Here is a 51,896-nt window from a genome sequence, read left to right on the forward strand (position 1 = left end):
GCACCGGCGACGGCCGTGTCCAGGTCAAAGGCGATGACGTAGGCTACGGTTTCAATGCCGGTATCCTGGTGCAAGCCACCGACACCACCAGCGTGGGTCTGACTTACCATTCCAAAGTGACCTACAAGCTTGAAGGCCACACTGAAGTGACCCCCGGGGCTGGCGTGCCTTCGGCCATCCTGCCAGGCGGTCGCTATGACGCGAAGCTGAACATCGACACTCCGGAAACCGTCGACTTCTCCGTCACTCAGAAAATGAATGACGCGTGGAAGCTGTACGCCGGTGCGACGTGGACACGCTGGAGCCGCCTGGAAGACATTACTGTCAAAAACTCCGGCATCACCCCGGTCTCTCGCCGCGACGCTACCCAATCTCTGGTCGGCACCATCAGCGAAGAGCAAAACTGGCATGACACCTGGGCCTACGCCGTGGGTACTTCGTACCAGTTGAACAAGCAGTGGGTGTTGCGTACCGGTCTGTCATTCGACCAGTCGCCGACCAACAACGAGAACCGCTCGCCGCGCATCCCAACGGGTGACCGTACGATCTTCAGCCTGGGCGCCGGTTACAGCCCGACCGAAGACCTCACCATCGACGTGGCTTATTCCTACCTGCAGGAAGAAGACGTCAAGGTCAGCGACGCCAATGCCTTGGGCCAGTCCTACAACGCCAAGTATGAAAACAGCGCCAATGGTTTTGGCGTGGGCATGACCTACCGCTTCTGATGCCGTTGGCGGGACAGGCACATCACCTGTCCGCCATACAGAAAAACCCCGCAGCCAGCGATGCCTGCGGGGTTTTTCGTTGGAGCGGGTTTAAACCCGAAGCCAGTGGCAAAACGGGCTCAAGGCGCAGACGCGATCGCCTTCTCAATGGCTGAGATCAGCGCGGGGTCATCGGGCGCGGTGTTGCTGGAGAAGCTGGCGACCACATTGCCTTTGCGGTCCACCACATATTTGTAGAAATTCCAGCGAGGCGCACTGCTCTGCTGCGCCAAGACCTTGAACAGGTTGATGGCGTCGGCGCCGCTCACGGGCTGCGGCTCGGTCATGGCGAAGGTCACGCCGTAGTTCACGTAGCAGACTTTGGCGGTTTCGGCGGCGTCTTTGGATTCCTGCAAGAAGTCATCGGACGGCACACCGAGGATTTCCAGCCCCTCGCCCTTGAAGCGCTGGTTCAACGCCTCCAGGCCTTTGAACTGCGGCGCGAAGCCACAGAAACTGGCGGTGTTGACCACCACCATCGGCTTGCCTGCGAACGTCTTGCACAAATCGATGTTCTGTTTGGCGCGCAGCTTGGGCAATTCGCCCTGAAGCAGCGGTGGGCAATCAGCCGCCATGGCTGCGCCGCTGAGGGCAAGCAATAGCAGAGGCACATGAATCCAGCGAAGGGGCATGGCGGTATCCGTTCTAGGTCGGGCAAGGCAAAGGGCGCTGATGACACGCTACTCTGCCGCGCCGCGAATGCCTAGTGATGCCTGACGGGGCGGCAACACAGCCGCGAGCGACCCTTCGCTGTTTAGCCAGTGAACGCTCGCTGCATGGCCTGCGGCGGCTCGCCAAAGGTGCGAAGAAACGCCTGACGCATTCGTTCCCGATCACCGAAGCCGGCCTCACGGGCGACCACCTCGATGGGGTGGCGACTGGTTTCCATCATGGCGCGCGCCACCTCCACCCGCAGGCACTCGACGGCTTTGGCCGGCGTCTGCCCGGTTTCCTCACGAAACACGCGACTGAACTGGCGCGGGCTCAACCGGGCAATCGCCGCGAGGGCGTCGATGGAAAGGTCGCTCGTGAGGTTTTCGCGGGCGTAGGCCAGGGCCAGTCGCACGCGATCAGACTTGGGGTCCAGCTCCAGCAGCGTCGACAACTGCGATTGCTCACTGCCACGCCGCTGATAGACCACCAGTTTGCGCGCAACCTGGCGTGCGATGTCGGCGCCAAGGTCGTTCTCCACCATAGCCAGTGCGAGGTCCAGACCTGCGCTCATGCCGGCGCCGGTCCAGATCTGGCCGTCCACGGTAAACAGTTTGTCATCTTCCACGCGAACGTTCGGGTAGCGCTTGCGAAACTCTGGCGCGTGGAGCCAGTGCATGGTCGCGCGTTTGCCGTCCAGCAGCCCGGCCTCGGCCAGTACGAAGCCGCCCGTGCACAGCGACGCTACCCGGCGCGATTGAACGGACGCAGCGCGGACGAACTCAAGCAGGCTGAGCGTTGGCAATTGCAGGTCCATGTAGCCACTGACGATGGTGGTGTCGTAGCCGTCGGGCTGTAACGGCGTAGTGTTCACCGCAAAGCCCTCGGATGACATGACCGCCCCGCCGCTCTCGGACACCAGATGGAAGGAGTACGCCGCCTCGCCTTGCATGAGGTTCGCGCAGGTCAGCACCGACCCGACTGACAGGCTGAGGGATTGGAATTGGGGGTAGACGACCAGAGCAACGCTATGCATGACACCTCTCCGGCTTTCCCGGTACACGATGGATTGAATCTATGAACGAAGCCTGGTGCGACCTCCGGCCCCGCTCTAGCACCGATGCTGACCGCTGCCTTGGTAACCCAAGCTGTAGAGCCTGATTCTGTCTCTAGGAGCCGGCTTCCTCGCGAACGCATTGGCTCTGCGCCATCTCTATCGGCTGACACGACAAGTTCGCCAGCAAGCCGGCTCCTACAGTGATGCGTCGCATGGCACCCGCCGCCGATTCGTCGACGCCTTGGTCGCGCAGGCTGTTGGACCCGATTATTGCAGCAGACCGAAGGAGCCGGCTTGCTGGCGAACGCGTTGGGTCTGCGCCATCTTTATCGGCTGACACAACCGGTTCGCCAGCAAGCCGGCTCCTACAAGGACACGGCGCATGGCATTCTCCGCCAATTCCGTCGACGCCTTGGGCGCGCAGTCTGTAGGACCCGATTATGGCTGCAGACCGTAGAAGCCGGCTTGCTGGCGAACGCATTGGCTCTGCGCCATCTTTATCGGCTGACACCACCGGTTCGCCAGCGAGCCGGCTCCTACAGGGATGCGTCGCATGGCACTCTCCGCCAATTTCGTCTACGCCTTGGGCGCGCAGGCTGTAGGACCCGATTATGGCCGCAGACCGTAGGAGCCGGCTTGCTGGCGAACGCGGTGGTTCAGCGCCATCTTTATCGGCTGACACAACGTACGTCAGCGACGCGTCGTTTGCCATGGGCACGCCGCGTCTATCCATCTCACATCAGCGCCAATGTGACCAGCACCAGGGTTTCGAGCAGCTCCAGCATGGCCCCGGCGGTATCGCCTGTACTGCCTCCCAAGCGCCGGATCATTACCCGGCGCAGCCAGAAGAAACTACCGGTGCAGATCAGCAACACGCATACCGCAGCCCAGCCGCCCATGAATACGCAAAACAGAGCCACCGTCGCTAGCACACGCAAGCCGGCCTTGCGCGGCAGATGGTCGGCGAGCGCCTGGCCCAGCCCGCCGGGGCGAACATAAGGTGTGTTCATAAACAATGCCAGCATGGCCGTGCGGGCAATCACCGGGGCCAGCAACAGGCCAAGGCTGCAGTGCGCCTCAATCAGCGCAAGTGCAGCGCTGAACTTCAACAACAAGACCACCACCAGCGTGACCACAGCGATGGGGCCGCTGCGCGGGTCTTTCATGATGACCAGCGTGCGCTCGCGGTCACCGAATCCACCCAGCCAGGCGTCAGCGCTGTCGGCCAGACCGTCCAGATGCAGTCCACCGCTGAGCATCACCCAGGCGCCCAGCAGCAAGGCCGCATGCAACAGCAACGGCGAGCCTTCCAGGACTTGATCGAGCGCCAACAGCAGCAGGCCGAACAACAGCCCTACCAAGGGATAAAACAACAACGAGCGCCCCGATTGCTGCGGGGTCGGCATGCCCGGCAGACGAATCGGCAAGCTGCTGAGGAACTGCAAAGCGATCCAGAAAGGCAGCATTCAGCGCTCCATCAACTGACCATCGGCCTGCACGTCGAGGCCAAACAGGCCACCGTGAGGCACGCTGACCTGCAGCAGTTGCTCGCGCGGCAGGCCACGGGCGCGGGCCAACAACAAACGCATGACCCCACCGTGACTGATCAACAGCACGCGCTTGCCATCATGTGCGTTCTGCAACCTTTCAACGGCAGCGAGTACTCGGCTAGCAAATGCCTGCACCGGTTCGCCGTTGGGCGGGGTAAAGGCGTACGGGTCTTCCCAGAAGCGCCCCAGCCCCGCTGCGTCAGTTTCCATCAACTGCGCGGGGCTCTGCCCTTCCCAGTCGCCAAAGTGCAGCTCCTGAAAATCCGCTTCCTGCTCGACCGGCAAGCCCAGCTGCGCAGCCAGTTCCTCAGCGAAGCGCGCGCAGCGTTGCAGCGGCGAACTGACGATCACATTCCATGGCCCATGGTCGAGCACCGCCGCACGCATCTGCTGCCAGCCAGCGTCGGTCAGCGCGTCGTTGATGCTCCCGCGCAGCCCGCCACCCAATTCGGTCTCGCCATGGCGCAACAAGTCCAGGCGCAGGCTCATGCGGGACGGTCTGCCACGGCGGCTTCGGCAAATGTTGCCATGCCGTTGTGCAGTTCACAGGCCAGGCGCAACAGCGGGACCGCGAGCGCTGCACCGCTGCCTTCACCCAGGCGCAAGCCTAAATCAAGCAAGGGTTCGGCCTGCAAGGCTTCCAGCACCAGACGGTGGCCCGGCTCGGCGCCACGATGAGCGAAAAACAGCCATGCCCTACAGGACGGATTGATGCGCACTGCCACCAGCGCCGCCACCGTGCAGATAAAGCCATCGACCAGCGCTGCCATGCCCTCCTGAGCGCACGCGAGGTACGCGCCGACCAACGCCGCAACCTCGAACCCACCCAAGGCGCGAAGGCTGCCGAGCGGGTCGCCGATGGATTGAGCATGCAGCCGCAGTGCGCGGTCGATCACCTGAGCCTTGTGGCTAACGCCCTGCGCATCCAGGCCGGTCCCAGGACCCACCAGCGAGGCAGCCGGGCATTCGAGCAACGCACAGGCCAGCGCCGTGGCGACGGTGGTATTACCGATCCCCATTTCCCCGCCGATGAACAATTGCGCACCTGCCGCACTGGCACGTAGAACGCTATCGCGCCCACCGTCCAGCGCGGCTTGAAGCTGGGCTTCGCTCATCGCCGGGCCCTGAGCAAAGTTCGCCGTGCCCGGGCCGAGGTTGAGGTGCCGAACACCCGGCAGGTTGAGGCGCGCCACCGTACCCAGGTCGACCACATCCAGCTGCGCCGAGAGTTGCCGGGCCAACACGCTGATGGCCGCGCCGCCCATGATGAAGTTGTGCAGCATTTGACCGGTCACCGCCTGCGGGTACGCTGAGACGCCTTCAGCCACTACACCGTGGTCACCCGCAAAAATCGCGATCCAGACCTCGTCAACCTTCGGCCGCGGACTCCCTTGCAGCCCGGCCAGTTGGACCGCGACCTGTTCCAGACGCCCCAGCGAACCGCTCGGCTTGGTCAGTTGCTGCTGTCGGGCCAGCGCATCTTCGCGGCTGGCCTGATCGACTTCTCGGGCAGGTGTGAGCCACCAGACGTTGTTCATAGTGCAGGTCCTTTCAGGGTCATCGGCAGTCCGGCAACGGTGAACACCACGCGATGGCAGCGTTCGGCCAGCGCCTGATGCAGCCAGCCGGCCTCATCGACGTAACGACGGGTCAGCTCTCCGAGGGGCACGACGCCCAGCCCGGTTTCGTTGCTGACAAAAATGATTTCGCCGGGCAGTTGCGCGAGGCTGTCGAGCAATGCATCGCGCGCCTCGGTGAGGCGTTGCGGATCGTCCAGCATCAGCAGATTGGTCAGCCACAGCGTCAGGCAATCCACCAACAGGCAGCGTCCGGCGCCGGCGTTGTCCCGGAGAACGCGCGCCAGTTCAACAGGCTCCTCGATCAGCCCCCACTGCTGCGGGCGACGCTGGCGATGCAACGCGACGCGCTGATTCATTTCGCCGTCCAGCGGCTGGCTGGTGGCGATATAGATCACGTCCAGCCCACTGTCGCTGGCCAGTTTTTCGGCCAATCGGCTTTTGCCGGAGCGTGCACCGCCCAGAATAAATTGCAGCATCAGGGTTGCTCCAGGCCGCAGAGTTCACGCAGTAATTGGCCGTCCAGGTGGGCTTCCACCAGATCGGCCAAGCGCTCGATGTCGCGCTCGCGCAACGCGTGATAATCGACCGGCTGCACGTTTTGCAGCCCGGCCCAGCGAAGCAAGGCGCTGCTCGACGCCGGGTTCTCGAACAGCCCGTGCAAGTAGGTCCCCAGTACTTGGCCATCGAGACTGCGCGCGCCATCGCTGCGTCCGTCCGCCAACGCCACCAGAGGCTGCTCCAGCGCAGGACCCGTTGTCACGCCCGCGTGAATTTCGTACCCCGTCACCTCTGCGCCTTCTAGGGTCAGTCGACCGCTCACGTTGCGCAGTTGTTTCTCTTCTTCGAGCACCGTGTTCAAGGCCAACAGTCCCAGACCCGGACTGGACCCGGCAGCACCCTCGAGCCCCAGCGGGTCGTGCAACTGCTCGCCGAGCATTTGCAGCCCACCGCAAATACCCAGCACTTTGCCGCCATAGCGCAGGTGACGTTGAATGGCGGTGTCCCAGCCGTTGGCGCGCAGGTAGGCCAGATCACTGCGTACGCTTTTCGAGCCGGGCAGGATAATCAGATCGGCGGGCGGAATGGCTTGCCCCGGCCCGACAAACTGCAGGTTGACCTGCGGATGCAGCCGCAGCGGGTCGAAGTCGGTGTGATTGCTGATGCGCGGCAACACCGGGACCACGACATTGATCACCTGCTCGGCTTTATCGGTCTGGCGCTGGTCAAGTCCGTCTTCAGCTTCCAGGTGCAAGTCCATCACGTAGGGAAGCACGCCGACCACGGGCTTGCCGGTGCGCTGTTCAAGCCAATCCAGGCCGGGCTGCAACAACGCGATGTCGCCGCGAAACCGATTGATGATGAAGCCTTTGACGCGCGCCTGTTCGCTGGGCGACAGCAACTCCAGCGTGCCGACCAGATGTGCGAAGACCCCGCCACGATTGATATCGGCCACCAGCAATACCGGGCAATCCACCGCTTCGGCAAAGCCCATATTGGCGATGTCGCCTGCGCGCAGGTTGATCTCTGCCGGCGACCCGGCGCCTTCCACCATGACCACGGGCCAGTTTTCACTGAGCCGCCGATGGGAGGCGAGCACCGCCTGCATGGCGATCGCTTTGTAATCGTGATACGCCACAGCGTTCATGGTCGTGACAGCGCGACCGTGAATGATCACCTGTGCGCCGGTGTCACTGTTGGGCTTGAGCAGCACCGGATTCATGTCGGTATGCGGCGCGAGCCCGCACGCCTGCGCTTGCACTGCCTGCGCTCGGCCGATCTCGCCGCCATCCGCTGTCACGGCGCTGTTGAGCGCCATGTTCTGTGGCTTGAACGGCACGGTGCGAACACCCTGGCGGGTCAGCCAGCGGCAGATGGCCGTCACCAGCGTACTTTTACCCGCGTCGGAGGTGGTGCCCTGCACCATCAGGGTCTTGCCGACGTTCATGCTCGATCCCGGGAGAATTCGCTCAGCACCTGCTCCAGACGCTGCCAGTCAGCCTCGTCGCGAGGCAGTCCGAAACGCAGGCTGCTGTTGTGGGTAAAGAGGCGTAGAAGGACGCCGCGTTGTGCGCAGAACTCGTACACATCCTCGGCCAGCGGCGTGATCAGCCATTGAAAAAGCGCGCAGCCGCCCATGGGGGCGAAGCCGTGGCGATCCAGCACCTCGACCAGCCGCTGACCCGCCTGTTCGGTGCGTAAGCGCTGGCGCTGGTGGCCTGCGACGTCATTCAGGCATGCCTGTCCGAGGATGCGGGTCGGGCCGCTGACCGACCAGGGACCGATCTGCCGTGCCATGACTTTCAGAAAACGCGATTCGGCCAGCACAAAGCCCAGGCGCACGCCGGCCAGTCCAAAAAACTTGCCGAACGAACGCAGCACGATGAGCCCCGAGCGCTGGGTGTAGGCGGCCAGGCTCAGTTCTGGCGTGTTGTCCATGAACGCTTCGTCGACCACCAGCCAGCCGCCACGCTGGGCCAGACGTGCGTGCCATTCCAGCAGGCGTTCGGGCGGCAGGCTCAGCCCGGTAGGGTTGTTCGGGTTGACCACGACGAGCACGTCGATCAGGTCAATGAAACGCTCCACCTCATGCTCGAGCACCTCTCGCACCAGAAACCCGTTGCTGCGCCAGGCTTCGGCATGCTCGGCATAACACGGAGACAGCACGCCGACCTTGCCGGTCTGACGCAAGCGCGGCAGGGTCTGAATGGCGGCTTGAGAACCGGCCACCGGCAACACGTCCACGGCGCCGTAGTATCGGCGAGCAGCGGCTTCCAGGCCGTCTTCGGTTTCCGGCAGGCGCGCCCACGCAGCTTCCGGGATGGCCGGAACGGGCCAGGACCAGGGTGATATGCCGCTGGACAGGTCAAGCCAGTCCGCTTCATCAATGCCGTACTTCAGGACTGCTCCACGCAATCGGCCGCCGTGTTCAAGCATAAAATTCTGTCCCCAGACACAAGATCAGCAACCACAGCCACACGCCGCGCTGCACCAGTTGCCAACCGCGATCAATCGAGTCGGCGTCCGCCGGCACGCCGTCGCCCAAGGTCGCGCGATCATGCAGCTCGCCGTGGTAAATCGCCGGGCCACCGAGTTCGACGCCCAAAGCGCCAGCACCGGCAGCCATTACCGGCCCGGCGTTGGGGCTGTCCCACTTCGGTGCCTGGGTGCGCCAGCAACGCAGCGCAAGTCGTGTGGTGCCCAGCAGCGCGTAGGTCAGCGCTACCAGGCGGGCCGGAATATAGTTGAGCAGGTCATCGATTTTAGCCGCCGCCCAGCCGAAGCGTTCAAAGCGTTCGTTACGATAGCCCCACATCGCGTCGAGCGTATTGCTCAGGCGGTAAAGCACGACGCCCGGTGCGCCGAGCACAACGAACCAGAAGATCGCCGCGAACACGGCGTCGCTGCCGTTTTCCAGCACCGACTCGGTCGCCGCACGCGCCACTTCGGTACTGTCCAGCTCCGCAGTCTGCCGGCTGACCAGATAGCCCACCCGTCGACGGGCTTCGTCCAGATTGTCGCTGCGCAGCGCCTCGGCCACCGGTTCGACGTGCTCACCCAGACTGCGCAAACCCAGCGCGCAATACAGCGCCAGCACTTCCACCAGCCAGCCAATGAACGGCAGCCAACTGAGCAGCGTTGCAATCAGTGTCAGCGGGACCACAGCGATAAACCAGGCCGTCACGCCATGGCTGCGCCAGCCCCTGCCGGCCGCATTCAGGCGTTGTTCGATGCGCTCGGCAAAACGACCGAACGCTACCAACGGGTGGTTCCGTTTGGGCTCACCGAGCAGCGCGTCCAGCGCCACCCCGGCGACGCTCAATAACGCCACACTCATTCAGTCACTCCCCATGTGTTCTGGTACACCAGCTCTTGCACCGCGCGCGGCTGCGCCCAGCCCTCCAGCACCAGCATCGGTGCCGGGTAAAATTCCTTGACCGGGCCCAGACACAGAATGGCCAGGGGTTTCGAACCGGTTGGCATCTTGAGCAACTCGGCCAGTGCCTGTGGCTCGAACAACGACACCCAGCCCATCCCCAGGCCCTCGGCGCGCGCCGCCAGCCATAGGTTTTGAATGGCGCACGACAACGAGGCCATGTCCATTTCCGGCAAGGTCCGGCGGCCGAAGATATGCTTTTCACGGTCATCCATCAGCGCTGCAACCAGCACTTCGGCGCAATCGGTGATGCCCTCGACTTTGAGCTTCATGAAGTCGTCGGAACGCTCGCCCAGTGCTTCGGCAGTGCGGATGCGCTCTTCTTCCACCTGGGCTTGTATCTGCGCACGCAGCGCCGAATCGGTGATGCGGATGAAGCGCCACGGCTGCATCAGCCCGACGCTCGGGGCGTGGTGAGCTGCTTCCAGCAGACGATTCAACAATTGGGGCGCAACCACGCCGCCTGCGAAGTGACGCATGTCTCGACGCTCGGCGATGGCGCGGTAAACGGCGGCGCGTTCGGGATCGGTGAAGGTGTGGTCAGTCATGGATTGCCTGCCCCGCGTTTGAAACACAGGAATCACCGTCGATGCAGCCATTGTGGGAGTGAGCTTGCTCGCGAAAGCGCTGGGTCAGCCAGACAAATACATCAGACAGACAGCCTTCGCGAGCAAGCTCGCTCCCACAAGGAGACAGCGACAGAAGCCCCAGATCAGGCATGTTCATGGCAAAAACAGCGCCGCCACCGCCTGAGGATTTGAGGGGAAGTAGAAATGCACGTAGGAAGCAGTCATGCGCCCCTCGCGGTACACCGCCTCAGCGCCACGGCCGCCGTTGGGGCTGAGGCCACGGGCGATAGGCGTGAGTTCGGTGCTGGTCAGGGAATGGTGATACGTGTGGCCGCGCAGCGTGCCTTCCGGAAGCTCGACCGATTGCAGCGCCAGCGCCGCCAGCCGTTTTTGCATCACCGCTTCGCCCTTGAGCAAGCCAACCCCTTCAGCACGCTGACCCTCAACATCGGTCAGGGCGTCGAGCAGGTACAACATGCCCCCGCATTCCGCGAGGAGCGGTTTGCCGGCCGCATGATGGGCGCGAATGGCAGCACGCATCCCATGATTTTCAGCGAGGGCCGTGTGGTGCAGTTCCGGGTAACCGCCTGGCAGATACAGGCCATCTGCGTCGGGCAACTCGCGGTCGCGGATCGGCGAAAAGAACAGCAACTCGGCGCCCATTTCCCGCAACAGGTCCAGGCTCGCGCCGTAGAAGAAGGCGAAGGCTTCATCGTGGGCGATCGCAATGCGTACACCGGCGAGTAAAGGTTCGGCAGGAACATGCTCCGGCGCGGTAAAGGTCACCGGCGGCGGCAGCGTGGCATCGCAGGTGCTGCCCAGCGCTGCGGCAGCGGCATCCAGGCGCGCGTCCAGATCGTTCAGTTCGCTGGCCTGAACCAGCCCGAGGTGACGGCTGGGCAGTTCGATGCCGGTCTCGCGGGACAGCGCACCGTACCAGCGCAGGCCCTCGGTCAAACTGCCTTCCAGCAACTGCGCGTGGCGCACCGTACCGACGCGGTTGGCCAGCACACCCGCGAACGGCAGGTCCGGCTGATAACGCGCCAGACCCAGCGCCAGAGCGCCAAAGGTTTGCGCCATGGCCGTGCCATCGATGACCCCCAGCACGGGCACGCCGAAGCGCCGGGCCAGGTCCGCGCTCGAAGGCGTGCCGTCGAACAGACCCATGACGCCTTCGATGAGAATCAGGTCCGCTTCGGCGGCGGCTTCCCACAACAAGCGGCGGCTTTCGGCTTCGCCCACCATCCACATGTCCAGCTGGTAAACCGGGTGGCCGCTGGCGCGCTCAAGAATCATCGGATCGAGAAAGTCGGGGCCGCACTTGAACACCCGCACCTTTCGCCCCTGATTGCGGTGCAAGCGGGCCAGTGCCGCAGTGACGGTGGTTTTGCCTTGGCCTGATGCGGGCGCGGCGATCAACACGGCCGGGCAATGCCGGGGTTGGCGATCACTCACAGCTCGATGCCTTTTTGCGCCTTGATGCCCGCTTGAAAGGCGTGCTTGATCACGCCGATCTCGGACACGGTGTCGGAAAGATCAATCAACTCTTGTTTTGCACCGCGACCGGTGACGATGACGTGCTGCATGGGCGGACGCGCCTGCAGGTCGCTCAGCACCTGCTCCAGGTCAAGATAGCCGTGCTTGAGGGCAATGTTCAGCTCGTCCAGAACCACCAGGCCCAGGGAAGCGTCGTTGAGCATTTCCCGGGTCACGGCCCAGGCAGATTCGGCTGCGGCAATGTCACGCTGCCGATCCTGGGTTTCCCAGGTAAAGCCTTCGCCCATGACGTGATAGCGCACTTGCTCGGGGAAGCGGCGGAAGAACAGCTCTTCGCCGGTGCTGTTGCGGCCTTTGATGAACTGCACGACGCCGCATTGCATGCCATGCCCCATGGCGCGGGCGAGCATGCCGAAGGCAGAGCTGCTCTTGCCCTTGCCATTACCGGTCAGCACCAGCAGCAACCCACATTCGTTGGGTGCGCTGGATATGCGCTCGTCCATCACCGCCTTTTTGCGCAGCATGCGCGCCAGGTGGCGTTCGTCTCGTTCGGGGGATTCGCTCATCTCAGCTCTCCGCTTGAGGGCAAGTGTGGCAAACGGAGGGCGCAGGCAAAGACTGACAGCAGGCACCGGACACGGCCGGCCTGCAGCAGAGCATCGCCCTCCGTGATGCTGTTCGATGGATCAGGCCGGTCTCCGGACTCATGAGTTGCCGCCGAAGCGGGCGGGCCAGGCGCCTTCCCATGCTCAATGAACACAGTGGCATCGTGCGTAGCCTTGACTCATTTACCGTTGCGGAGGCAGCGCCGGGATTGATCGCAACATGCGGTCGCACCGGCTTCCCTGTTTCACCCTGCGGACCCATGAGTCCCGGGCACCTGAAACATGCGGCGAAGGTTAGAGGGTTGACTGGGGAGCGTCAATCGAGGGATCGCACATGGCGCACCGATGCGGCGCAGATACGATCGCACTTGGCCATTGTCAAAACGCAATCTGCAGGAGCCACCGGTGGAGTGTTCGCTGGCCAACAGCCTTTGAACACAGTGCGTCAGGAGAGATCATTGCTTGGCGAGGTTTGATGGCTGGATGACGCGTTTGGCGTTCAGCCAGGCTTTCTGCCAATAAGGCTTGTCGAGGCTGTCGAGCTTGACCGTACCGCCGGTGGCCGGGGCGTGGACGAAACGCCCCTCGCCGACATAGATCCCGGCGTGGCTGACGTTCGAGCCTCCACCCGTGGCGAAGAACACCAGATCGCCGGTCTGCAGCTGGCTACGGTCGATATCGGGCCCACGCAGCGTGATCATTTCTCGCGTGGATCGCGGCAAGTTGATACCGGCAGCATCGTGGTAGACATAGCCGATCAGGCCGCTGCAGTCGAAGCCCGAATCTGGCGTATTTCCACCCCAGCGATACGGGGTGCCCACCAGCCCGATGGCGCGCAACAGCACGTCGTCAGCGAGCGGTGAGGGAAATTGCGGAGGAGCGGAGACCACAGGTCGGTAGACGACCTTGCGTGGCGCGGGCGGTGGCGTGCTGGAACATGCGGCCAGCAGCATGGCCAGGAGAGCAACAGTCAGGCGAACCGTTAACGACATAAACACGACAACCTGTGCGGGATGCAGCTTACTTTGCCGGTAGCCGGAATCGCGCGCAAGCAGGGTTTAGCCCCTTTGCGCGCCCGGGATTAACGGTGTTGGCGCTTGATTGTAGTCGAGGTCATCGCGGTAGTGGTTTCAGGGACCGTTGAAGGTGCCATGGCCAGTGCGCGTTTGGCTTCGATGAAGGTACGGGACCAGTAGGCGTCGTCAAGGCTGTCAACACGAACGCCGCCACTGCGACGGCTGCTGGAATGGATGAACTGGTCATCGCCCAGATAGATGCCTGCGTGGCTGACGCGGCCGCGGCCGGCAGTGCTGAAGAACAAGAGATCGCCAGGCTTGAGGTCGTTGCGCTTGATCAGCGGTGCATCGATGTTGATCATTTCGCGGGAAGACCGTGGCAGGCTCATGCCGGCCTCTTCACGGAAAAGATAACCAATGAAGCCGCTGCAATCGAAGCCTGAAGTGGTCGACGTACCGCCGAAGCGATAGCGCGTGCCTATCAAGGATTTGCCGCGTTCAAGGATGCTGTCAGCCAGAACCGGCAAACGGTAAGGCTTGTTGTCAGCGAATTGAGCGAGTTCGTCTTCGGTGGCGACTTCGTCATCCAGCAGGGCGGATGCGTAATCAGCACGCTTGCTGGCGGATTGAGCGGTGGCAGCGTCCCGGAATTGCGGGCTCTGCGACTGCTGTTGCGACGCTGGCATCTGGGCCGCGCAGCCGAACAGCAGCGTTGCGAGTGCGAGAGGCACGAGGGGTGCGAAGCGGTATAGCATGGGCACGACCGTGGCTGAGGTGTAAAGAAGCCGAGACTATGCCCTCTATCGTCATCATTTGCAAATTCAATCGAAACAAATGTGACTTACGATGTCGTCCATCACTTCTAAGGCTTTACACCTCAGAAACGCATCCATGTGCGCGGAATGATCGGTCGGCGAGGGATTGATTTCGGCAGTAAAGCCTCCCGCGACACGAGCACGCAACATAGGCTCATGGATGTAGGGGAAGCTGGCAGTGGTTCCGATGCTGAGAACAGCGTCAAAGCCTTTCGCCATCTCCTCCTGAAGCACGTTCAGTGCCAACTCCGGCAACATCTCCCCAAATAACACCACCGGTGGCCGCAAAACGCCATTACAGCAGGCGCACAGCGGTGGGAGGGGTCGAGCGAGATGCTCACTCAACAGCGGATCCTCGGCGCCACAAGATTGACAGTACAGCGGCGCGAGCTGTCCATGTATCTCGATCAAGCGTTCGGACGGACTGCCCGCCGCACGATGGTAGCCGTCCACGTTCTGCGTCAACACCCAGCACTCCGGCTTGCGTCGTTGCAATTCGGCGATGGCATAGTGCGCCGCATTGGGACGTCCTCCCAGGCAAGCGCTGCCCAATTGTGCGATGTACTTCCAGCAAAGGGCGGGATCGCGGCGCAGCATGGGGCCGGACAACGCCATCTCGATGGGCAGTCCGTCATCCGTCTGGCCGTTATACAAGCCGCCTACGCCGCGGTAAGTCGGTAAACCCGAATCCGCCGAGAGGCCGGCGCCGGTGATGATGAGAATGCGCGTCGCGTGGCGCAACGCCGCCGCGGTTTGCCGGACCAGTGCCGGGTCGACGGATGCACTCACCAACCGAGGGTTTCTTTCAGAAAAGGAATGGTCAGCTTGCGCTGGGCCTGCAACGACGCTTGATCCAGTTGTTCAAGCAGATCGAACAACGCGCTCATGCTGCGCTTGCCGCGGGTCAGGATGAAATGGCCAACTTCGTCGGTGAGGTGCAGCCCCCGGCGCGAGGCGCGCAATTGCAAGGCGCGGAGCTTTTCTTCGTCGGACAACAGGCGCATCTGGAACACCAGCGCCATGGTCAACCGGGATTTGAGGTCGGCCAGTTTGACCGGCAGCTCCCGGGGCGAACATGACGCCGCGATCAGCAAACGTCTACCGCTGTCGCGCAGCCGATTGAACAGGTGAAACAACGCTTCTTCCCATTCCGGCTTGCCGACCACCGCCTGCAGGTCGTCCAGGCACACCAGTTCGTACTGTTCCAGATGATCGAACAGGCCGACCCCTTGATCGAGGAGTTCAGCCATCGGCAGGTAAACAGCCGGCTCGCCCATTTGTTCGAAGCGCAGGCAGGCGGCCTGCAACAGGTGGGTGCGCCCTACCCCATTCTTGCCCCACAGGTAGATCAGGCTTTCTGTCCAGCCGGCCTCGGCTTCGCACAGCCGCTCGACGTAGCCGAGTGCAGCGGCATTGGCGCCTGGATAGTAATTGATGAAGGTGGCGTCATCCCGCAGACGCACACTCAGGGGCAGCTGAACTGGTTTCATGCTGGCTGAACGGTTCGAGACGAACCGCCAAAGGGCCTCTGTGAAAAGTGCGCAAAGTCTATACCCGCAGGGCTGCACGCACAATGCGGCAGACCGCCAGCAAAATCAAAGGCTTGCGTATGTCCTTGCCGGCGCAGGGTATTACACGCAAACAACGCCCGTGAAGACATCAGTCTGGAAGCGCGGATCGCGGGTTGACGTGACACACCATCAACGAACCGCCTTGCTGGCGAACGCGGTGAGCCAGACGCCAGAAAATGTGATGCGGCCACCCGGTTCGCCAGCAAGCCGGCTCCTACGGATCGGGGCGTGAGCGAATCATATGTTGGCCCATGGCACGGCGTTGGGGCATGACGCGAATCATGTATTGACGCATGGCCACGGGTCGGTGGGAATGACACGGATCATGTGTTGACGCATGGCACGGCGTCGGGCGTGACGCGAATCATGTTGACGCACGCCACCGGAATTGGGCATGAGGCGAATCGTTGATTGATGCACCTCTGTAGGAGCCGGCTTGCTGGCGAATGCGGCGGGCCAGACACCACACATGTGACGGGCCCACCCGGTTCGCCAGCAAGCCGGCTCCTACGGATCGGGGCGTTAGCGAATCATGTGTTGGCGCATGGCCACGGGTCGGTGGGCTGACCCGGATCATGTGTTGGCCCATGGCACGGCGTCGGGGCATGACGCGAATCATGTATCGATGCATCGCCCGGGGTCGGGCTGACACGGATCATGTGTTGACGCATGGCCCGGCGTCGGGCGTGACGCGAATCATGTTGACGCACGCCACCGGAATTGGGCATGACCCGAATCGTTGATCGACGCACCTCTGTAGGAGCCGGCTTGCTGGCGAATGCGGCGGACCAGACACCACACATGTGAAGGGCCCACCCGGTTCGCCAGCAAGCCGGGGCCTACAACATCAGGCGCAGCGGGGAGCTGCGCCTGCCCAGGCGCGGATCAGAGATCCGGGTCGTCCAGTCCGCCGTAGATGTCGGAGTCCTTGTACAGATCATGAACATGGCGCACCAACACCATGATCACCGCCGCCACTGGCAGCGCCAGCAGGATGCCGGTGAAACCGAACAACTCACCGCCAGCCAGAATTGCGAAGATCACCGCAACCGGGTGCAGGCCGATGCGATCGCCTACCAGCAAGGGCGTCAACACCATGCCTTCCAGCGCTTGACCGACCATGAACACCGCAACGATGCCCAACATCGGGTAAAGATCACCGCCAAACTGGAAGAAACCCGCCAGAATCGCTGAACCGATACCAATCACAAACCCCATATACGGCACGATGGCTGCCAGGCCGGCGATGACGCCGATCAACAGCCCCAGCTCCAGCCCGACCAGCATCAACCCCGCAGCATAAATCACGCCCAGAGCGACCATCACCAACAGTTGGCCGCGGATGAACGCACCCAATACTTCGTGACACTCATCTGCCAGCGCAACGATCTTCTTCTCGCGGTGACGGGGCAACAGGCTGCGCACCTTCGCCGTCATCACATCCCAGTCACGCAGCAGGTAAAAGCAGACCACTGGGATCAGCACCAGATTGGTCAGCCAGCCGATCAGCGCCAGCGTCGAGGTAGTGGCCTGGGCCAGCACGATGCCGACAATGTCGCCGGTCTGCCCCATGTGCTCCGAGATCGCCGCCTTGACCTTGTCGAACTTCCAGAAACCGTCCGCCAGACCCAGTTTGGCCTGTGTCCAGGGCAACGCAGTGTGCTGCAGCCAGTCGAGAATCTGCGGCGCCAACTCATACAGGCGGTAAAGCTGCTTGGCCAGCATGGGCACCAACACCAGCAACAGGCCCATGAAGATCAGGGTGAACAGCACAAACACCGTCACCACGCTCATCGACCGTGACAGTTTCAGCTTCTCCAGCCGGTCCGCCAGCGGATCGCCCATGTACGCCAGCAGCAGCGCCACGAGAAACGGCGTAAGAATCGAATGCAGTAACCAGACGAACAGGCAGACAAGAACAACTCCGCCTAACCAGAACCAACGACGCGTATCAGTCATTACTGCCTCTATCCCCGGGATGATGTGCTTCGTGCAACGTCGTTATGAACCTGTTCACCAGCGGAAGTGCAACGCTGTCGGTGAAACAGCAGGCGGTTGTGCGGGTACAGGCGCGCCGTCGGCCGCACCAGGCACCGGGTTGATCGGCGCGCTGGCGATTTCACTGGCTGGCACTTCCTGCAATTTCGCCAGGGCCAGCTGGGAACGCAGTTGATCGGGGCTGCCGCTGACGTCGAAGGCAATGCGATCACCCTCCGCTGATTTCAGACGACCACCGAACGGTTCCAGCAGGCGCAGCAGTTGCGCGTAACGTTCAAGGTTCATGCCCTGGACGTCCAAAACCATGCCGGTCGATGCGCCCGGCTTGACCACGAAACGTGGCGCCAGACGCTGACTTACCGCCAGCAACACCGCGTCTGCCAGATCTGCCGAGCTTGCACCGCTGGCGCTGCCCTGCTCCATCTTGTCGCCCAGCCACAGGTGCCATTTGCCCTGCCACTGGCCACCGTTTTCCTGGGCGTGAACGGCCAGAATCGCGTCCGAGCCGTAACGTTCGGAAGCCTCTTTGAGCGGACCTACATTATTACCGTCCAGGGTTTTGGCGTTGCCGATGCCCTGTTCGCCGAGATCGGCCAATGGCAGGCGCAATGGCAAACCGCGGTGCTGAGCAGCGCGACGCAGCGGTTCGGCCGAAGCCTGGCCGTCGCCCACCAGATTGGCGCCGTCGGTTGCGTCGTTCAGCCACCAGGCCATGATCACTGGGCGGTTGGAGCCCCACAGCGGCAAACCCGCCTGACGCATGACACGCTCGGTACTCGCCGGGTCGAAATCGACCTGCAGGCTTTCGGGCGGGCCGGCGTCATACCCGTACTGACTGATGATTTGCTGAGGGTCCTTGCGCACTTCGGCAAGCCCGCCGCTTTGCACAGCCTTGGGGTCGCCGGTCAGGCGGATGACCAAGGTTTCCAGCGCGGCCTGGGTGGCGCGGGTTTTCTCGTCCGGGGTCTGCCCGCTGACCGGTTCGCGCACTTGATAAAGGTTGTTCACTGTCTCGGCGACGGCCGGCAAACTCATTAATGAGAGACAACCCACGAACAGGCAGTTTTTTAGGCGCATGAATGAAGGTGGACGCATGAAAGATTCCCGCTGGGTAAAAAGGCAGCGCTATGAATAGCTGCATGAACATCAGTGACCCGACTCTGACCGCAGATGCGCCCGAATCGCTCACTCAGGCGCCAACGTTACACCGGATCGTTGCGGCGACGAACGGATCCGAGGGCCAAACCCCGTTATTTTTTATTCATCGCGGCCCAGCCGGTCGGCCCAAGGATGGCCGCTTGCGCCCAACCCTGATAAAATCGCGCGCCTTCGCAGACCGGCGATGACACGGCCCCGCGTCGTTGCCAGTCGGTCGTTACCCCGAATCCCCCCTAAAGGCCTGGATCATGAGCAAGCAACCCTCCCTGAGCTACAAAGACGCCGGTGTAGACATCGACGCCGGTGAAGCGCTGGTCGAACGCATCAAGAGCGTCGCCAAGCGCACCAAGCGCCCGGAAGTGATGGGCGGGCTGGGGGGCTTCGGCGCTCTGTGCGAGATCCCGGCCGGCTACAAGCAGCCTGTTCTGGTCAGCGGCACCGACGGTGTCGGCACCAAGCTGCGTCTGGCCCTGAACCTCAACAAGCACGACACCATCGGCATCGACCTCGTCGCGATGTGCGTCAACGATCTGGTGGTGTGCGGCGCCGAGCCGCTGTTCTTCCTTGATTACTACGCGACCGGCAAACTGAACGTCGACACCGCAGCACAGGTCGTCACCGGCATTGGTGCGGGCTGTGAGCTGGCCGGCTGCTCGCTGGTCGGTGGCGAAACCGCTGAAATGCCCGGCATGTACGAAGGCGAAGACTACGACCTGGCCGGTTTCTGTGTCGGTGTGGTTGAAAAAGCCGAGATCATCGACGGCTCCAAGGTCGCTGCCGGCGACGCGCTGATCGCCCTGCCCTCCTCCGGTCCGCATTCGAACGGCTACTCGCTGATCCGCAAGATCATCGAAGTGTCGGGTGCCGACATCGAAACCATCCAGCTCGACGGCAAGCCGTTGACCGACCTGCTGATGGCGCCGACCCGCATTTACGTCAAGCAACTGCTCAAGCTGATCAAAGACACCGGCGCGGTGAAGGCCATGGCGCACATCACCGGCGGTGGCCTGCTGGACAACATCCCGCGCGTGCTGCCTGAAGGCGCGCAAGCCATCGTCGACGTGGCCAGCTGGACCCGTCCGGCGGTTTTCGACTGGCTGCAGGAACAGGGCAACGTCGACGAGCACGAAATGCACCGCGTTCTGAACTGCGGCGTTGGCATGGTTATCTGTGTGGCCCAGGAACACGTCGACGTCTCGCTTAACGCCCTGCGTGAAGCCGGCGAGCAGCCGTGGGTGATCGGCCAGATCGGCACTGCCGCCGAAGGCGCTGCGCAAGTAGAGCTGAAGAACGTCAAGGCCCATTAATGCCTGACATGCCCCAACGCTGTGATGTGGTGGTGCTGTTGTCCGGCACCGGCGGTAATCTGCAGGCCATGATTGACAGCCTGCAGGACCCGGCAAGCCCGGCCCGCATCTGCGCGGTGATTTCCAACCGCGCCGATGCCTTCGGCCTTGAACGTGCAGCCCGCGCGGGCATCGCCACCCACGTTCTCGATCACACCGCTTACGAGGGCCGCGAGGCCTTCGATGCTGCGCTGATCCAGGCCATTGATGCGTTTCAGCCCGCGCTGGTGGTACTGGCCGGGTTCATGCGCATCCTCACGCCCGGCTTTGTCCGCCACTATCATGGGCGTCTGCTGAACATCCACCCTTCCCTGCTGCCGCTGTACAAGGGCCTGCACACGCATCAGCGCGTGCTGGATGCCGGCGATGCCGAGCACGGCTGCAGCGTGCACTTTGTCACCGAGGAACTCGATGGGGGGCCTCTGGTCGTACAGGCAGTTGTTTCTGTAGAGTTGCACGACACGCCCGCCACGCTGGCACAGAAGGTTCACGCCCGGGAGCACCTGATTTACCCCCTGGCCATTCGCTGGTTCGCTGAAGGGCGATTGACCCTCGACGAACACGGCGCCTCACTGGACGGCGAGCCCCTAGGGCCCAGCGGCCACTTGATCCGATATTAGGAGAATCTATGCGTCGCGCTTTGCTCTTCGCTTTCGCCCTGTTTGCACTTCCCGCAGTCAACGCGGCCGACCTTCAACCTTTCTCGGCCAGCTACACCGCTGACTGGAAGCAGCTGCCCATGAGCGGTGGCAGCGCCAGCCGCAGCCTGGAAAAAAACGCCAACGGCACCTGGACGTTGAGTTTCAAGGCCTCGATGATGATTGCCAGCCTGACTGAGGTCAGCACCATCAAAGTCGACAAGGATCAGCTCCTGCCCCAAACCTACCATTTTGAACGGGGCGGCCTGGGCAAGAGCAAGACGGTCGATCTGGTGTTTGACTGGCCGACCAAGTTCATCACCGGTTCCGACCGTGGTGATGCGGTGAAAATCCCACTGAATGCCGGCGTCCTCGACAAGTCCACCTACCAGCTCGCCCTGCAGCATGACGTGGCTGCGGGCAAGAAGAGCATGTCCTATCAGGTGGTGGACGGCGACGAGGTCGACACCTACGACTTCCGCGTGCTGGGCACCGAGAAGGTTGAGACCAAAGTGGGCTCGGTCGACGCCATCAAGGTCGAGCGCGTGCGTGACCCGACCCAGAACAAGCGCATCACCGTGATGTGGTTTGCCAAGGACTACGACTACCTGCTGGTCCGCCTGCAACAGGTAGAGACCGACGGCAAGGAGTACAACATCATGCTGCAAGACGGCACGGTGAACGGTAAGTCGGTCAAAGGCAGCTGATTAACGCTGACGCTGATCGCAAAAACCCCGCCTCGATGGCGGGGTTTTTTTATTGAAGGTCCCGCCATACCCCGCACCTTGTAGGGGCGCGCTTGCCCGCGATCGGCCGCGCAGCAGTCGTGAAACCTGGCGACTCGGTTCGCCTGAAACATGGCGTGCATCTTTGCTGCCACCTCGCGCCAGATCGCGCCAGATCGCGGGCAAGCGCGCTTCTACAATGCGATCCATCGCAATACCTCTCCAACATGAAAGATTCTTCACGCCCTTCAACCGAGTGTGACGAAACGCCGCAGGCCCTTCAATTACAAGCATTTAGCGCACTGTTACCGATTCGGTAAATAACTGTTGCCGGATGCGCGCGTTTACTCGGAGGGCGAGGCAAACCTATAAAGAAGGCCTGCGACGTCCTGCCGCAGATATTCAAAAGTCAGGAGTTTGCACTATGACCGTAACTGTTACTGAACGCGACGACGCCCACATCTCTCACGAAACGATCGCAGATGGCATTCAGATCTGGGATGTGCGCCAACAAGACCAGTTGGTAGGGATGTTCCACTATGAATCGGACGCACAGCGTTACGCAGCAGAGCTTGCCGAGCTAGAAGCGAAGCAGCAGGCCAGTCATTCGTAATTTCGGAATCGCAGCAAAACAAAACCCGCCTCGGCGGGTTTTGTTGTTTGTGCAAACGGTGTTGTCGCCAATCACCCATATGTAAGCCGCTCAAAATCGTCTGTAGGAGCCGGCTTGCTGGCGAAAGCGGCGGGGCAGTCACCATTCCCGGCCGCTCAAAATCGCCTGTAGGAGCCGGCTTGCTGGCGAACGCGGCGGGTCAGTCACCATCGGCGGCGGCTGGCACAACCGGTTCGCCAGCAAGCCGGCTCCTACAGGACGGTGTCGTGCCGGTCACATCGTAGTGGTCCGCGAGCCGGGCCCACAGAAACGAGGGTGATTACCACATCAGATCGTCCGGGATCTTGTACGCAGCGTACGGATCGTCGCCATCCGGCTCTTCTGTCGGAGCGCTGAGCATGACGATGCGGCGCGGGTCGCGTTCCTGCACCTTGAGCGCAGCTTCGCGGGGGATCACTTCATAAGTGCCGCCGTGGTGCACGATCGCCAGTGAGCCGTTGCTGAGCTTGCTGCGCATCAAGGTATTGACCGAAAGGCGCTTGACCTTCTTGTCGTCCACGAAGTTGTAGTAATCCTCGGTGGTCAGCTTCGGCAGACGCGTCGCCTCGATCAGCTGTTTGACCTGCGCGGCACGGGCCTTTTGTTCGATCTTCTCCTGCTGCTGGCGATTGAGCTCCTGGTCACGCTTGGCCTTTTCGGCCATTGCTTCCTGCGCCGCACGCTGGTGGGTATCGTCAGCGACCGCCTGGCCCTTGTGCACCAGGCGCTGTTCCTTCTGCTTGCTCTTGGTCGCCTGCTTGGCCTGTTTTTCATTGACCAGGCCGGCTTTCAGCAACTGGTCACGAAGGGAAATACCCGCCATCTGTCTTCTCTCTCTAAATAGTCCACTCAACCGCAGTTGGGCGTGATCTTTTCCTGACGCTTGGCTTCGCCCCAGAGCGCATCCATCTCTTCGAGGCTGCAATCTTCGATGGGGCGCCGGGTGTCGCGCAAGGCCTGTTCGATAAATCTGAAGCGCCGCTCGAATTTCGCGTTGGCGGCGCGCAGGGCATTTTCCGGATCGACCTTGAGGTGGCGAGCCAGATTCACGGCGGCAAACAGCAAATCCCCGACCTCTTCCGAGATAGCCGCGCCGTCGTTGTCGGCCATGGCTTCGAGAACTTCTTCCAGTTCCTCGCGCACGTTATCCACCACCGGCAAGGCGTCCGGCCAGTCAAAACCGACCTGAGCCGCACGCTTCTGCAACTTCGCTGCCCGTGACAGCGCCGGCAGCACGGCCGGCACGTCGTCGAGCAGCGACAATTGTTCGGGCGCGGCGGACTTTTCCGCGCGTTCCTCGGCCTTGATTTGCTCCCAGCGCTGCTTGACCTGGTCTTCGCTGAGGCGCGGCGTTTCCAGAGGCGCATAGAGATCGCCGGTCGGAAACACGTGAGGGTGGCGGCGAATCAGCTTGCGGGTAATCCCGTCGACCACGGCGTCAAACTCGAAGCGCCCTTCTTCCCGCGCCAACTGGCAGTAGTACACCACCTGAAACAGCAGATCGCCGAGTTCACCGCGCAGGTCGTCGAAGTCACCCCGCTCGATGGCGTCGGCCACTTCATAGGCCTCTTCGAGGGTGTGCGGCACGATGGTCGCGTAATTCTGCTTTACGTCCCACGGGCAACCGTATTGCGGATCACGCAGACGGGCCATGAGATTGATGAGGTCTTGAAGGCTATACATGACGGATCCCTTTGGTCACAGCTTCAAGCGGCAAGCCACAAGCTTCAAGCCGTGCGCGTACAGCTTGTAGCTTGTGGCTTGCCGCTTGTAGCTTGCAGCCACGCCTCACGGCGTTCTGTTGCGCCGCGTCTCGATGATGTTCGGCAGTTGCGAGATGCGTCCCAGCAACCGGCCGAGTGCGTCCAGACCCGGAATCTCGATGGTCAGCGACATCAGCGCGGTGTTGTCTTCCTTGTTTGAACGCGTGTTGACCGCCAGCACGTTGATCCGCTCGTTGAGCAGTATTTGCGAGACATCGCGCAACAAACCCGAGCGGTCATAGGCGCGGATGATGATGTCCACCGGATAGGTGAGCACCGGTACCGGGCCCCAGCTGACCTGAATGATCCGCTCCGGCTCGCGCCCGCCCAGTTGCAGCACCGAGGCGCAGTCCTGACGGTGAATGCTCACGCCGCGCCCCTGAGTGATGTAGCCGACGATGGCATCGCCCGGCAGCGGCTGGCAGCAGCCGGCCATCTGCGTCATCAGGTTGCCGACGCCCTGGATCTGGATGTCGCCGCGCTTGCCCGGCTTGTAGCCCGTGGCCTTGCGCGGAATCAGCTCCAGCTGCTCGTTGCCGCGCTCCGGCTCGACCAGTTGCTGGGCCAAATTGACCAGTTGCGCGATGCGCAGATCACCGGCACCGAGAGCAGCGAACATGTCCTCGGCGATCTTCATGTTGGCTTTTTCGGCCAACTTGTCGAAGTCCACCTGAGGCAGTGCCAGACGCGCCAGTTCGCGCTCCAGCAGCACCTTGCCGGCGGCGACGTTCTGATCGCGCGCCTGCAACTTGAACCAGTGCACGATCTTCGCCCGGGCGCGGGACGTCGTGATGTAGCCCAGGTTGGAGTTCAGCCAGTCGCGACTCGGCGTGCCGTGTTTACTGGTGATGATCTCGACCTGCTCGCCGGTCTGCAGGCTGTAGTTGAGCGGCACGATACGCCCGTTGATCTTGGCGCCACGGCAGTTGTGGCCGATCTCGGTGTGCACGCGATAGGCGAAGTCCAGCGGCGTCGCGCCCTTGGGCAGGTCGATGGCGTGACCGTCGGGGGTAAACACGTAAACGCGGTCGGGTTCGATGTCGACGCGCAGCTGTTCGGCCAGACCGCCGATGTCGCCCAATTCTTCATGCCACTCCAGCACCTGACGCAGCCACGAGATTTTTTCTTCGTAGTGGTTGGAACCGGATTTGACGTCGGTGCCTTTGTACTTCCAGTGCGCGCAGACACCCAGCTCGGCCTCTTCGTGCATGGCGTGGGTGCGAATCTGCACCTCCAGCACCTTGCCTTCCGGACCGATCACGGCCGTATGCAGCGAGCGATAACCGTTTTCCTTGGGATTGGCGATGTAGTCGTCGAACTCTTTGGGGATGTGCCGCCACAAGGTGTGCACGATGCCGAGCGCGGTGTAGCAGTCGCGCATTTCCGGGACCAGCACGCGAACGGCGCGCACATCGTAGATCTGGCTGAATTCCAGGCCCTTGCGCTGCATTTTTCGCCAGATCGAATAAATGTGTTTGGCCCGGCCGCTGATGTCGGCCTTGACGCCGGTGGCCAGCAATTCGTCCTCAAGCTGGGACATCACATCGGTGATGAAGCGCTCGCGGTCCAGCCGGCGCTCGTGCAGCAGCTTGGCAATCTGCTTGTACTGCTCGGGCTCAAGGTAACGGAAGGACAGATCCTCCAGCTCCCATTTGACGTGACCGATGCCCAGCCGGTGGGCCAGCGGCGCATAGATATCGAAGACTTCCCGGGCAACCCGGTTGCGTTTTTCATCGTCGGTGTTTTTCACCGCGCGGATGGCGCAGGTCCGCTCGGCCAGCTTGATCAATGCGACGCGTACGTCATCGACCATCGCCACGAGCATTTTGCGCAGGTTCTCGACCTGCGCCTGAGTGCCCAGTACCAGAGACTGACGCGGGCTGAGACTGGCGCTGATTGCCGCCATGCGCAGCACGCCGTCGATGAGCTTGGCCACGGTCGGCCCGAAGCGCTGGTTGACGTCGGGCAGCGAGATTTTGCCTTCGCGCACGCCACGGTAAATCACCGCGGCGATGAGCGAGTCCTGATCGAGCTTGAGGTCGGCCAGGATTTCAGCGATTTCCAGGCCCGTCTGGAAACTCGACGTGCCTTCCGCCCAGAGGTTCTTGGCGGCGTTGTCCTGTTGCTCGGCAACCCGGGCAAATTCACAGGCCTCCTTGAGGGCCTGTCGGTCCACTGCGAGGTCGACGCTGACCACGTGATCAAGCCACGCGTCGAGGTTGATACTGCCGTCGGTGTTGATCGGCTGGTGTGCTCTCACCTGTACCATGTTGCTTACCTTCCCTACGGCGCGATGAAATGCGCCATCAGTCGCCGGCCTTCTTGAGCGCGTGCGCCTTGCGGGCCATGCAAGGCGGTCGACGCGCGGGCCAGTCGGATTAAACGAGACTCCGTGTAAGGCGACGTCATGTCCTGAGTCGCCGCCTCACTTACTCGCTTCAAATAACGCCATTGCCTCGACATGCGCTGTTTGCGGGAACATATCGAGGATTCCGGCACGTTTCAATCGGTAGCCCTGCTTGATCAGTTCAGCAGTGTCGCGCGCCAGCGTGGCCGGGTTGCACGACACATAAAGGACGCGTTCGGCGCCCAGCGATTTGAGTTTACCCACTACGTCAAACGCCCCGTCACGAGGCGGATCCAGCAGCACTGCGGCAAAACCATCCGCCACCCAGGCCGCCTTGTCCAGTGGCTGCGACAGATCGGCCTGATAAAACTGCACATTACCCAAACCGTTATGGACCGCGTTGGCCGTGGCGCGCTGCACCATGGCATCGACGCCCTCCACTGCCACCACTTCACGCGTCATTTGCGCCAGGGGTAGAGCGAAGTTACCAAGCCCGCAGAACAAGTCCAGCACTCGTTCCTCCGCACGCGGCGCGAGCCAGGCCAGGGCCTGCTGGATCAACGCGGTATTGACCTGCGCGTTGACCTGCACGAAGTCACCGGGACGGTACGCCAGAGACAGATTCCAGGGTTCCAGGCGGTAGCCCAGCTGCGCCGACGGGTCGACGGGTTGCGGCTCACCTTCGCCGTGCAACCAGAGCTGCGCGGCATGTTCGTCGCAAAAGGCCTTGAGTATCGCCACATCGGCTTCGGGCAGCGGCGCGGTGTGGCGCAGCAACACGGCATTGGCCGAGCCGCTGAACAGCTCGACATGCCCCAGCGCCTGAGGTTTGCTCAACCGGCGAAGCATCGGCGCCAAGGCTGTCATGATCGGTTGCAAGGCCTGTACCAGCACCGGGCACTGCTCGATGGCGATGATGTCCTGACTCGCAGCCGCACGAAAGCCGACGTCCAGGCGTTTGGCCCGCACGTCCCAGCGAACAGCCACTCGGGCGCGCCGGCGGTAGGCATATTCTTCGCCGGTCAAAGGCGCAGCCCATTCTTGCGGCTCGACCCCGGCGATGCGACTTAACTGCTCAGCCAGCATGCTCTGTTTCAGGGCAAGCTGTTCGGCATGGGGCATCTGTTGAGTGCTGCAGCCACCACAGCGGCCGAAATGCGGACACGCTGGCGGCCGCCGCAAGGGGCTCGCCTGAAACACTCGCTCGGTTCGCGCCTCAACGACCTTGCCGTGAGCGCCGAGCACGCGGGCTTCGACCTCCTCCCCGGCGAGGCTGCCCATGACAAACCAGGTACGACCTTCGACGAATGCGATGCCGCGACCGTCGTTGGCCAGCCGCTCGATGCTCAGGCGTTGTTTTTTGCCGGTCGGAACCTGCGCGGTCCGGGTGCCGCCACTGGGCTGGAAACGCAGGCCTGCATCACGCTTGGCCATCAGTTAGGCGCATCGTAAACGCCGGTCGACAGGTAACGGTCGCCACGGTCACAGATGATCGCGACCATGACCGCGTTTTCGACTTCCCGGGACAAGCGCAGCATGCCAGCCACGGAACCGCCCGATGACACGCCACAGAAGATGCCCTCTTCGCGCGCCAGACGACGCATGACGTCCTCGGCTTCGGCCTGGCCCATGTCCATGATGCGGTCGACGCGTTCAGCTTGATAAATGCTCGGCAGGTACTCCGTCGGCCAGCGACGAATGCCGGGGATCGATGCGCCGTCCATGGGCTGGAGGCCAACGATCTGGATGTTCGGGTTCTGTTCCTTGAGGAAGCGCGAGGTGCCCATGATGGTCCCCGTGGTGCCCATGGAACTGACGAAGTGGGTCACGGTGCCACCGGTCTGCTGCCAGATTTCGGGGCCGGTGCCAACGTAGTGAGCCTGAGGGTTATCGCCGTTGGCGAACTGGTCCAGCACCTTGCCGCGGCCTTCGGACTGCATACGCTCGGCCAGATCACGGGCGCCTTCCATGCCCTCCTCCTTGCTGACCAGAATCAGTTCGGCGCCGTAAGCGGTCATGGCCGCCTTGCGCTCGGCACTGGAGTTGTCCGGCATGATCAGAATCATGCGGTAACCCTTGATCGCTGCGGCCATGGCCAGGGCGATGCCGGTATTGCCGGAGGTGGCTTCGATCAGGGTGTCGCCGGGATGAATCTGACCGCGCAGCTCGGCGCGGGTGATCATCGACAGCGCCGGGCGGTCCTTCACGGAGCCGGCCGGGTTGTTGCCTTCGAGCTTGAGCAGCAACGTGTTGCTGGTGTTCCCGGCCATGCGTTGCAAACGCACCAGCGGGGTGTTGCCGACGCAATCGGCGATGGTTTGATACTGCAGGGTCATGGCGTGTTCGCGATCCAGACGTGCGGGGGTCGCCTATCATACCGGCAATCGCCGCCAGCCCATATCACGCAAAGTGAGGTCGTTATCGCTGAAAGGTATAAGCGGCCGGGGGACGGCCTCTGCAACTGCGCGTGTGACACCGGCCTTCAACCGTCCGGTCATCACCCCCCGTTCCGGGAAAGACTTGCCGCAAGCTCATCCTTTCGAAACGGCTTGTTCAGCCGTGGTATGTCCGGGTCGAGCCCTTCGCGCTCGGCATAACCGGATATCAGCAGGATACCAATGCCAGGACGCATGCTTTTGACCAACCGGGCGAGTTCGGTGCCGGTGATGCCAGGCATCAGGTGATCCGTGACCAGCACATCAAGCGTTTGCCCGGCCTCTATCAGGCTTAATGCCTCCTCGCCTGAGGCGGCCTCGATGACGTGGTAGCCCAGGTCGGCCAGCATGTACGACGTCGTCGCACGGACAAGCTCTTCATCGTCGACCAGCAACACGATGCCTTGCACAGACTGGCGGTCCATGGTCTCTGCCGCAGGCATAACTCCAGCCTGGGGGGCAATGCTTCGGGGAAGCCACAGTTCCACGTGGGTGCCCAGTCCGGGGGAGCTCTGAATCGTAAGCGCACCGTTCAGCTGGCTGGCAAGCCCATGAACCATCGACAGGCCAAGCCCGGTACCCTTGCCGACTCCCTTGGTCGAAAAAAACGGTTCCACCGCCCGCGCAAGTGTGGCCGGGTCCATTCCTTCTCCGGTGTCGGCCACCGAAAGACAGATATATGCGCCTGCCGGGAGATTCGAGCGGTGGCCGCTGTCAACCCGCTCCTCACTGGCGGATATCCGTATCGTTCCGCCGTTGACCATGGCATCACGCGCGTTTACAGAAAGATTAAGGACCGCCATTTCGAGCTGGTTGGCGTCTGCCATTGCAGCCGGCAAAGCTTGCGGCGCATCGACGATGACCTTGATCTGCGGCCCGGTCGTGCTGGCGATAAGCTCGCCCATCCCGCTGACCAGCTTCGCCACATCAACCGGAACCAGCTGAAGCGGCTGACGCCGGGCGAAGGCCAGCAGCCGTTGCACCAATGTCTTCGCTCGATCAGCCGACTGCAAGGCGCCCGAGATCAGCCTTTGTTCCCGCTCGCCGCCCACAGACCGTCGCTGAAGCATGTCCAGGGTGCCAACGATCGGGGTCAGCAAGTTGTTGAAGTCGTGCGCCACCCCGCCGGTGAGCTGCCCCATCGCTTCCATCTTTTGGCTTTGACGCAAGGCCTGCTGGACGACTTCCCGTTCGGCGATGGCTTCGGCCACCCTCATCTCAAGCGTGGCGTTGAGCTCGCGCAATTGCTCCTCGGCAACCTTGCGCGGCGTGACATCGACCGCAGTGCCCGTGAAGCGCAGACAGCGTCCGGCCGGATCGAATACCGCCCTGCCCTTGGCCGCGACCCAGCGAACGATGCCGTCTTCGCGGCCGATGGTGCGGTAGTCGACTTCGTATAGCGCCCGGCGTTCGGGGTCGACGGCCGCCGAGAACGCTTCGATGGTGGCCTCCCTGTCCTCTGGGTGCAGCCCTTCATAAAAATCACGCAACGTGACCGGCACGTCGCTGGAGATGCCGAACATCGCTTTGGTCTGGGCTGGCCAGATCAAGGTGTCGTGCACCATATCGACGTCCCAAAAGCCGACATCGGCGTGTTCGACGGCAAGCCGCAACCGCTCCTCGCTCTGGCGCAGCCGCATTTCGGCGCCGACTCGTTCAACGTGTGCCCAGCAGCGCTCGGCGACTTCTCTTACCAGTGAGATTTCCGAATGCGACCAGTCCCTGGGCGAGTTCTGGTGAACGGCCATCATGGCGGTCAGGTAACCATCTTTGACGAGCGGGCAGCAAATGATCGCGTTGATGCCGATTGCTTGAAATGTCCCCAGACCTTCAGTGGGCGTAAGTTCTGCCTCGACGTCGCGGATGATCAGCGTACGACCGGCGCGCATATCGGCGGCGGCCCGCGGTCCGAACACATCGAGGCTGTGCGCCCCTACAGAGGTCTCGACACCGGGAGCGCTGTAGTCACTGCGAATCCAGAACCGATCATGGTCGCTGTCGACATCGGCGTAGGCGCACCGCGACACGTCAAGCATTCGCCCGAGCAATCCGGTCGCGGCGACCATCGCGTCTTCGGCATGCCGGGTGTTGAACAGGCGAGCGTCCAGCTCATCGAAAAAGCGCAGCCGTGACGCGCTTTCTTCAAGCGCCGCCTCTGCCTGATGCTCGGCCGTGCGGTCACGGAAAATTTTCACAAAACCGCCGTGATCCAGCGCCAGCGGCATCATCAGCCCCGACCCCCAGAATCGCGAGCCATCCTTGCGAATGTGCCAGCGTTCGTTGACCGCCCGACTCTGCTGACGGGCAATTTCGAGCTCAAGGTAAAACACCCGCTCGACCTGATCGCCCTCTGTGTAAAAGAAATCGCCCCTGCGCCCAAGCATTTCCTCTGCGCCGTAACCGATTATGCGCTGTGCCCCGGCACTCCAGCTGGTGACGGCCCCTTGTGCGTCGAAGGTAATAATCGCGAAGTCTTCGGCGCCCTCGACGATCTGTCGGTAACGCGCTTCACTGACCCGAATTTTGCCCTCTGCCCTGGCACGGTGCAGGATGAGTCCGACGGTCTGCACAACAAACTCCACGATCTGGACGTCTATCGATACAGGCTCGTGCAGCTCAGGGTGGTACAGGACGAAGATGCCGAGCACAACGCCTTGTGCCGACAGGATCGGGAAAGATGAGCAGGCATGCAGGCCATGACGCATGGCGAGCTGCTCCAACTCGGGCCGGAGAAGGCCGTCGGGCGCGTCAGGCAGTGCCTTGGCTCCGTCGCGCAGGGCTGTAGCGCCAAAGCCTCCGGCTACGTCCGTCATCATGTTTTTGACGGCATCGTTGAATGCATCAGGCAGACTGGGGCCTGCATGGCGCAGCCCTTGGTGCTCACTGTTCAAAAGCAGGATGCTGCCCAGAAACCGTGAAGCGGACAACGCTTCGACTTCCCGGACAATCGCATCCAGGGCGACATCGAGGGGCGTGTCTTCAACAGACAATTTCAAAATTCGGTTCTGCGCGTCCCCCAGAGCAGACGCACGATGACGCGCCTCGGTCAGTCGCGCGTTTTCAATCGAAATCGTGGCCAGACTGGCCAGACTCTGCAGCCGCTTGATCGTATTCTGATCATGGGTGCGCACCTCCGACCAGTAGGCGCCTAGCGCCGCCACCGCAACGGGCCGGCCGATGGGGACCATGATGAGGCTACGGACGAACGTCGGGGTGTAGGCATCCTGAGGGATGCGCGGGTCCAGTCGAACGTCACTGACGGTGACCGTCTCCCTGTGCCGCATCGCCCATCCCGAGATGCACTGCTCAGCGGCAAACTTCTGCCCCTGCCAAAGCGGGGAGACAGCGTCTTCCGCCGCATAAAAACAGCGCCCTTCCTGCTCCAGAACAACCGATATGCCCTGAGCCCCTACCGCGGCACGGGCAGTGTCGCGAAGCACTGCGACGACTTCATCCACCGAGGTTGCCGCCGCCAGTCGCTCGCCGGCGTCGAGCACGTGAAACAGGCGATCTTCGCTTGCTGAATCCACGGGTGCAGTAGGCAAAACTATCTCCCAACGCCGGCTAACGTTTTCTTTGTACGAGCGGCTTTAATGACGTGGCTGTAGGGCCGATTCCGTTCATGACGGTACGAACAGGCATTATTTCGGTTATCGATCAGACGATCCAGTTTTCGATACAGCGACAGCGGTTTGGGCCACGCTGCGGATGAGCGTGAAACCTGCTTTTGGCCTGCGCTGACTCACAGGCGCCAAGATAGCCGCTTCGGGGGCAAGGTGCCTATTGGCCTGCCGATGATCAGCGATGAGCGGGCGTGAATTTACTTTTCCTCCGGCGACTCGAGCATTCCATTGGAGTCGAACCGCTCCACCCTCACACCGCCATTAATGGAGGTTGGGGGCCAGCACTTCCAAAGCGAGACAACATCGCAACTTACTGTCCGCTTGTCAGAGCACCTTGTAGTCCCCTTAGACCCGCCGGGGTTGAGTAAAGGCTTTCCAGCGCCACTACTTCAGCCAGCTGCTGCGGCGAAAGTGTTCTCTCTTCCTCCTCCAGCTCCACGCGCATAGGGGCCGCGATATCGTTCGGCAGCGTCTGTTTGAGCGCTACGCGCAATAGTGCGCAGGCTTTTAACGTGTTACGCGCGATGCCCAACCCTTTATCGAGATGAATGACCAGGTTGATCTTCGCAACAGCGTGTCCCTGGATAGCCGCCTGCAGCAGCCAGTGATTCGCCAGCGGGTAGTTCACTGCCACTTCACCGCCATTACTGTAGAGGTATCCAAGGACATATTGGGCGTTGACCCGGCCATGATCGGCAGCCCGGGTATACCACTTCAATGCGGCGAGTACGTCTTTAGGAGTACCTGTCCCGTTTAAGTTGGCCGCTCCCAACATTTCGCATGCAAGGCTATCGCCCGCATTGGCTGCCTGGGTGAACAACTCCACGGCGTGTCCAGGGTTGGCTGAAGTGCCTTCACCCGCGAAATAGAGCGTACCTAACAGCGTCAGAGCCTCCGCATCGCCTTGAGCACCTGCCTTGCTAGCCCATTTGAAAGCCTGTTCGTTATTTACCTCAACGCCCTCACCGTTGTGATAAAGCATAGCGAGTCGCCGCTGAGCCTTGGCATGACCTTGTTCAGCTGCCTTGCTGAACCATTGAGCAGCTTGGGTGAAGTCACTCGGCGAATCCCCGCCCACCAGGCTTGCAACCCCCATGTGATATTGAGCATGTGCATTTCCGTGACCGGCTGATTCATTTATCCAGCGAAGACCTTTCGGCCGATCAGCGTCTATACCTCGACCGTAGTATTGGATGATTCCAAGCTTGTATTGCCCGATCGGGTCGCCTTTTTCTGCAGCGCTTAAATACCAATCTGCGGCTTTGCCAGGATTGCGGCCAACTACCAGCCCATCTTCGTACGCCGAGGCGATCAAGACCGTGAGGCTGTAAGGGCTTCGCCATAACGTGACAATGAATGAAAAAAGAACAAATCCTGCGATGCTGATGGATAGAGCAATTAAAAACCTGCGCAATGTCGAGTCCGTTCAAGAATAGTGGGCCGGAAGTATATTGCTTTGCCTAAATGCTGCGTAAGAGTTCCTGGGCTGCCCACTCTGTACCTATACAGACGAGACGCTGCAGGCGTAAGCAGGCGAAATCAAAAGTTGGGTGTGCTTCGCCGGTTGCCGCCTGAGTTGGGTGCAGCAATCGGCGAGAAGTCAGCGACCTGCCTGATCCCGCAAAGCCTCCAGAAGCAGACGAAAAGCCGGTTTGTGCTGGCGCCGGCTTGGGTAGTAGAAATGGTACCCGGTGACGGTGCCAGTCCAGTCGTCCAGCAGCCGCACCAGGCGACCTTGCGCCAGATCTTCCTCGACCAGATGCTCCGGGAAGTAGCCAAGTCCCGCACCTGCCCTGACGAAATCGCGCATGAGCCAGATGTTGTTACTCACCAGATGCCCGTCGGCGCGTACTTTTATTTCTCTTCCGTTTTTCGCGAAAGGCCAAGCCCACAATCCTCCCGAGGTGGGCTGGCGCAGGTTGATACAGGCGTGTTCGGTCAGATCCTGTGGGGTCATTGGTTTGGCACGTTGTTCCAGATAGGCGGGGGCGGCCACCAGTGCCATGCGAAAATCCCGGCCGATGGGCATGCTGATCATGTCCTGAGCCAGCTGCGCTCCCAGGCGGATACCGGCATCGAAGCGCTCTGCGACGATGTCGACCAATGCGTAGCTGTCATTTATTTCAACCTTGATGCCCGGATAGTCGGTCATCAATTGCAGCACTGCCGGGGCAAGGACCAGCGGGGTTGCGTGTTCCATGGAGGTGATGCGCAGGTTACCCACCGGTGTGCCGCTGAGTTCGCTCAGCTCGTTGAGCCCTGACTCGATCCCGTCAAAATGCGGCCCGATGCTGTCGATCAGGCGCGCTCCGGCTTCGGTCGGCGCGACGCTGCGAGTGCTGCGGGTCAGCAATTGCACACCCAGGCGCGATTCCAGTTTGGTGATGGTGCGGCTCAGCGCAGGCTGGGAAACGCCAAGCTGCGCCGCCGCTTTGGTAAAACTGCCTTCACGGGCGACCCGCAGGAGGGCCAGAAGGTCGGTGACGGTGTCGCGCACGATTGATGCTCTGCGGTTATAGGTCTATTCCAACCATACCATCTAATCATTTGTAGGAAGGATGGCTAGAGTGTCGCCTTTGCTTTGCGGCGCTTTCAGGAATCATCTTTTCCATGAGTAAACAAACATTCGATGTGATCATTTTTGGCGCCACGGGGTACACCGGTCGGCTGGTCGCTGAATACTTCTTCGCTCAATACGGCATCGATGGCCCTGTCAAATGGGCCATTGCCGGCCGCAGCTTGAGCAAGCTGGAAGCCATTCGGGACAGTTGGGCAAACTCCGCAGCGCTGCCGCTGATCGTGGCCGACGCACAGGATCAGGCGTCCGTGCGCGCCATGGTTGCGGCGACCAGGGTCGTAATTACCACCGCAGGGCCGTTCTCGGTCTATGGCTCGGACCTGGTGGCAGCCTGCGCCGAGTTGGGGACGGACTACGTTGACCTTTCGGGGGAGATCCCCTGGATTGCCCGGATGATTGATAGCCATCAGGCCCAAGCCCAGGCATCGGGCGCGCGACTGGTGTTCTCCTGTGGTTTTGATTCGGTGCCGTTCGACCTCGGCGTATGGTTCACCCAGCAAGAGGTCATGAAAAAGTTCGCCCGCTACGCGCCTAGGATCAGGGGCCGCGTGCGGAACATGCAAGGCGTGCTGTCCGGTGGCACATTCCTGAGTGTCGATGCGGTAGTCGCAGCGGCAGCACAGGATCCTGCGCTTGGCGCACTGGTGGACGATCCGTTTGCCTACACATCAGGCTTCAAAGGTGCCGAGCAACCTGATGACCAGACTCCCTACCAGGATGAACTGGCGCAGTCCTGGGTCGGCCCTTTCATCATGTCGGGCATCAATTCCAAGGCGGTGCATCGCACAAATTTGCTGGAGGGGCACGTGTGGGGCACGTCGTTTCAGTACGACGAAATGCTGATGCTCAATGCACAACCGAGCGAAGACGACGAACGTGGCCTGGCGGGTTTCTCCTTTAATGAAGGCGGTCATCCGCAACCGGGGCAAGGGCCGACCCAGAAGGAGCTCGATGCAGGCTTCTATGATGTGCTGTTCATCGCCGAACTGGCAGACGGTCAGGTGCTCAAGGCATCCGTGAGTTGCGATGAGGATCCGGGCTACCTGTCGACATCCAAGATGTTGGCCGAGTCAGCGATGGCGCTGGCGTTCGACGTGACACGTGATCAGACCCCAGGCGGTTGCTGGACGCCCGCGGCGGCGTTGAATGAGGCGTTGCTCAAGCGCCTGACCGAGAACGCCGGACTGAGGTTTACAGTCGAGGGTTGATTCGATGGGCAGCTAAACAGGCTGAATGTCTGTGACGTTCAGCTTTCAGAGTCTTTAGCTCACTCAACAATTAGCTCACTCAACAAAAGGTGTCCCATGAATGTGCCCGACCGTATGAACTACATCGAGATCACCGAACCCGGTGGCCCTGAAGTATTAAAGTTAATGCAGGCCGATGTGCCAACGCCCGGTGATCACGAGTTGCTGATCCGGGTTCACGCCGCCGGCATCAATCGTCCTGATGTCATACAGCGTTCGGGCAAATACCCGATGAAACCCGGCATGACGCCTGTGCCCGGGTTGGAAGTGGCCGGTCAGGTCGTTGGGGTTGGCGCAAAAGTGGCTGACTTCAAGCTGGGCGACAAGGTATGTGCGCTGACCAATGGCGGTGGTTACGCCGAGTACTGCGTTGTGGCAGCCACCCAATCGTTGCCGGTCCCCGACGGCGTAGACATGATTCAGGCTGCGGCCATTCCGGAAACGTTCTTCACCGTGTGGGCCAATCTTTTCGAACTGGGCCGTGCCGAAAAGGGCTGCACCGTATTGATCCATGGCGGCACCAGCGGCATCGGCACGACCGCGCTGATGCTGTGCAAGGCTTTGGGGATCAAGGCTTTTGCAACGGCCGGCAGCCAGGAAAAATGCGACCGAATCCGCGCACTGGGGGGCGAAGCGATCAATTACCGCGAGGCGGACTTCGCTCAGGAAATCGCCCGGCAAACCCAAGAGAAAGGTGTGGACGTGATTCTCGACATCATGGGCGGGAGCTATTTCGAGAGCAACGTGGCGTCACTTGCGCGACGCGGCCGACTGGTCGTTATCGGCTTTCTGGGCGGCAGCTCCGTCAAGGACTTCAATCTGCTGGCGTTGATGGAGAAGCAAGGCTCGGTGACAGGGTCGATGATGCGTTCGCGCAGCGCGGAGGAAAAAGCCGAGATAGCACGCGCCATACGGGCCAATGTCTGGCCGTTGCTCGGTCAAGGCGAATGCCTGCCTATCATCGACCGTGTCTTCCCGCTCGCCGACGCCGCTCAGGCGCATCAGCGAATGGAACAGGGCGACCATGTCGGCAAAATCGTGCTGCGGGTGTTGTAAATGAAAATCGCCCGGCGGGTGTTATAGGTTCCGCCGGGGGTTGTTCATTTTTTGTTTGTGGTGCCTGTGGTGTATGGGTGGCGAGCGGAGGGATATTTTTTAACGTTCATGGCGCGCACCCTTGGCGTGCTGAATAACCCAGCAACTTACATCCAAATCTCACGCTTGACTTGTAATCCAAAATATCAATACCACCCCCTAGGCGCTGGGTTTCCACTAAGGTAGATATTTCGTAAAGCTATCGAATCAATCTTAGCAAATGTTGACCGAAGGACCTCACCACTAATCGACCAGCTAAGTAACAGTTTCTTGATCGCCAATGACTGAGTCAAACAGGACGCCGACGATGCCAGCCGCGATCAACCGCTGCCTCACTTCCTCACTAACTATAATAGCGCCCAAATACTTTTTTAGTCTAAAAATATGACTTGCACCTACCTTATCCAGATCGATTACTAAATTGTAGAAAGCACGGTAATTGCCAGCCATATCAGGCCTGACAGGATCATCAACTTCAAACTTTTTGAAGCGCGAGCATTTTTCATCTACACAATCAATTTGCGTCTCAATGATCATCAGGAAATAGTTCTGACAAACTTCTTTATTACTTATTTCAACTGGCGCAAAAATGACATTTCGATAAGGCTCATCAACTTCGCGCAAGCCGACTAGCGAATTCCGTGCTTTTTCGCTTAAGACTGGAACACCTGCGTATCCAGCGAGGGAATAATCAACCTCTCTACCGTCGAACTTGACATCAAGCGTATACGTACCTGGCTCCATGAAATTAACTGGAGGATCACTAAAATGCCAGTTATTTACATGCTTTACGTCGCCAAGCACCCACTTATCGCAGACAGTTATGTCTTGCCGCATTAAATAATATTTCATCTCAGTCCCTCGTAAGCCACTTATTAACTTCACTACCCACGATTACTGCCTCCTTCTTAATCCCCTCTAATGTTCTCGTCACAGCTGATTGATAAGCTTTGGTCCCTGACTCTAATCCTCGAGTAGCCTGCTCCAAGCTACCAAATACATACTGATTGTACTCGATAGGATGAGGCCCTCTGTGTGCTGGCACCGCAACCAAATTTTCCGTGGCGCTGTTAATATTAAGATTAGCTGCATCAAAGCATTGATGGTATTCCTTTGTCCACGCAATCTGCCCATTCGCTGGTACGTTGAACTCAGAGGCCGCTAGCTCCTTGTGTAGCACTGCCTAGAAGACATAAACCGGATAACCAATTGATACATATAGTAAATACCCACCTCGCAAGAGGTGCGTGTTTTGTATTGAGATTTTGGTCCTGTTAAGCGGCGAAAAATCATGCTCAAAGAGGGCATATTGAGCAGCTAGACCGTAGGTCGTCAGGGTGGATGCAAAAGGGATGCAGCTTGACTGTAGAAAGGATGCAAATAGGATGCAAGAAGGCAGCAAAAAGGGTGCAGACAGGGTGCAAAAACACCGGCGCAAGGCCGGTGCCATATCAACTCAGACCCCTTAAAATTTATAATGGAACTCACCTGCCTGTTTCATCTTTCAGCTTTTGTTAAATTAGAGTAACAACCAAACTTGGGAATTGTTTCATAATTTCGAGACGGTTCGAAACTTGATCTGGCCTCTTCAATCTCATGAGGATTAAATTTTTCTCGCCTAATAACAAGACCGCCTTCCTCATTGAAAATATAGGACTCCCCACCTATGACCTCGTCTCCATCCCCTTCAAACTCACGATGAGTCGCCATAGTCAAAAACAAGTTATCCGAATCTGTTACTTGAAATTGGTAGATCAGGTACTCACGACATTTTTTATCTAAAAAACCGACACCAACCATTCCTTTATCTATGGAGAACTCAACAAAGCAAGATGGCGCAGAGTCCGAGCCAATGAGAGCCGTATATGACTCACCCGAGAGATGCCTAGAATGTGCCAGAGATTCATCCATAGGCTCTATCGCAAACTTCTTCATCCGAAACCAAGTCTTACAATAATAAATAGATAGCTCCATCAATACACCTTCCCATTAGTATCTCTAATTAAAACCCCTGCTTTATTGGCAGAGTCCAAGATGGTTTTTGGAATTACTCCATTCTGTGGAGGAACCTCCAAAATAACAGTACCTTGCAATTTTTGACCATCCAAAGACCCACTAGATGGAACTTTCGCAATGGTCGCACCAGAAGGGTATTTCGTAATGACCTCATTTATGTAGCTCTTTGCTGTCGCCTCTGAAACCTCAGAAAGCTGTGTCAATTTACGAGAGACAATTTCGCCTTTTATGGGATTATACGAATCAACACGATAATAGCCATTCCCGTCAGGTCACTGAATATAAACTTCGTTATTCGGGTAGTTTTTAGACTGTACCTTATTAAACTCATTACCCGCATCAAGCCGTTGCAACCATTCAGGTTTAGACGATGGAGCTACAAAATCATCTACCTTTTCTGCAGCACCGCCTGTAGCTTTTGGACCATCAGCCTTTTATGCGCTCTAAGAACTCGACCATTGCCAGTGGATCACGCTCCACAAGTTCTTCAATCAAATCTTCCGCTGCCCAATGCAGAATCATGTCCCCTCCCCCCCATCCTTGCAGAGGATGAGATCACTTGACAAAGAAGAGTCAACAACATTGACTTCTCTATCGCTGAGTGACATAAGGCCACCGTAGCCATCATAAGGAATGACCCAGTAAAAACGCTCGTTCTCTATCCAGTAAATCCCAAACACATGTACAGGCTCTTCTCGTCCAATTTCTCGAATAATCATATCCACATCACTCAATAGTCCTACCGGGCTGTAGCGCAGGGGGCAGCTGTTGCGGCGTAGTAATTTTCATATCGTATGCTTCACCGGTTACGGAATTGTACTGGTAGTGGACGGTTATATTTTCTCCGCTAGGTAGACGGTGACTTACTTCCATTTTTCTCCATCCCTCACTCCGCGGGAAGTCTTTATCGCCCGCTAGCTTTGTATCACGACCGGCAGAGGGATTTTCTGTCACTCTGTTCCACAAAGTCTGCTCGTTCAGATCTCTTGGCGCCGTTAACTGAAAATCCTAATGGAGCACCGACACGAGACATCCTATCCATGACTTCAGCATGTCGCTGACTTATAGATAGACTTTTATCAAGGCACGCATAAAGCCATAGTTCTATATCTGCTGCACTCATAGGGTTCTTGTCCTAATACTAACAATGCTATCGAAACCATTGGACCCGCTGAAGCTTTAGCCTGAACCTCGACTTTCGGCATCGGTGCCGGTTTTGCGCCCGCACCCACGTAGGTATAGCCCAGGCGCACCACGGTATTATCGATGTTGTTCTGGGTGGATGACAGTGGCCGCGCCGCCAGCCTGGATGATGCCGGCGTAACGTTGGTCGCCCGTCGCAATTTTGGTGACACGGCGCAGCGAGACGCTTTCCTTTTCAGTGGTCTCTATGAACGAGCAGCCAAGAGGAGGATAAAGGAGGCAGACTCATCCGAGTCGCAAAATGGCTAAAACACTCAACTAAACGTGCCCGCCTCTCGCTGAAATTTCACGCGTTAAATAAAACTTTCCTCAGCAAGGCCTGCCTCTCAGCTTCAGCGCCTACGGCTGAAGTGAAGCACCGGTCGTAGGCAGCAATTTTCACCACGCTACCCAGATCTTCAATTGGAAAGCAGTCGACATCCATTAATTTCTTCTCGTTCACACCCATTACCTGAAGCAAGAATTTACTTACCCACATGAAAGCGCCAACTGCCTCAATATAGCCGGTTCTTAAAACCCAACGCCCAGGATTTTTTGATATATCTACGATCTCTTGGGTCAACGGGAACGGAAGCCCGTTACTTTTCTTGGGCAGATGGGCATATTCAATGCACTCAGCTTCAAAGAGCGTAAGATTCTCTGCATTTTGCCATCGATCATACTCAGCGTCGTAAACTCGAGCCTGAACAAAGCCGGACACATTGATCAACGCTTCGATCAAGGACTGCGCCGTCTCGATCGAATTCACCAAGCTTTTTATATCAAGTCGATAAAATTCTTTATCTGCCACATACGAAAACTCGACCGAACCGGATGCGAGCTCAATAAAAAAGCTCCGACGCTTATTACTCATCAAGTAGTTTGAAACTTCCGAGAACAATATTTCTTTGCCCGTAAAACCATCAACGACTGCGTTCTCATTAAATTTCTTGAGCGGCTGGATTAGGCTTCCCCACACAATTGAAGCGCCGCCATGCAACCGTTCGCCAAACACAACTTCAATTTCAACCATATCGTTAACCTCCGAATTCTTTGATAATCACAGTAATATTACGTTGCCTCCCATACTCGATAAGCTTGTTCGCGTCCGCCGATCCACCCGGTTGAACTCGAATGTCCAAAATTTTTGTTGCCGGCACGCCATCCACGGTATTTTTTGAACTTTGCAACGTATCGATATGGGTTCTCATGTCATAAGACCACCCTTTACCTCGGGTATCAATCGTTTTCAAACTCACCACATTGGTGTCAAGCTGAAAATCAATGACTGGGAAGTTATTAGATCTAAAGGGCTGTCCGGTCTTGGGATTGATGAGGTTGTACGTTCGGGCCCAGTCTTTGTAGTCCGTATCTGTAAGCGTTGTCTCAATCTGCCTGCCTCGGGCGCGCGGTTCAAGATCCCAAACATTTTTGCCGTTTTCCGGCGGCAGTACATCCGGTCTTGAAGATGCTGGGGACTCTCTCTTACTGGCCGCGATGGCGCGTTTGTACGCCAACGCCCCGGCGGCAGTACCCAGCCCCACCGCAAGCGCAACTTTGAGGCCGTCGGTAATGTCTTTCGCTTGCGCGTCGCTCAGATTCCATTTTGCTTTGAGCGTATCGACCATCGCACCGACCGTGTGCTCAGTCGTCGCTGCCGCTAACATCTCCTGGAATTCGAAGTTTGAATTGATAAGGTTTTGTACGGCTTCCCGAGCCTTCGGCGAGCCGTACTCCACTATGTCTTTAATGGGGTTCAGATCCGCTATGGTATTGGCGACTTCTTTAGATCGCGCGGCGCACGTCGAAGGATCAGCCTTACAGCCGGCAATCGCGTCAATATCCTGTTGAAGACTCAACTCTTTGAATTTACGTGTGGTGTCTTCAATGCAGGAGGTGTCCGTACACCCCGCTATTTTCTTGGCTGCTCTCTCAAGCTGATTGTGGTTCAGATAGTTATATTGCGTACCGTTCTGAGCAATCCAGCTGCCTTTTTCAAGCGTAGACGCATCTACGCCCCCTTGTGCTGCAGCCGCTAGCACACCGACGATCTGCGAACTCATCGTCAGCAAGTTATCGTCACCTTTAACCAAGCTGTCCAGATGAGTGACCAATGCCTCGCTCGCCCCTGCCGCCAACGCGCCGGTCTTGAAGTCTCCTCCAGTAGCCTCTGCTAGTAACCCACCGACCATGGCGTGAATCGCAATTTTCGGTGCAGAACCGTCTGCGAACAGATTCTTGGTGTAATTACCCAACGAATTGAAACTGGCAGCCGCCAAGGTGTTGAACAACGCGTTTCAAGTGCATCACTTGCACTGCCACGTTGTCCGAGCGCCTTGCTTAACAGCATGGAAGTACCGCTCTGCAGCGTTTGGTTGGCCGCGAATTGACCAACACCACTCCAGCTATTCAGGATGCCCGGCGTCGTGATTTTCCCCGTTGCAGTGTTTGTTTCGGTTCCAGTCCAATCACCAAAATATTCAGCCGTCAGACCCGCTGTAGCGCCGGCAATAACGTATCCCTTCATTGCATCTGAAGAAGTCACGTCTTTGAGTACAGCGCCAAGATTGCCCCGATTATTGACCACACTCACGGTCGCATTCGTTGAAGCACCGGCCGCAACGGCACCAGCAACGGCGCCGACAGTGCCTCCACCTGCAGCAGCAGCTGCAAGCGGCCCAACCACTGCCGCCAGAAATATCGCGATAATGATCTGCGAAGCCGGCCCCAAACCTGAGTTGCTGTATTTGAAGCTGTCGTGGATCTCCTTGACCTGCCGCCAATCCACATCACCGCGCTTCTCGGCATCCTTGATCCACGCCAACTGCGGATCGGCTTTGACCATGGTGTCGATGGTCTGGCTGACGGTTTGCTGATTGACTTGCTTAACATCGATCTTCAGCCCGTTCACGGCCTGGATCACGGTCTGGCCCTGGGCAATCAGTTGGCTCTGGCGGACGGTCTCGTCGGTGTTTCCTTTACCTTTGGAAGAAACCCAGAACGCATTGTTATTGCTCTTCTCATGGCTCTCCTGATGCAAGTCTTTAACCGCTTCGAACGTCACCGCGCCGTCGCTGGCAATCGTCAGGTCATTGCCGCTGTCGAGCTTGGCGCGCTGATACAACTGGTCGCCGCCACTGACAAGCGATAAGTCGCTCCCCGTCTTGATCTCAGTGCCGACATTGGTAACGCGGGTGACCTCATCGCGCTGGGTCTTTTTGGAACCCCAGCCGCTGTTTTTCTTCATGTCGTAGAGGGTGTGCGTGCTGTTCTCAGCCGCCAACAAACTCAACTTATCCCCGCTATACAGATAAGCCTCATTCCCCGCACTGATCTTGCTCGCCACAATCGTGGTGTCGCGCCCGGCCTGGCTCACAAGATCCCCACCCGCCGTCAACACGCTCGCCACTTGGGTGGTCTGGTCGTCCGAGGTCTTGATGCGTTTCTTGCCGTGTTTTTCCTTACCCTCGACGTTGTGCATGTCGCTGACCGACGCCACGTTGAAGTCGCGCCCAGCCTCAACGGTCAGGTCTTTGCCGGCCGTGGCCGTGCTGCCGATGATGTTGACGTCCTGCCCGGCCTTCATGTTGAGGTTGCCGCCCGCCGTGACGCTGGCGGCGAGGTTTTTGACGTCGGTGGTGATGCTGGATTTTTCGCCGCCGTCGCGGCTCTCGTGCTTGATGCGGGTGTCGCTGGCGGCAATCAGGTTAAGGTCACGGCCGGCGGTCAGGTTGGCGTCTTTGCCAGCGGTGAGTACGCCTCGGTTGGTGAGGTCGCGGCCAGCGTCGATGGCGAGGTTTTCGCGGGCGACGATGGTGCTGGCGCTGCTGTCGGTGAGGGTGCGCATGCCGGCGCCGTCACGTACCTGGATCGCGGTGTTGTCGTTGGTGATGTCGCCTTTGAGGGCGGCGAGGCTGACTTGGTTGCCGCGAATTTCGCCGGCCATGGCGTTTCGGATGCTGTCCTGGGCCAGCAGGCTCAGGTTGTTGCCGGCTTCGATCAGGCCGCCGTTGTAAAGGCTGCCGGTGCTGACGGCGGTGAAGTTGTTGCTGGCGCGCAGGGTGCCGACGTTGATGAGGTCGCCGCCGGTGACCAAGTTGAGGTCGCGGCCCTGGATCAGGCTGTTGCCGCGTACGTTGCGTGATTCGGCCTGGGCCAGGTAGAGCACGGGCACGAGGACGGTCTGGCCGTCGACGACGCGGTTTTCCATCCACACGATGTCGTGGGTCAGGGCGCCGACTTGCTGGCTGGTGAGGGTGACGCCCAGGCTCAGGCGCAGCGCGTCTTTGCTCGCCAGGGCGTTGTCCATCAGGTAGCGGAACTGGTCGGCGTCGCTGTAGAGGCCGCCGGCGAGGAAGCGTTGGCCGTTTGATGCCTTGCACGTTTTTACGTTGAGGACTTAATAGTCCGCCGGTCGCCCACATGGCGATTCAGGCTTGGCGACCTGACGGTAGTAGTTGGGGGGCTTTTTTGCAGATACTTGCGCGACTGCCAAGTCGTTCTATAAAAAGCTGTGCGCGGGAGACCGTCGAGTCTGCCGGTTTTCTCTACTGCCGATTCGCCAACCTGCGTACAGCCTTCACCCATTCGTTGGCGACCTGTGAATGATGGCATTCACCACTTAGTAGAGAGTCCAAAAAAAAACAGATACGTGCCCCTGACAGGCCACGATTCAACCATCCTGGCGCTGGTGATCGACACGCATCGACCCTTGATGTTCTCTGTGACGCCGCTGCGTACCGCATCCATGCGGTGACGCTATTTCTGGACAATCTGGCATTTCGGGGGGGAATCAGCAGTGATGCGATTGTGCTTCATGAATTTGCGCTGTTGCTTGTTATTTCGCTGAGAGATGGGTGTGATTTGCTGGATGTTATCGGAGAAAAGTTGAATAAGTAAAAACTGTAAAAAAAGGGCGGCTAGTTGATAATCGCCCTACTTAAAATATCTCAAAATATGAAAATAAAACCAGGTTTTTAAAGAGCTATTGCAAAGTCGTCCTATGGCGGCTGTGCGCGGGAGACTTTCGGGTCTGCCGATTTCTCTACCGCTTATGATCCTGCAGGCAGGTTTCATGAATAGACTGGAAAGTTACCTGCTCATTTTTTAGCTGATTTATGTCCCACGCTACTGGATCGGTCGCCTTTTTATCGCACAGGCTCTTAAAGTTATCGTAACCGCCAGTCATAAGAGCATCTCCTGCCGACTTACTTAAAGCCAACATATATAGACTCTACCGTGGCTCGCCCCCCTAAATCGTTCATGTCAGGAGCATACAGCCTGACTGAGTTCTGATTAACGTTTATGCCAGTTTTATCTTTCTCCACTTCAAAATACACACCCTCAGCCACAAAGAAACTCTCAATATCCTCAATAGACAGACCTAAAATTTGCTTACCATCATAATAAAAAAAAGCATTAGGAAGATATACCTCCAACCCCAACAACTCATTAGAACGGTTGTACCAAACTTGCATTACACCCTCATCAAAGGCGTCAATTGAATTTTCTGAAAATTCAGATTTAGGAAAAACCTTATATGGTAAACCAATAACCTTCCTGACTTCCTCTCTACCTTGCCCGAAAAAGAAATGTTCGAGACCACTAGACTGGCTGTAAATCAACCTCATGAAATCTACCTCGGCTTAAAATCATCAGGATTAAGACTTTTTGAATATTTTATCATTTGCTCAACAGCTGCGTCGTATTTATCACCGAACTTACTTCGTATATCGTCGACATCCATTTCTATTGCTTCATCAAGCTTCCCTTGTTTTAGCAGCTCCTCTTGCTGCACTCTATAAGCTTTTGCAGAATCTGAATTTCCATTGCTAGCAGTAAACTTGTGGTCATTTGGGTCCATTTTGATCGCAGGACCATCAACAGAACTGATTGGAGCATCCGTATAACAGGATCTTGCAGGACAATGATAAGAGTCAAGGTTGTCGTTTACAGGTTTCGATGTATCGCGGTGCGCTCCACCCAAAACCTCGTTTGAACCTGATGCACCTTTTGTATCGAAGTTATCGCCCTTATGTCACAGGCTTAAAATCATCAATTGACTTGTTTTTCTCTTTCAATAAAGACGCAATGAAATCGGGATTAAAACTCATCAAAAAATCAATAGCATCATAAATTTTCCAGCGATGCACTTCGGGATGATCAATTATGGCGGCAAGTTGCTCTTCAACGAGAGGCACATACTCTGAGTAGTTCTTCCTCTTCACAAAATCAAAAATAGTGGCTATTTCAAACGGCTTACTACTCGACAAAGTAATAATCTTCGATAGCGGAGAATAGATCTGGACTCTAGCCGCCTCGACTTCCCCACGATCAGCCACATTGGCAAAATACCGAGTAACAGCCAAGAGTATTTGACGATAAGTGTCGTCGTACCCATATAGTGGATGGAAATAGGTTCCTTCGATGCCTTCGGGTTTTTCCATACTCCCTTCCAAAGCGATCAAGCCTTCATAGACGCCCCAACTGGTCAGTAGTTTCGCAGCCAAGAATTGCTCCTCATTGTTACTCGCATGACGGAGCAAATCCAGCACAGCGTCAATTCTTTCCTGTGGAATATCCTCTGGATCCAAATCTCCTGCCGTCACGGCATAATCTGCATGCTCTGGAATGCTATTCAACAGTTCGTATGTTTTCGGCTCCATAAAAAATACCTATTTTTCTACTCTTTTAATATAATCAGCCGGCACACAGCCCATAACCAAACATTCTCCATCGCGCTTAGCGTTCCCCAGATCTCTCTCCGCGTTAATCAACGAATCGCTGTTATTCTCAGATGGGTTTCTTGTATACCTTGCACGGGCTGCATCCACTTTCGATTGCAATTCCGCTGTCACCTGTTGATTCGTCAAAAATTTGGTATCTGGCAGTGCGCCGGAATCAATATCCTGCTGTAAGCGCTTAACGTCGATCTCAATTTTATCAGTACCATAGTTTTTCGGGTTCGACGTTGCAATTGGATCAGTAACAGATATATAGGGCGAATTTTCAGAATTGCCACCACGCACGTGCGTTTGGACGCGGCCAGTCCCGTTGATGTTGGGTGGAACCAAATCGCCGTTTTCCTTGATATACACTTTGGGTTTGCCGTTTCCGTTGACCGTTGCGCTGAAATCGTTATCGCTGCGCACAACGATCTGGCCTGGCCCTTTTGCACCGTCAAGAAAGCTCTAAGAGTTCAACGGATCCCAAAGCACTCTCTTTACATACGCTATTGATTCCTCTTCAGTATCGAAGTCTTGGACTTCATAATCATCATTCAAAAGCATTTCTCTCCAACGCACACTCTTATCTTCGAACGCTGCAGCCAGCTCAGCTTTCATCTCATCCAGCTTTCCACTTGATATCAAGCCTCTTAGGTATATATTTTTAGCAGCTTCCTCCTGAAAACCAAAGTCTGCAGAAAATATAGTCTTTAGCATATAGCGAATATTTTCATACATTGTAATATCCCTCTATTTTGGCAACGGCGCTGGAAAAATAGTGATAGTCTCCCAAACATTTTTGCCAGGATTAAATTGATAAACACCTTCTACGCTGCGTAAGTTGCTTACTTTAGCAGGAGCGCCTAGAACTTCTAAATTTTTAGCTGTATTACCGCTTGGCCAAATCCTCTTAAACCCTCTACCAAGGTCAGCCCCGACATCACCAACATCATCAGCCGTGACTCTAACTGTATCGCTGCCAGGATTACGAGCTATCGCTTTTTGCAAAGCGTTGGTTCGGACGAACTGATCAGCTTGAACCTACAAATCGTCAGAATGGAAGGCGGAGGACAATGGCGGAACCGATGGACCTATAGCGCCGTCCGGCTTTACACCGGTCTTTGCCCTGACCATCAGGTCTCCGTCAGTAACGTTACCACCGTGAACACCCAGTGAATGTGCGTTCGGATGAGTTGTGAGCAACTCAAGTTTTTGTTGATCAATTTCACTTGAGGTATTTTTTGGGCCGTCGAAATTTGTATCCTTAGCTGCAGTTTTACCTGTCCCCACAACTCCAGCTTCTCCAGAAACCAAACCGGATGGAGTTGCTTTTGGACCAGATGAATGCGCGCCTTTTCCACTTTTTAGTCTCAGCAGGCTTTTATGCCTAATCCGGCAGGGTGTAGGAAACATCTCCCGAGTCGCGCCAAATTCCATTCGCAAAGCTTATCGGCCGCTGTGGATAACATACCAACATCCCTTCGACGAACTGACGAAACGACAAGTCAAGTCGCGTTATCCAACGCATATTATCGATTTCCAACAATCGCCAGTTGTCTCCACTGTCGAAACCGAAAGCAGTCCCGGTGCTATCCCAGCCGAACAGCCACACCTCGCCCTTGGCACCCGATTCATAGGGTCCGTCTTTATAAAACCCATCATCACCAAAGTAGTCTGCCGCGGGACATAATGTGGGTTGAATCGTCAAAAGCGACAGCGCGCAGTCGTCCTCCTTTATCTCACCATGCCCCCGCTCCTGCATAAAAGCAAAGTACTCATCGGGAGCCGCTGGCCACTGCTGTCGCATCCCATTCACGTCACTAGAAGAAACAGGGTTCAGCCGCTCTAGTAGCACGCATGCGAGTGCATTGAAGGCCTCTAATTTTTCGTACATGGTCATGGGCGCCTCGGAGGGTTCTGCGGAAATGCTGTAGTTGTGGGACTTGCTGGGGCATGAACGCCACCTTGGTGAGCACTTCCACCTGGCACCGGATGCAAATTCCACCATTGGTTAGGTCCACCATACTGCTGTGGTATCACATGGTGCGCTTGGAAATCCACACCACTCTCCGTCTTGGGCCATGTCAAACCAGTATTCAATTCCCACTCACGCTTGAGATTATTTCGCTGGCTATTGTATTCACGCTGTAAGGCTTGATAGTCGCTTCTGGGCGCGACATAAGTGTGATCCACCTGACGCAGCTCCTCTGCTAGTTGCGTGCGCTGGTTAGAGGGCATAGGCACACCTGAATGGTACTCGACGTCCCGGACCACCGCGCGAGCGTCACTCGAGATGCTCGTCCATCCTGATGTGGATGTTGCTGTAAAACTCGCATCATTAGCCGCAGCTTTACCCGTACCTACAACTCCAGTTTCTCCAGAAACCAAACCGGATGGAGTTGCTTTTGGACCAACAACACTCTCACCGCTCCACGGAAACGCCACCCCATCCGCAGCCGAAAGACCATTGAAATACTTCCCTGCCAATCCAAACGCGCTCATTTCGAGCACGGACTGACCGGCGCTGGCCGCCAGGTCCTTGGTTATGCTCGACTCGCCTGGGAACGTGCCAAGGTTAAAAGCAGCCTCCACTCGACCAGGCTGGTCTGATGTGAAGTCGGAGGTGATCTGACTTGCCGAGTCCCACGCCCCCACCAGTTGATGGGTGCCCAACACACCTAACCCAGCCGGTAAAGCACACGTGAAGATACCTACACACACCGGCGACGTAACCATCATGCCGGCATAACTGCCTACTCCACCGACAATGCCTGAGGCGGTGTCCACGCTGGCATCAGCAGCTTGAACAACGTTGCCGTGGGCATTAAGGAAGTCATCGCTTCGGTCTGTCCAGCTACGCCCCTCGAACTCTCCAGTGGCTTGGAGCATTTCAATCTCGGTTGTGTAGCCCTCACCGCGATCCTGGCGTGCCTTGAAATTACCGTACCTCGGATCATCAACCGGAATCGAAGCGGCGCACTGGGACAATGCGCACGCAGCATCAGTCAGACGATCCGAAAGCTCTGGGTTGAGCGTTCTCAGTTTTTCCAGTGCAGTCGTTTGAGGCCTATGCAACTGAGCGTTATACCGCTCAACATTCCCCGCCACCCACGCGGCATCGTTCGGGTCTCCGTTGACCAGTGAGCCCGCCGCGATGCCAACGATCTGGGCTGTCGCGACCCGGAACTGATCGTCCGTTACAAAGCGAGTGTCCAGGTATTTGCCGAGATTATCCGTCGCGACGCCCGTCAGGCCCTCGGCAGCGCCAGCAGCAATTGCGCCAGTTTTGAAGTCACCGCCGCGTGCGGCTGACATCGCGCCGCCTAGCATTGCGTGCAGAAAAACTTTTTCTGCCGAGCCAGGGCTCAGGTCCATGTAGTCCGCAAAGTCGCCCAAGTTCTTATTGCCCACAGCGGCGGCCAGGTCAAAACCCTGCGACACCAGCGCTGAACCTAGATTGTCTCTCAGGCTGCCGCCGTTTATGGCCGTGGAAATACCGCTTTCGATAACGGCATGCGTGCCGCTGCGCACGACGGCATCCTGGGCTTTCTGCCAACTGAGCCATTGGCTGGAGTAGCCCGGATTTTGCACTGAGCCGCCCGTAATGACCTTTGCACCATTACCGTTTGCCGGGCTCGCGCCCTGGAACCAGGTGCTGTCTGCGTAGTTCAACGCGCCAGCGGTCAGTGCACCGATAGTGGCGTTTTTCAGGCTGTCGCTGCCAAAGGTGTCCTTCAGCGCGACGCCCAGATTGCCTTTGTTGTTGATGACGCTGACCGCGCCGGTACTGGCCATGGAGGTCAGCGCGGCGGTGGCCATTACGTTGCCCCAGCCGGCAGCCGTATACGTAGCGCCTGCTGCGAGAGCCTCAGTGGTAGTCGCCGCCGCCATGGCGGTTCCCGAACCTGCGGTCGCGCTTGCTGCGCCTCCTGCCAGCGCGCTTGCACCGCCCGCCGTCACGATGGTGACGATGATGATCACCGCCAGCATCGCTCCCTGGCCCATACCCGAGTTGCTGTATTTGAAGGAGTCATGCAGCTCTTTGACCTGCCGCCAATCCACATCCCCGCGCTTCTCGGCCTCTTTGATCCAGGCCAATTGCGGGTCAGCCGTGACCATCGCGTCGATGGTCTGGCTGACGGTTTGCTGATTGACTTGCTTGACGTCGATCTTCAGCCCGTTCACGGCCTGGATGACGGTTTGACCCTGTGCTACCAGCTCACTCTGGCGCAGAGTCTCGTCGGTTTCGCCTTTGCCCTTCATCGAAAACCAAGCCATGTTGCTCTTGCTCTTGGTATGGCTCTCGTCGTGATAGTCCTTCACGCCTTCAAACGTAATGGCGCCGCCGCTTTTCAGGATCAGGTCCTTGCCGCTGTTGAGCTTGGCGACCTGGTAAAGCTGGTCGCCGTTGCTGACCAAGGTCAGGTTGCCTGTGGTTCGGATGTCGGTACCGACGTTAGTGGTCTGGGTGACTTCATCACGCTTGGCTTTCTTCGCGCCCCAGCCACCGTTTTCCTTCATGTCATACAACGTATGAGTGCTGTCCTGCGCAGCCAGCAAACTCAACTTATCCCCGCTGTACAGATAAGCCTCATTCCCCGCACTGATCTTGCTCGCCACTACCGTCGTATCGCGCCCGGCCTGGCTCACAAAATCCCCGCCCGCCGTCAACACGCTCGCCACTTGGGTAGTCTGGTCGTCCGCGGTCTTGATGCGTTCCTTGCCGTGTTTTTCCTTGCCCTCGACGTTGTGCATGTCG

48 protein-coding genes, 1 pseudogene and 1 riboswitch (1 of these 50 only partly in view) are annotated in these 51,896 nt (G+C 58.5%); of the genes and pseudogenes, 9 read left to right on the plus strand and 40 right to left on the minus strand.

Annotation, left to right across the window (positions count from 1 at the left end; genetic code table 11):
* On the plus strand, nucleotides 1-725 hold the 3' portion of the coding sequence (locus QRN48_RS16205) for an OmpP1/FadL family transporter (protein WP_191945245.1). 571 nt of this gene lie to the left of the window's left edge; the window shows 725 of its 1,296 coding nt (coding positions 572-1,296); its start codon lies off the left edge, out of view; it ends in the stop codon at nucleotides 723-725.
* Nucleotides 726-844: 119 nt separating this feature from the next.
* Here QRN48_RS16205 and QRN48_RS16210 read toward each other — a convergent pair whose 3' ends face one another.
* From QRN48_RS16210 to QRN48_RS16295, 18 genes are all read right to left on the minus strand, one after another.
* Nucleotides 845-1,396: a glutathione peroxidase gene (locus QRN48_RS16210; RefSeq protein ID WP_285351669.1), complete on the minus strand. Its 552-nt coding sequence runs from the start codon at nucleotides 1,394-1,396 to the stop codon at nucleotides 845-847.
* Between the two features lie 122 nt (nucleotides 1,397-1,518).
* Complete coding sequence (locus QRN48_RS16215) at nucleotides 1,519-2,451, minus strand: GlxA family transcriptional regulator (RefSeq protein WP_285351670.1); 933 nt, start codon at nucleotides 2,449-2,451, stop codon at nucleotides 1,519-1,521.
* A gap of 755 nt (nucleotides 2,452-3,206) precedes the next feature.
* Nucleotides 3,207-3,938 (minus strand): adenosylcobinamide-GDP ribazoletransferase, encoded by a 732-nt coding sequence (locus QRN48_RS16220; RefSeq protein WP_191945243.1) that lies wholly within the window; start codon nucleotides 3,936-3,938, stop codon nucleotides 3,207-3,209.
* Nucleotides 3,939-4,511: an alpha-ribazole phosphatase family protein gene (gene cobC / locus QRN48_RS16225; RefSeq protein ID WP_285351672.1), complete on the minus strand. Its 573-nt coding sequence runs from the start codon at nucleotides 4,509-4,511 to the stop codon at nucleotides 3,939-3,941.
* Nucleotides 4,508-5,560, minus strand: a complete 1,053-nt coding sequence (gene cobT / locus QRN48_RS16230; RefSeq protein ID WP_285351674.1) for a nicotinate-nucleotide--dimethylbenzimidazole phosphoribosyltransferase — start codon at nucleotides 5,558-5,560, stop codon at nucleotides 4,508-4,510. Before cobT ends, cobC begins: the two co-directional genes overlap by 4 nt.
* Nucleotides 5,557-6,078 carry a bifunctional adenosylcobinamide kinase/adenosylcobinamide-phosphate guanylyltransferase gene (gene cobU, locus QRN48_RS16235; RefSeq protein WP_191945240.1) on the minus strand — a complete coding sequence of 174 codons (522 nt, stop codon included), beginning with the start codon at nucleotides 6,076-6,078 and terminating at the stop codon, nucleotides 5,557-5,559. The genes cobT and cobU overlap by 4 nt, the downstream gene beginning before the upstream one ends.
* Complete coding sequence (locus QRN48_RS16240; RefSeq protein WP_285351677.1) at nucleotides 6,078-7,547, minus strand: cobyric acid synthase; 1,470 nt, start codon at nucleotides 7,545-7,547, stop codon at nucleotides 6,078-6,080. The genes cobU and QRN48_RS16240 overlap by 1 nt, the downstream gene beginning before the upstream one ends.
* Complete coding sequence (gene cobD / locus QRN48_RS16245) at nucleotides 7,544-8,536, minus strand: threonine-phosphate decarboxylase CobD (protein WP_285351679.1); 993 nt, start codon at nucleotides 8,534-8,536, stop codon at nucleotides 7,544-7,546. Before cobD ends, QRN48_RS16240 begins: the two co-directional genes overlap by 4 nt.
* The gene (gene cbiB, locus QRN48_RS16250) at nucleotides 8,529-9,437 is read right to left on the minus strand and encodes an adenosylcobinamide-phosphate synthase CbiB (protein WP_285351680.1); all 909 of its coding nucleotides are present in this window, start codon (nucleotides 9,435-9,437) and stop codon (nucleotides 8,529-8,531) included. Before cbiB ends, cobD begins: the two co-directional genes overlap by 8 nt.
* A complete protein-coding gene (gene bluB, locus QRN48_RS16255; RefSeq protein ID WP_037011972.1) occupies nucleotides 9,434-10,084 on the minus strand; it encodes a 5,6-dimethylbenzimidazole synthase in 651 nt (216 codons plus the stop codon). The genes cbiB and bluB overlap by 4 nt, the downstream gene beginning before the upstream one ends.
* Before the next feature lie 174 nt (nucleotides 10,085-10,258).
* A complete protein-coding gene (locus QRN48_RS16260; RefSeq protein WP_037013196.1) occupies nucleotides 10,259-11,560 on the minus strand; it encodes a cobyrinic acid a,c-diamide synthase CobB in 1,302 nt (433 codons plus the stop codon).
* Nucleotides 11,557-12,168: a cob(I)yrinic acid a,c-diamide adenosyltransferase gene (gene cobO / locus QRN48_RS16265; protein ID WP_285351685.1), complete on the minus strand. Its 612-nt coding sequence runs from the start codon at nucleotides 12,166-12,168 to the stop codon at nucleotides 11,557-11,559. Before cobO ends, QRN48_RS16260 begins: the two co-directional genes overlap by 4 nt.
* A 106-nt stretch (nucleotides 12,169-12,274) precedes the next feature.
* Nucleotides 12,275-12,501, minus strand: a riboswitch (cobalamin riboswitch).
* Between the two features lie 161 nt (nucleotides 12,502-12,662).
* A complete protein-coding gene (locus QRN48_RS16270) occupies nucleotides 12,663-13,199 on the minus strand; it encodes a C40 family peptidase (protein WP_037011975.1) in 537 nt (178 codons plus the stop codon).
* Between the two features lie 89 nt (nucleotides 13,200-13,288).
* Entirely contained in the window at nucleotides 13,289-13,978 is a 690-nt protein-coding gene (locus QRN48_RS16275; RefSeq protein ID WP_285351688.1) for a C40 family peptidase, read from the minus strand.
* Nucleotides 13,979-14,044: 66 nt separating this feature from the next.
* Nucleotides 14,045-14,827: an NAD-dependent deacylase gene (locus QRN48_RS16280; RefSeq protein WP_285351689.1), complete on the minus strand. Its 783-nt coding sequence runs from the start codon at nucleotides 14,825-14,827 to the stop codon at nucleotides 14,045-14,047.
* Entirely contained in the window at nucleotides 14,824-15,528 is a 705-nt protein-coding gene (gene hda / locus QRN48_RS16285) for a DnaA regulatory inactivator Hda (RefSeq protein WP_037011979.1), read from the minus strand. Before hda ends, QRN48_RS16280 begins: the two co-directional genes overlap by 4 nt.
* 966 nt (nucleotides 15,529-16,494) lie before the next feature.
* Complete coding sequence (locus QRN48_RS16290; protein ID WP_037011981.1) at nucleotides 16,495-17,568, minus strand: AI-2E family transporter; 1,074 nt, start codon at nucleotides 17,566-17,568, stop codon at nucleotides 16,495-16,497.
* Nucleotides 17,569-17,622: 54 nt separating this feature from the next.
* Nucleotides 17,623-18,684 (minus strand): DUF2066 domain-containing protein, encoded by a 1,062-nt coding sequence (locus QRN48_RS16295; protein WP_285351721.1) that lies wholly within the window; start codon nucleotides 18,682-18,684, stop codon nucleotides 17,623-17,625.
* 329 nt (nucleotides 18,685-19,013) lie between these two features.
* On the opposite strand from QRN48_RS16295, the gene purM reads away from it, so the two are divergent.
* The 4 genes from purM (at nucleotide 19,014) to QRN48_RS16315 (ending at nucleotide 22,087) form a co-directional block, all read left to right on the plus strand.
* Nucleotides 19,014-20,072, plus strand: a complete 1,059-nt coding sequence (gene purM, locus QRN48_RS16300; RefSeq protein ID WP_191945233.1) for a phosphoribosylformylglycinamidine cyclo-ligase — start codon at nucleotides 19,014-19,016, stop codon at nucleotides 20,070-20,072.
* 8 nt (nucleotides 20,073-20,080) lie between these two features.
* A complete protein-coding gene (gene purN, locus QRN48_RS16305; RefSeq protein ID WP_285351723.1) occupies nucleotides 20,081-20,731 on the plus strand; it encodes a phosphoribosylglycinamide formyltransferase in 651 nt (216 codons plus the stop codon).
* An 8-nt stretch (nucleotides 20,732-20,739) separates the two neighbouring features.
* Nucleotides 20,740-21,456 (plus strand): DUF3108 domain-containing protein, encoded by a 717-nt coding sequence (locus QRN48_RS16310; protein ID WP_037011985.1) that lies wholly within the window; start codon nucleotides 20,740-20,742, stop codon nucleotides 21,454-21,456.
* A gap of 442 nt (nucleotides 21,457-21,898) precedes the next feature.
* Complete coding sequence (locus QRN48_RS16315) at nucleotides 21,899-22,087, plus strand: hypothetical protein (RefSeq protein ID WP_037011988.1); 189 nt, start codon at nucleotides 21,899-21,901, stop codon at nucleotides 22,085-22,087.
* A 319-nt stretch (nucleotides 22,088-22,406) separates the two neighbouring features.
* Here QRN48_RS16315 and QRN48_RS16320 read toward each other — a convergent pair whose 3' ends face one another.
* From QRN48_RS16320 to QRN48_RS16355, 8 genes are all read right to left on the minus strand, one after another.
* Nucleotides 22,407-22,949 (minus strand): DUF2058 domain-containing protein, encoded by a 543-nt coding sequence (locus QRN48_RS16320; protein ID WP_285351692.1) that lies wholly within the window; start codon nucleotides 22,947-22,949, stop codon nucleotides 22,407-22,409.
* Between the two features lie 26 nt (nucleotides 22,950-22,975).
* Nucleotides 22,976-23,809: a nucleoside triphosphate pyrophosphohydrolase gene (gene mazG / locus QRN48_RS16325; protein WP_285351693.1), complete on the minus strand. Its 834-nt coding sequence runs from the start codon at nucleotides 23,807-23,809 to the stop codon at nucleotides 22,976-22,978.
* A gap of 105 nt (nucleotides 23,810-23,914) precedes the next feature.
* Nucleotides 23,915-26,158: a GTP diphosphokinase gene (gene relA / locus QRN48_RS16330; protein WP_191945232.1), complete on the minus strand. Its 2,244-nt coding sequence runs from the start codon at nucleotides 26,156-26,158 to the stop codon at nucleotides 23,915-23,917.
* A 156-nt stretch (nucleotides 26,159-26,314) separates the two neighbouring features.
* Nucleotides 26,315-27,670, minus strand: a complete 1,356-nt coding sequence (gene rlmD / locus QRN48_RS16335; protein WP_285351694.1) for a 23S rRNA (uracil(1939)-C(5))-methyltransferase RlmD — start codon at nucleotides 27,668-27,670, stop codon at nucleotides 26,315-26,317.
* The gene (gene cysM, locus QRN48_RS16340) at nucleotides 27,670-28,572 is read right to left on the minus strand and encodes a cysteine synthase CysM (RefSeq protein ID WP_037012003.1); all 903 of its coding nucleotides are present in this window, start codon (nucleotides 28,570-28,572) and stop codon (nucleotides 27,670-27,672) included. Before cysM ends, rlmD begins: the two co-directional genes overlap by 1 nt.
* A 161-nt stretch (nucleotides 28,573-28,733) precedes the next feature.
* Complete coding sequence (locus QRN48_RS16345; RefSeq protein ID WP_285351696.1) at nucleotides 28,734-32,216, minus strand: PAS domain S-box protein; 3,483 nt, start codon at nucleotides 32,214-32,216, stop codon at nucleotides 28,734-28,736.
* Nucleotides 32,217-32,604: 388 nt separating this feature from the next.
* Nucleotides 32,605-33,708: a tetratricopeptide repeat protein gene (locus QRN48_RS16350; RefSeq protein WP_285351697.1), complete on the minus strand. Its 1,104-nt coding sequence runs from the start codon at nucleotides 33,706-33,708 to the stop codon at nucleotides 32,605-32,607.
* Between the two features lie 186 nt (nucleotides 33,709-33,894).
* Nucleotides 33,895-34,794 carry a LysR family transcriptional regulator gene (locus QRN48_RS16355; RefSeq protein WP_191945342.1) on the minus strand — a complete coding sequence of 300 codons (900 nt, stop codon included), beginning with the start codon at nucleotides 34,792-34,794 and terminating at the stop codon, nucleotides 33,895-33,897.
* A 110-nt stretch (nucleotides 34,795-34,904) separates the two neighbouring features.
* On the opposite strand from QRN48_RS16355, the gene QRN48_RS16360 reads away from it, so the two are divergent.
* Both QRN48_RS16360 and QRN48_RS16365 read left to right on the plus strand, forming a co-directional pair.
* On the plus strand, nucleotides 34,905-36,080 hold the full coding sequence (locus QRN48_RS16360; RefSeq protein ID WP_285351698.1) for a saccharopine dehydrogenase family protein: 1,176 nt from the start codon (nucleotides 34,905-34,907) through the stop codon (nucleotides 36,078-36,080).
* Nucleotides 36,081-36,176: 96 nt separating this feature from the next.
* On the plus strand, nucleotides 36,177-37,175 hold the full coding sequence (locus tag QRN48_RS16365) for an NAD(P)H-quinone oxidoreductase (RefSeq protein ID WP_285351700.1): 999 nt from the start codon (nucleotides 36,177-36,179) through the stop codon (nucleotides 37,173-37,175).
* A 294-nt stretch (nucleotides 37,176-37,469) separates the two neighbouring features.
* Here the strand turns inward: QRN48_RS16365 and QRN48_RS16370 are convergent, their stop codons facing one another.
* From QRN48_RS16370 to QRN48_RS25430, 6 genes are all read right to left on the minus strand, one after another.
* The gene (locus tag QRN48_RS16370; RefSeq protein ID WP_285351702.1) at nucleotides 37,470-38,066 is read right to left on the minus strand and encodes an imm11 family protein; all 597 of its coding nucleotides are present in this window, start codon (nucleotides 38,064-38,066) and stop codon (nucleotides 37,470-37,472) included.
* Nucleotide 38,067: 1 nt separating this feature from the next.
* On the minus strand, nucleotides 38,068-38,394 hold the full coding sequence (locus QRN48_RS25185; protein ID WP_350310431.1) for an AHH domain-containing protein: 327 nt from the start codon (nucleotides 38,392-38,394) through the stop codon (nucleotides 38,068-38,070).
* A gap of 317 nt (nucleotides 38,395-38,711) precedes the next feature.
* On the minus strand, nucleotides 38,712-39,188 hold the full coding sequence (locus QRN48_RS16375) for a lytic transglycosylase (protein ID WP_285351703.1): 477 nt from the start codon (nucleotides 39,186-39,188) through the stop codon (nucleotides 38,712-38,714).
* A 1,531-nt stretch (nucleotides 39,189-40,719) separates the two neighbouring features.
* Nucleotides 40,720-41,445, minus strand: coding sequence for a hypothetical protein (locus QRN48_RS16380; protein ID WP_285351705.1), 726 nt, complete (start codon nucleotides 41,443-41,445; stop codon nucleotides 40,720-40,722).
* A 4-nt stretch (nucleotides 41,446-41,449) separates the two neighbouring features.
* Nucleotides 41,450-42,703, minus strand: a complete 1,254-nt coding sequence (locus tag QRN48_RS25425) for a DUF637 domain-containing protein (RefSeq protein WP_502944614.1) — start codon at nucleotides 42,701-42,703, stop codon at nucleotides 41,450-41,452.
* Entirely contained in the window at nucleotides 42,586-44,622 is a 2,037-nt protein-coding gene (locus QRN48_RS25430) for a hemagglutinin repeat-containing protein (protein WP_502944615.1), read from the minus strand. Before QRN48_RS25430 ends, QRN48_RS25425 begins: the two co-directional genes overlap by 118 nt.
* Before the next feature lie 30 nt (nucleotides 44,623-44,652).
* Here QRN48_RS25430 and QRN48_RS25435 point away from each other — a divergent pair, with 30 nt between their 5' ends.
* Together QRN48_RS25435 and QRN48_RS16390 are read left to right on the plus strand one after the other, a co-directional pair.
* Complete coding sequence (locus QRN48_RS25435; protein ID WP_502944616.1) at nucleotides 44,653-44,784, plus strand: hypothetical protein; 132 nt, start codon at nucleotides 44,653-44,655, stop codon at nucleotides 44,782-44,784.
* A 279-nt stretch (nucleotides 44,785-45,063) separates the two neighbouring features.
* Nucleotides 45,064-45,311 (plus strand): annotated as a pseudogene (locus QRN48_RS16390) (hypothetical protein).
* Between the two features lie 308 nt (nucleotides 45,312-45,619).
* Here the strand turns inward: QRN48_RS16390 and QRN48_RS16395 are convergent.
* The 8 genes from QRN48_RS16395 to QRN48_RS16430 form a co-directional block, all read right to left on the minus strand.
* Nucleotides 45,620-46,042 (minus strand): hypothetical protein, encoded by a 423-nt coding sequence (locus tag QRN48_RS16395; protein WP_285351707.1) that lies wholly within the window; start codon nucleotides 46,040-46,042, stop codon nucleotides 45,620-45,622.
* A gap of 5 nt (nucleotides 46,043-46,047) precedes the next feature.
* Entirely contained in the window at nucleotides 46,048-46,275 is a 228-nt protein-coding gene (locus QRN48_RS16400; protein ID WP_285351709.1) for a hypothetical protein, read from the minus strand.
* A 169-nt stretch (nucleotides 46,276-46,444) separates the two neighbouring features.
* On the minus strand, nucleotides 46,445-47,077 hold the full coding sequence (locus QRN48_RS16405) for a hypothetical protein (protein ID WP_285351711.1): 633 nt from the start codon (nucleotides 47,075-47,077) through the stop codon (nucleotides 46,445-46,447).
* A 9-nt stretch (nucleotides 47,078-47,086) separates the two neighbouring features.
* Entirely contained in the window at nucleotides 47,087-47,563 is a 477-nt protein-coding gene (locus QRN48_RS16410) for a hypothetical protein (protein ID WP_244653754.1), read from the minus strand.
* A gap of 39 nt (nucleotides 47,564-47,602) precedes the next feature.
* Entirely contained in the window at nucleotides 47,603-47,875 is a 273-nt protein-coding gene (locus QRN48_RS16415; protein ID WP_123480124.1) for a hypothetical protein, read from the minus strand.
* 12 nt (nucleotides 47,876-47,887) lie between these two features.
* Nucleotides 47,888-48,145, minus strand: coding sequence for a hypothetical protein (locus tag QRN48_RS16420; protein ID WP_285351713.1), 258 nt, complete (start codon nucleotides 48,143-48,145; stop codon nucleotides 47,888-47,890).
* Between the two features lie 379 nt (nucleotides 48,146-48,524).
* Nucleotides 48,525-49,037, minus strand: coding sequence for a hypothetical protein (locus tag QRN48_RS16425; protein ID WP_191945596.1), 513 nt, complete (start codon nucleotides 49,035-49,037; stop codon nucleotides 48,525-48,527).
* The coding region (locus QRN48_RS16430) for a DUF637 domain-containing protein (RefSeq protein ID WP_285351715.1) at nucleotides 49,034-51,896 on the minus strand (2,863 nt) is incomplete at its 5' end. The genes QRN48_RS16425 and QRN48_RS16430, both read right to left, overlap by 4 nt.

The sequence above is a fragment of the Pseudomonas sp. ME-P-057 genome, assembly GCF_030208975.1.
In the GTDB taxonomy this organism is placed as follows: domain Bacteria; phylum Pseudomonadota; class Gammaproteobacteria; order Pseudomonadales; family Pseudomonadaceae; genus Aquipseudomonas; species Aquipseudomonas lutea.

Coding starts and splice junctions, on each gene's coding strand:
- QRN48_RS16270 (WP_037011975.1), bottom strand. CDS start 13,199: ATGTCGTTAACGGTTCGCCTGACTGTTGCTCTCCTGGCCATGCTGCTG.
- QRN48_RS16370 (WP_285351702.1), bottom strand. CDS start 38,066: ATGAAATATTATTTAATGCGGCAAGACATAACTGTCTGCGATAAGTGG.
- QRN48_RS16290 (WP_037011981.1), bottom strand. CDS start 17,568: ATGACTGATACGCGTCGTTGGTTCTGGTTAGGCGGAGTTGTTCTTGTC.
- cbiB (WP_285351680.1), bottom strand. CDS start 9,437: ATGAGTGTGGCGTTATTGAGCGTCGCCGGGGTGGCGCTGGACGCGCTG.
- QRN48_RS16395 (WP_285351707.1), bottom strand. CDS start 46,042: ATGAGGTTGATTTACAGCCAGTCTAGTGGTCTCGAACATTTCTTTTTC.
- QRN48_RS16315 (WP_037011988.1), top strand. CDS start 21,899: ATGACCGTAACTGTTACTGAACGCGACGACGCCCACATCTCTCACGAA.
- cobU (WP_191945240.1), bottom strand. CDS start 6,078: ATGCTGCAATTTATTCTGGGCGGTGCACGCTCCGGCAAAAGCCGATTG.
- QRN48_RS16310 (WP_037011985.1), top strand. CDS start 20,740: ATGCGTCGCGCTTTGCTCTTCGCTTTCGCCCTGTTTGCACTTCCCGCA.
- QRN48_RS16320 (WP_285351692.1), bottom strand. CDS start 22,949: ATGGCGGGTATTTCCCTTCGTGACCAGTTGCTGAAAGCCGGCCTGGTC.
- purM (WP_191945233.1), top strand. CDS start 19,014: ATGAGCAAGCAACCCTCCCTGAGCTACAAAGACGCCGGTGTAGACATC.
- hda (WP_037011979.1), bottom strand. CDS start 15,528: ATGAAACCAGTTCAGCTGCCCCTGAGTGTGCGTCTGCGGGATGACGCC.
- QRN48_RS16415 (WP_123480124.1), bottom strand. CDS start 47,875: ATGTATGAAAATATTCGCTATATGCTAAAGACTATATTTTCTGCAGAC.
- cobT (WP_285351674.1), bottom strand. CDS start 5,560: ATGAACAACGTCTGGTGGCTCACACCTGCCCGAGAAGTCGATCAGGCC.
- bluB (WP_037011972.1), bottom strand. CDS start 10,084: ATGACTGACCACACCTTCACCGATCCCGAACGCGCCGCCGTTTACCGC.
- QRN48_RS16400 (WP_285351709.1), bottom strand. CDS start 46,275: ATGGACCCAAATGACCACAAGTTTACTGCTAGCAATGGAAATTCAGAT.
- mazG (WP_285351693.1), bottom strand. CDS start 23,809: ATGTATAGCCTTCAAGACCTCATCAATCTCATGGCCCGTCTGCGTGAT.
- rlmD (WP_285351694.1), bottom strand. CDS start 27,670: ATGGCCAAGCGTGATGCAGGCCTGCGTTTCCAGCCCAGTGGCGGCACC.
- QRN48_RS16210 (WP_285351669.1), bottom strand. CDS start 1,396: ATGCCCCTTCGCTGGATTCATGTGCCTCTGCTATTGCTTGCCCTCAGC.
- QRN48_RS16425 (WP_191945596.1), bottom strand. CDS start 49,037: ATGACCATGTACGAAAAATTAGAGGCCTTCAATGCACTCGCATGCGTG.
- QRN48_RS25430 (WP_502944615.1), bottom strand. CDS start 44,622: ATGGAAAACCGCGTCGTCGACGGCCAGACCGTCCTCGTGCCCGTGCTC.
- cysM (WP_037012003.1), bottom strand. CDS start 28,572: ATGACCCTGCAGTATCAAACCATCGCCGATTGCGTCGGCAACACCCCG.
- cobD (WP_285351679.1), bottom strand. CDS start 8,536: ATGCTTGAACACGGCGGCCGATTGCGTGGAGCAGTCCTGAAGTACGGC.
- relA (WP_191945232.1), bottom strand. CDS start 26,158: ATGGTACAGGTGAGAGCACACCAGCCGATCAACACCGACGGCAGTATC.
- QRN48_RS16220 (WP_191945243.1), bottom strand. CDS start 3,938: ATGCTGCCTTTCTGGATCGCTTTGCAGTTCCTCAGCAGCTTGCCGATT.
- QRN48_RS16405 (WP_285351711.1), bottom strand. CDS start 47,077: ATGGAGCCGAAAACATACGAACTGTTGAATAGCATTCCAGAGCATGCA.
- QRN48_RS16375 (WP_285351703.1), bottom strand. CDS start 39,188: ATGGAGCTATCTATTTATTATTGTAAGACTTGGTTTCGGATGAAGAAG.
- purN (WP_285351723.1), top strand. CDS start 20,081: ATGCCCCAACGCTGTGATGTGGTGGTGCTGTTGTCCGGCACCGGCGGT.
- QRN48_RS16295 (WP_285351721.1), bottom strand. CDS start 18,684: ATGCGCCTAAAAAACTGCCTGTTCGTGGGTTGTCTCTCATTAATGAGT.
- cobO (WP_285351685.1), bottom strand. CDS start 12,168: ATGAGCGAATCCCCCGAACGAGACGAACGCCACCTGGCGCGCATGCTG.
- QRN48_RS16380 (WP_285351705.1), bottom strand. CDS start 41,445: ATGGTTGAAATTGAAGTTGTGTTTGGCGAACGGTTGCATGGCGGCGCT.
- cobC (WP_285351672.1), bottom strand. CDS start 4,511: ATGAGCCTGCGCCTGGACTTGTTGCGCCATGGCGAGACCGAATTGGGT.
- QRN48_RS16240 (WP_285351677.1), bottom strand. CDS start 7,547: ATGAACGTCGGCAAGACCCTGATGGTGCAGGGCACCACCTCCGACGCG.
- QRN48_RS16215 (WP_285351670.1), bottom strand. CDS start 2,451: ATGCATAGCGTTGCTCTGGTCGTCTACCCCCAATTCCAATCCCTCAGC.
- QRN48_RS16360 (WP_285351698.1), top strand. CDS start 34,905: ATGAGTAAACAAACATTCGATGTGATCATTTTTGGCGCCACGGGGTAC.
- QRN48_RS16275 (WP_285351688.1), bottom strand. CDS start 13,978: ATGCTATACCGCTTCGCACCCCTCGTGCCTCTCGCACTCGCAACGCTG.
- QRN48_RS16365 (WP_285351700.1), top strand. CDS start 36,177: ATGAATGTGCCCGACCGTATGAACTACATCGAGATCACCGAACCCGGT.